41 protein-coding genes and 1 riboswitch are annotated in these 45,754 nt (G+C 70.9%); of the genes, 26 read left to right on the top strand and 15 right to left on the bottom strand.

The genetic code is table 11. From position 1 onward, the window contains the following. Window positions 1-63 precede the first annotated feature (63 nt). The 4 genes from ACFWBT_RS15830 to ACFWBT_RS15815 all read right to left on the bottom strand — a co-directional run bounded on the left by ACFWBT_RS15830 (window position 64) and on the right by ACFWBT_RS15815 (window position 5,131). On the bottom strand, window positions 64-744 hold the full coding sequence (locus ACFWBT_RS15830; RefSeq protein WP_385700240.1) for a response regulator: 681 nt from the start codon (window positions 742-744) through the stop codon (window positions 64-66). Further along, window positions 741-2,546: an ATP-binding protein gene (locus tag ACFWBT_RS15825; RefSeq protein WP_385700237.1), complete on the bottom strand. Its 1,806-nt coding sequence runs from the start codon at window positions 2,544-2,546 to the stop codon at window positions 741-743. Before ACFWBT_RS15825 ends, ACFWBT_RS15830 begins: the two co-directional genes overlap by 4 nt. 193 nt (window positions 2,547-2,739) lie before the next feature. Beyond that, a complete protein-coding gene (locus ACFWBT_RS15820; protein WP_385700235.1) occupies window positions 2,740-3,684 on the bottom strand; it encodes a sucrase ferredoxin in 945 nt (314 codons plus the stop codon). A gap of 187 nt (window positions 3,685-3,871) precedes the next feature. Then, on the bottom strand, window positions 3,872-5,131 hold the full coding sequence (locus ACFWBT_RS15815; protein WP_385700233.1) for a citrate synthase: 1,260 nt from the start codon (window positions 5,129-5,131) through the stop codon (window positions 3,872-3,874). Window positions 5,132-5,228: 97 nt separating this feature from the next. On the opposite strand from ACFWBT_RS15815, the gene ACFWBT_RS15810 reads away from it, so the two are divergent. Then, window positions 5,229-6,398 (top strand): citrate synthase, encoded by a 1,170-nt coding sequence (locus ACFWBT_RS15810; protein WP_385700248.1) that lies wholly within the window; start codon window positions 5,229-5,231, stop codon window positions 6,396-6,398. 299 nt (window positions 6,399-6,697) lie between these two features. Here ACFWBT_RS15810 and ACFWBT_RS15805 read toward each other — a convergent pair whose 3' ends face one another. Continuing rightward, window positions 6,698-6,934: a hypothetical protein gene (locus tag ACFWBT_RS15805; RefSeq protein WP_385700230.1), complete on the bottom strand. Its 237-nt coding sequence runs from the start codon at window positions 6,932-6,934 to the stop codon at window positions 6,698-6,700. Window positions 6,935-7,058: 124 nt separating this feature from the next. Next, window positions 7,059-7,592: a DUF6082 family protein gene (locus ACFWBT_RS15800; RefSeq protein WP_385700246.1), complete on the bottom strand. Its 534-nt coding sequence runs from the start codon at window positions 7,590-7,592 to the stop codon at window positions 7,059-7,061. A gap of 340 nt (window positions 7,593-7,932) precedes the next feature. On the opposite strand from ACFWBT_RS15800, the gene ACFWBT_RS15795 reads away from it, so the two are divergent. Continuing rightward, entirely contained in the window at window positions 7,933-9,009 is a 1,077-nt protein-coding gene (locus ACFWBT_RS15795; RefSeq protein ID WP_385700228.1) for a CobW family GTP-binding protein, read from the top strand. A gap of 7 nt (window positions 9,010-9,016) precedes the next feature. Here ACFWBT_RS15795 and ACFWBT_RS15790 read toward each other — a convergent pair whose 3' ends face one another. Beyond that, the gene (locus ACFWBT_RS15790) at window positions 9,017-11,476 is read right to left on the bottom strand and encodes a DNA topoisomerase (ATP-hydrolyzing) subunit A (protein ID WP_385700224.1); all 2,460 of its coding nucleotides are present in this window, start codon (window positions 11,474-11,476) and stop codon (window positions 9,017-9,019) included. A gap of 348 nt (window positions 11,477-11,824) precedes the next feature. On the opposite strand from ACFWBT_RS15790, the gene ACFWBT_RS15785 reads away from it, so the two are divergent. The 4 genes from ACFWBT_RS15785 (at window position 11,825) to ACFWBT_RS15770 (ending at window position 16,625) form a co-directional block, all read left to right on the top strand. Next, the gene (locus ACFWBT_RS15785; RefSeq protein ID WP_385700222.1) at window positions 11,825-13,195 is read left to right on the top strand and encodes a M16 family metallopeptidase; all 1,371 of its coding nucleotides are present in this window, start codon (window positions 11,825-11,827) and stop codon (window positions 13,193-13,195) included. Beyond that, the gene (locus tag ACFWBT_RS15780) at window positions 13,192-14,580 is read left to right on the top strand and encodes a M16 family metallopeptidase (RefSeq protein ID WP_385700220.1); all 1,389 of its coding nucleotides are present in this window, start codon (window positions 13,192-13,194) and stop codon (window positions 14,578-14,580) included. Before ACFWBT_RS15785 ends, ACFWBT_RS15780 begins: the two co-directional genes overlap by 4 nt. Window positions 14,581-14,793: 213 nt before the next feature. Beyond that, a riboswitch (cyclic di-AMP (ydaO/yuaA leader) is annotated at window positions 14,794-14,955 on the top strand. A 12-nt stretch (window positions 14,956-14,967) separates the two neighbouring features. Further along, the gene (locus ACFWBT_RS15775) at window positions 14,968-15,732 is read left to right on the top strand and encodes a M23 family metallopeptidase (protein WP_385700217.1); all 765 of its coding nucleotides are present in this window, start codon (window positions 14,968-14,970) and stop codon (window positions 15,730-15,732) included. 197 nt (window positions 15,733-15,929) lie between these two features. Further along, window positions 15,930-16,625: a GntR family transcriptional regulator gene (locus ACFWBT_RS15770; RefSeq protein WP_266763445.1), complete on the top strand. Its 696-nt coding sequence runs from the start codon at window positions 15,930-15,932 to the stop codon at window positions 16,623-16,625. Between the two features lie 225 nt (window positions 16,626-16,850). On the opposite strand, the gene ACFWBT_RS15765 is transcribed toward ACFWBT_RS15770, so the two are convergent. Continuing rightward, on the bottom strand, window positions 16,851-17,132 hold the full coding sequence (locus ACFWBT_RS15765; RefSeq protein ID WP_266763446.1) for an HPr family phosphocarrier protein: 282 nt from the start codon (window positions 17,130-17,132) through the stop codon (window positions 16,851-16,853). A 173-nt stretch (window positions 17,133-17,305) separates the two neighbouring features. On the opposite strand from ACFWBT_RS15765, the gene ACFWBT_RS15760 reads away from it, so the two are divergent. The 4 genes from ACFWBT_RS15760 to ACFWBT_RS15745 all read left to right on the top strand — a co-directional run bounded on the left by ACFWBT_RS15760 (window position 17,306) and on the right by ACFWBT_RS15745 (window position 22,958). Then, on the top strand, window positions 17,306-20,134 hold the full coding sequence (locus tag ACFWBT_RS15760; protein ID WP_385700214.1) for a GNAT family N-acetyltransferase: 2,829 nt from the start codon (window positions 17,306-17,308) through the stop codon (window positions 20,132-20,134). Window positions 20,135-20,486: 352 nt separating this feature from the next. Then, on the top strand, window positions 20,487-21,074 hold the full coding sequence (locus ACFWBT_RS15755; protein WP_266763448.1) for a DUF5998 family protein: 588 nt from the start codon (window positions 20,487-20,489) through the stop codon (window positions 21,072-21,074). Next, window positions 21,074-22,261: an alkaline phosphatase family protein gene (locus ACFWBT_RS15750; protein ID WP_385700210.1), complete on the top strand. Its 1,188-nt coding sequence runs from the start codon at window positions 21,074-21,076 to the stop codon at window positions 22,259-22,261. The genes ACFWBT_RS15755 and ACFWBT_RS15750 overlap by 1 nt, the downstream gene beginning before the upstream one ends. A gap of 52 nt (window positions 22,262-22,313) precedes the next feature. Continuing rightward, entirely contained in the window at window positions 22,314-22,958 is a 645-nt protein-coding gene (locus ACFWBT_RS15745; RefSeq protein ID WP_351535524.1) for a thymidine kinase, read from the top strand. A gap of 101 nt (window positions 22,959-23,059) precedes the next feature. Here ACFWBT_RS15745 and ACFWBT_RS15740 read toward each other — a convergent pair whose 3' ends face one another. Together ACFWBT_RS15740 and ACFWBT_RS15735 are read right to left on the bottom strand one after the other, a co-directional pair. Next, window positions 23,060-23,863, bottom strand: coding sequence for a VOC family protein (locus tag ACFWBT_RS15740; protein ID WP_385700243.1), 804 nt, complete (start codon window positions 23,861-23,863; stop codon window positions 23,060-23,062). 61 nt (window positions 23,864-23,924) lie between these two features. Then, window positions 23,925-24,188 carry a hypothetical protein gene (locus ACFWBT_RS15735; protein ID WP_385700205.1) on the bottom strand — a complete coding sequence of 88 codons (264 nt, stop codon included), beginning with the start codon at window positions 24,186-24,188 and terminating at the stop codon, window positions 23,925-23,927. On the opposite strand from ACFWBT_RS15735, the gene ACFWBT_RS15730 reads away from it, so the two are divergent. Continuing rightward, window positions 24,187-25,014: a sulfurtransferase gene (locus tag ACFWBT_RS15730; RefSeq protein ID WP_385700203.1), complete on the top strand. Its 828-nt coding sequence runs from the start codon at window positions 24,187-24,189 to the stop codon at window positions 25,012-25,014. The genes ACFWBT_RS15735 and ACFWBT_RS15730 overlap by 2 nt on opposite strands. A gap of 113 nt (window positions 25,015-25,127) precedes the next feature. Here ACFWBT_RS15730 and sepH read toward each other — a convergent pair whose 3' ends face one another. Then, entirely contained in the window at window positions 25,128-26,210 is a 1,083-nt protein-coding gene (gene sepH / locus ACFWBT_RS15725; RefSeq protein WP_385700201.1) for a septation protein SepH, read from the bottom strand. Between the two features lie 438 nt (window positions 26,211-26,648). Here sepH and ACFWBT_RS15720 point away from each other — a divergent pair, with 438 nt between their 5' ends. Then, window positions 26,649-27,443, top strand: a complete 795-nt coding sequence (locus ACFWBT_RS15720) for a hypothetical protein (RefSeq protein ID WP_385700198.1) — start codon at window positions 26,649-26,651, stop codon at window positions 27,441-27,443. Here the strand turns inward: ACFWBT_RS15720 and ACFWBT_RS15715 are convergent. Together ACFWBT_RS15715 and ACFWBT_RS15710 are read right to left on the bottom strand one after the other, a co-directional pair. Beyond that, window positions 27,367-28,686 carry a D-arabinono-1,4-lactone oxidase gene (locus ACFWBT_RS15715; RefSeq protein WP_385700196.1) on the bottom strand — a complete coding sequence of 440 codons (1,320 nt, stop codon included), beginning with the start codon at window positions 28,684-28,686 and terminating at the stop codon, window positions 27,367-27,369. The two genes, ACFWBT_RS15720 and ACFWBT_RS15715, sit on opposite strands and share 77 nt — an antisense overlap. Then, complete coding sequence (locus ACFWBT_RS15710; protein ID WP_385700194.1) at window positions 28,646-29,884, bottom strand: MFS transporter; 1,239 nt, start codon at window positions 29,882-29,884, stop codon at window positions 28,646-28,648. Before ACFWBT_RS15710 ends, ACFWBT_RS15715 begins: the two co-directional genes overlap by 41 nt. Before the next feature lie 325 nt (window positions 29,885-30,209). On the opposite strand from ACFWBT_RS15710, the gene ACFWBT_RS15705 reads away from it, so the two are divergent. Together ACFWBT_RS15705 and ACFWBT_RS15700 are read left to right on the top strand one after the other, a co-directional pair. Then, window positions 30,210-31,337, top strand: coding sequence for a ferrochelatase (locus tag ACFWBT_RS15705; RefSeq protein ID WP_385700190.1), 1,128 nt, complete (start codon window positions 30,210-30,212; stop codon window positions 31,335-31,337). 8 nt (window positions 31,338-31,345) lie between these two features. Continuing rightward, entirely contained in the window at window positions 31,346-32,161 is an 816-nt protein-coding gene (locus ACFWBT_RS15700; protein ID WP_385700186.1) for an inositol monophosphatase family protein, read from the top strand. 117 nt (window positions 32,162-32,278) lie between these two features. Here the strand turns inward: ACFWBT_RS15700 and ACFWBT_RS15695 are convergent, their stop codons facing one another. Continuing rightward, window positions 32,279-32,452, bottom strand: a complete 174-nt coding sequence (locus ACFWBT_RS15695) for a hypothetical protein (protein ID WP_167459062.1) — start codon at window positions 32,450-32,452, stop codon at window positions 32,279-32,281. Between the two features lie 413 nt (window positions 32,453-32,865). Here ACFWBT_RS15695 and ACFWBT_RS15690 point away from each other — a divergent pair, with 413 nt between their 5' ends. From ACFWBT_RS15690 to ACFWBT_RS15675, 4 genes are all read left to right on the top strand, one after another. Continuing rightward, window positions 32,866-33,519: a response regulator transcription factor gene (locus ACFWBT_RS15690; RefSeq protein ID WP_266763459.1), complete on the top strand. Its 654-nt coding sequence runs from the start codon at window positions 32,866-32,868 to the stop codon at window positions 33,517-33,519. A gap of 7 nt (window positions 33,520-33,526) precedes the next feature. Beyond that, a complete protein-coding gene (locus ACFWBT_RS15685) occupies window positions 33,527-34,756 on the top strand; it encodes a sensor histidine kinase (protein ID WP_385700182.1) in 1,230 nt (409 codons plus the stop codon). 394 nt (window positions 34,757-35,150) lie between these two features. Beyond that, window positions 35,151-35,447, top strand: a complete 297-nt coding sequence (locus tag ACFWBT_RS15680) for a DUF4193 domain-containing protein (protein ID WP_003997302.1) — start codon at window positions 35,151-35,153, stop codon at window positions 35,445-35,447. Window positions 35,448-35,460: 13 nt separating this feature from the next. Then, window positions 35,461-36,372, top strand: coding sequence for a hypothetical protein (locus ACFWBT_RS15675; protein ID WP_385700179.1), 912 nt, complete (start codon window positions 35,461-35,463; stop codon window positions 36,370-36,372). A 539-nt stretch (window positions 36,373-36,911) separates the two neighbouring features. Here ACFWBT_RS15675 and ACFWBT_RS15670 read toward each other — a convergent pair. Beyond that, window positions 36,912-37,388 carry a DUF3093 domain-containing protein gene (locus tag ACFWBT_RS15670; protein ID WP_385700176.1) on the bottom strand — a complete coding sequence of 159 codons (477 nt, stop codon included), beginning with the start codon at window positions 37,386-37,388 and terminating at the stop codon, window positions 36,912-36,914. 58 nt (window positions 37,389-37,446) lie between these two features. Here ACFWBT_RS15670 and ACFWBT_RS15665 point away from each other — a divergent pair, with 58 nt between their 5' ends. The 8 genes from ACFWBT_RS15665 to ACFWBT_RS15630 all read left to right on the top strand — a co-directional run bounded on the left by ACFWBT_RS15665 (window position 37,447) and on the right by ACFWBT_RS15630 (window position 45,582). Next, window positions 37,447-38,031, top strand: a complete 585-nt coding sequence (locus ACFWBT_RS15665; protein WP_385700174.1) for a PaaI family thioesterase — start codon at window positions 37,447-37,449, stop codon at window positions 38,029-38,031. After that, window positions 38,028-38,567, top strand: a complete 540-nt coding sequence (gene dut / locus ACFWBT_RS15660) for a dUTP diphosphatase (protein ID WP_385700171.1) — start codon at window positions 38,028-38,030, stop codon at window positions 38,565-38,567. Before ACFWBT_RS15665 ends, dut begins: the two co-directional genes overlap by 4 nt. Window position 38,568: 1 nt before the next feature. Next, window positions 38,569-39,327 (top strand): DUF3710 domain-containing protein, encoded by a 759-nt coding sequence (locus tag ACFWBT_RS15655; protein WP_385700169.1) that lies wholly within the window; start codon window positions 38,569-38,571, stop codon window positions 39,325-39,327. Between the two features lie 289 nt (window positions 39,328-39,616). Further along, a complete protein-coding gene (locus tag ACFWBT_RS15650; RefSeq protein ID WP_385700167.1) occupies window positions 39,617-40,837 on the top strand; it encodes an alginate lyase family protein in 1,221 nt (406 codons plus the stop codon). A 150-nt stretch (window positions 40,838-40,987) separates the two neighbouring features. Next, the gene (locus ACFWBT_RS15645; protein WP_385700164.1) at window positions 40,988-43,531 is read left to right on the top strand and encodes an ATP-binding protein; all 2,544 of its coding nucleotides are present in this window, start codon (window positions 40,988-40,990) and stop codon (window positions 43,529-43,531) included. Further along, a complete protein-coding gene (locus ACFWBT_RS15640; protein ID WP_385700161.1) occupies window positions 43,528-44,211 on the top strand; it encodes a response regulator in 684 nt (227 codons plus the stop codon). The genes ACFWBT_RS15645 and ACFWBT_RS15640 overlap by 4 nt, the downstream gene beginning before the upstream one ends. A 210-nt stretch (window positions 44,212-44,421) precedes the next feature. After that, entirely contained in the window at window positions 44,422-44,820 is a 399-nt protein-coding gene (locus tag ACFWBT_RS15635) for an OB-fold nucleic acid binding domain-containing protein (RefSeq protein WP_385700159.1), read from the top strand. 3 nt (window positions 44,821-44,823) lie between these two features. Further along, window positions 44,824-45,582 (top strand): DUF3159 domain-containing protein, encoded by a 759-nt coding sequence (locus ACFWBT_RS15630; RefSeq protein WP_385700156.1) that lies wholly within the window; start codon window positions 44,824-44,826, stop codon window positions 45,580-45,582. Window positions 45,583-45,754 lie beyond the last annotated feature (172 nt).

The raw sequence follows: 45,754 nt of genomic DNA, 5'->3' as shown, positions 1-45,754 counted from the left end.
GTCCTCTCCCGGCAGTCGTACGCGCGACCGGTGCGACCGCCGCCCCGCCCGGCGTACCTGGCCTCAGGCGCGGGTCGCCCAGACGTAGCGATGCTCCGGGCGGCCCGCGTCGCCGTATCTGAGGGTCAGCCTGGCCCTCCCGGTGCGCTCCAGGAGCTTCAGATAGCGCTGGGCGGTCTGCCGGCTCAGTCCGGTCTCCTCCGCGATCTCCTGGGCCGACAGCGGGCCCTCGGCGCCGAGCAGGGCGCGCCTGACGAGATCGGCGGTCGGCGGGGAGTGGCCCTTGGGCAGATTGGGTTCGGCGCTTGCCGAGAGGGCCCCGAAGATCCGGTCCACCTCCGACTGTTCGGCCTCCCCGCCGCCGTCGAGGGTGCGTCGAAGATCCGCGTACGCCTCCAGCTTGGCGCGCAACCCGGCGAACGCGAACGGCTTGACCAGGTACTGGAGCGCGCCCTGCCGCAGCGCCGCCTGGACGGTCGAGACGTCACGGGCCGCGGTCACCATGATCACGTCGGTCTGGTGGCCCCGTCGGCGCATCTCCTGGACGACCGCGAGACCCGTCTCGTCCGGCAGGTAGTGGTCCATGAGGACCAGGTCCAGGTGCGGCAGGGCCTCCATCAGGCGCAGCGCCTCGGCGGCACTGTGCGCCTCGCCCGCGGCGTGGAAGCCCGGCACCTTCTCGACGTAGGCGGCGTTGACGCGAGCGACCCGTGCGTCGTCGTCCACGACCAGGACCTCGATCATCGAGACTCCTCCTCGGCGTTCCTGCCGTTCCCGGCGGCCTCGGCGTTCCTGGTGTCTCCGGTGGCGGCATCGGGGGTTTCCGGAGACGGGAGCCGGCGTACGACTCCTGGTCCCTGGCCAGGGACGGGGGCGAGCCCGTCCACCGACGCGAGCCCGCTCCGCCCGGCGCCCCCGTTCTCCCGTGCGAGCGCCGGCTCCGTCAGCGCCTCAGGCAGGACGATCGTGAACTCCGCGCCTCCGCCGTCCGCGTCGGCCACCTCGGCGCTCCCGCCCTGCCGCTCGGCGAGTCGCCGCACCAAGGAGAGGCCGATTCCGCGCTTGCCGTGTGCCGGGGGCTTCTTGGTGCTCCAGCCGTCCGTGAAGATCAGCTCCCGCCGCTCATGCGGGATGCCGGGTCCGGTGTCCCGTACCCGCAGGACGGCGGTGCGTCCCTCGGAACGCAATTCGACCTCCACGCGCGCGTGGGGCGTGCCCGCGACGGCGTCCATGGCGTTGTCGACGAGGTTCCCGACGACCGTGACGAGCCCTCGCGGGTCGATCAACCGATCCGGCAGCAGTGTCCCGTCCGAGATCCACAGCGCCACGCCACGCTCGGCCGCCACGGTCGCCTTGCCGACCAGCAGGGCGGCGAGCAGCGGATCGTGGATCTTCTCGGTGACCTGCTCCGCGGTGACCCTGTGGTCGCCGACCACCTCTCCGACGAACTCCACGGCGTCGTCGTACATCTCCAGTTCGAGAAGACCCAGGAGCGTGTGCATGCGATTGGCGTGCTCATGGTCCTGCGCGCGCAAGGCGTCGATCAGGCCCCGCGTGGAGTCGAGCTCCCGGCCGAGTTGCTCCAGTTCGGTCCGGTCGCGCAAGGTCGCGACGGCGCCACCGTCCTCGGTGGGCATGCGGTTGGCGACCAGGACGCGCTGGCCGCGGACGGTGAGCAGGTCCGTGCCGGTGACGCGGCCGGCCAGCACATCGGTCGTCCGGCCGGGGCCCAGCGCGTCGTCGAGGGGCTGCCCGATGACCTCGGCGCCGACCCCCAACAGTCGCTGCGCCTCGTCGTTCAGAAGGCGTACGCGACCGCCGCGGTCCAGGGCGACCACACCCTCCCGGATGCCGTGCAGCATCGCCTCCCGCTCCTCCAGCAGGGCCGAGATGTCGGAGAAGGCCAGGTCACGGGTCTGCCGCTGGACCCTGCGGGAGATCAGGTAGGCGGCCAGCGCGCCTACGGCCATGGCCCCGCCCGCGTACGCGAACAGCCCCGGGATCGCGTCGATCAACCGGGCCCGGACGCTGTCGTACTCGATGCCCACCGAGACCGCGCCGATGATCCTGTGGTCGGCGTCCCGCAGCGGCACCTTGCCCCGTGCGGAGCGGCCCAGCGTTCCGGTGTCGATCTCCATGACGTCCCTGCCGGCCAGCGCCAGGCGAGGGCTCGTCGAGACCGGTTCGCCGATCGCCGCGGGGTCCCGGTGCGACCAGCGGATGCCCCGCATGTCCATCACGACGACATAGTCGGCCCCGCTCGCCTTCCGTATCCGCTCGGCCTCGACCTGCACGGGACCGGTCGCGGAGGGGGCGGTCCTGCGGAGGTCCACGGCGATCTGCGGCTGCGCGGCCGTGGTCTGCGCGATCGCGAGGGCACGCCGCATGGCCTGGTCGTCCAGCTGCGCGCTCAGCGGTGCCAGGAACAGCCCGGTGGCGAGCACGGCGACTCCCGCCGCGATCGCGATCTGCATCAGCAGCACCTGCGAGAACACCCGCCGCGGCAGACCGAGGCGCAGTCGTCGTGCGGGCGGAGTGGGGCTCATGCCCACGACGGTACGGGGGTGTGCGCGCTCCCCCGAAGGGAGTGTGGCGTGGATCTCCCGATCAATGGGTGAGGCGGTCGGGCGCATGCCGGCGGACGCATGCCGGACCGGGCCGTCGGGCAGCCAGGGCGTCGCCGATCGGGCGGAGGGAGCCGACGACGGTCCGGCTCGGGGGCGGTGGGGACCAGGGTCCTCAGCAGGCCACAGGGACAGCCGTCTTCTCCAGCTGCCGTACGGCCACCACGTCCATCCGAGCGGGTGAACCCAGTGCCGAGCCACAGCTCTCCGGGCGGGGCGGCAGCGAGGCGCCTCGCGCGACGATGACACGCCACACACGGCCGTCGGCGTGGGCGACGGTCACCTCCCAGCGAGGCGCGGTGCCGTCCGTGCGGACCACCGTGAGGACGCCGGCGGCATGCTCCCCCGAAGCCGTCCGTACGGCCAGCTCGGCCGCCTGGCCGGGGCGTTCCCAGGCGGAGTTCCCTCGACAGCCCTCGGTGACGACACGGCCCTCCCGGACGCCCTGGAGGATCTCCTTGACGGCGTGGGCTTGGGCGCGGCCGTACGCGTACCCGTACGGCAGGACGAGCACCGTGGGCGAGAAGCGATGACCGCCCAGATGAGTGACCTCCCAAGCGCCGTTCACGCCGGAGGCGGCCAGTTCCGCCGCCAGGGGGCGTCCGAGCAGGGCGCAGCAGCGGTCGCGCTTGCCGTTGGTGCAGACGAGGGCGAGCGGATCGTTCATGTGGGGCCGCCCCTGGAGAACCTCGTCGAAGGAGCGTGGATCACCCGTGCCGAGTGCGGTGAAGTCGAGATCGAGCACCTGCTCGGGATCACGTGTCATGGCGGAGTGCAGCCATTCGTTTCCCGGAGTGGTGTGGGCCGCGTACACATGCCTCTCGGCGGGCGTACCGCAGTCGGCGTGGCGCCCGGGACGGCGGATGAGCGCGATCCGCACCCCGGTGCCCTGGGCGGCCGCTTCGAGGGCACGGCCGACCGTGGGATCCAGGTGGCTCGAAGTGAGCGCCTGGGCACCCCAGGGTCCGGGCTGCTCGATCAGCAGCCATGTTCTCGCGGTGGCCGCGGTCCCCGCCAGGGGCTCGTCGAGGTGCCGCGACGCGGTCGTGCACATACTCACAGAGGTGAGCCTAACCTGACTTGGCTCAGGGCGACTTCCCGCCGTGTACCCGGGGCGCCTCAGGGGTGGTCCGGGCGCGCGGCAGGGCGTGGGGAAGTGGGGCATGGCAGGGTGTGCGGGAGCGCGCGGGGAGAGCGCGCCGTGCGCCCTGCCCAGGCTCGCCCCACGCGCTGTCCGTGTACGGCGTCTAGCGGGGGAGCGGCCGCGGCGGACGCTCGCCCACGTAGTGCCCGCTCGGTCGCATCCGCAAGGGGCGCTCCCCGTACTCCTCCAGGGTGTGGGCGATCCAGCCCGCGGTCCGGGCGACAGCGAAGATCGTCTCTCCCGCGGAGGCCGGCATGCCGGAGGAGACGGTGAAGGCGGCCAGGGCGAGGTCGACATTGGCGTGCAGGGGCGCGTGGCGGGCCGTGGTCGTCACCACGTCCCGGGCCGCCGCCAGAGCGGGCGCGGCACCGGGCACCTCCTCCAGGAGAGCGAACAGGGCACGCGCGCGTGGATCTTCGCCGGTGTAGAGCCGATGGCCGAGTCCGGGAACACGGCGTCCGGCGCGCAGCTCGTCGGCTACCACGGGAGCGGCCGTGCCCTGGTCCAGTACGTCGAGCAGCAGGCGGTGCGCGAGGCCGCTGGCCGCCCCGTGCAGGGGCCCTTCGAGGACGCCGAGGCCCGCCGACACGGCCGCGTACGCGTGGGCGCGGGCCGAGGCCGCGACCCGGACCGCCAGCGTCGAGGCGGCCAGGTCGTGGTCCACGAGCAGCCCGAGTGCCGTGTCCAGCACGCGCAGTGACGCGTCGTCGGCCGGGCGACCGGTGAGCCGTGCCCACAGGCGACGAGCCAGCGGGCCCTCGTCGCGGTGGTCGTGGCGTACGGGGGGAAGCGCGGCGACGAGGGTGGGGATCAGGGTGCGCCCGGTGCCGAGCACGGCGCTCTCGGAGAGGTCGAAGCGCAGGGGGTCGGCCGCCGCGGCGGCGATCGCCGCGACGCGCAGCCGGTCGGTCGGGCCGCTGTGCTCGGGCAGCGCGTCGACACTGCGCCGGGCGACGGCCACGGACGCCTCCGGGGCCGTGAACGTGACACCGGGGCGCAGTTCGCCGGTCCACAGCCATTCGGCGATCTCTTCGTAGGAGTACCGCGCGGCCAGTTCCGTCGCGTCGACGCCCCGGAAGTAGTACCGGTCCTGGTCGATCAGGGTGATGCGGGTACGGACGGACAGCTCGCCACTGCCGCTCGAACTGCCGCCGCCCTCACGCCTGTTGCGCCGCGCTAGGGCCTCCACCTCCTTGGTGTCGAACGTGCTCCCGCGCCCTCCCGGTTCCCGCCGGCTGCTGAGCTGACCGCGGCTCACATACGCGTACACGGTCTCCGCCTTCACGCCGAGCAGTTCGGCGGTCTCCTTGGTGCTGAGCCGTCGACCCTCGTGCGCTGGCGTTGCCGCCTCTCGATCCCTCATGAGCGCCACCGTATCTGTGGATCACTATATTGATTGGATCAATATTGACAGCTATATAGTCAAGCATGGACAGTCGAATCAAGTCCAGGGAGGAAACATGCCGATCAACCGGGCCGCGTCCACCTCTGTCGACGTACCGCGAGGACTCGCGGGCGTCGTCGTCACCGACACCGAACTGGGTGACGTCAGAGGACTGGAAGGCTTTTACCACTACCGCCAGTATTCGGCCGTCGACCTCGCGCGGACCCGCGGCTTCGAGGACGTCTGGTATCTGCTGGTCCACGGCGAGCTGCCCGACGAGACGTGCCGTGCCGCCTTCGTCGCGCGGACGGCGGGGCTGCGCGGACTGCCGGACGAGGTGCGCGCCGCTCTGCCCGCGATCGCGGCGGCGACCCGGCTCTCGGGACCGCTCGCCGGGCTGCGCACCGCGTTGTCGCTGCTCGGAGCCTCGCTGGGGTTCCGTCCGGTGTACGACATCGACGCCGAGCGGCGTCGCGACGACGGCCTCGCGGCGACGGCGGCCGTGCCGGCGTTGCTCACCGCGCTGTACCGGCTCGGGCAGGGGCTGGAGCCGGTGGAGCCGCGCGAGGACCTGGGGTACGCCGCCAACTACCTGTACATGTTGACGGGTTCGGAGCCGGAAGCTGCCCGGGCTCGTGCGGTTGAGCAATATCTCATCTCAACCATTGACCACGGATTCAACGCATCAACGTTCACTGCGCGGGTGATCGCGTCGACCGGCGCGGATGTGGCGGCCTGCCTCGTGGGCGCGGTCGGGGCCCTCTCCGGCCCTCTCCACGGCGGTGCTCCCAGTCGTGCCCTGGACACGCTCGACGCGATCGGAACTCCCGACCGTATCGACCCCTGGATCCGCGAACGCGTCCTCGCCGGCGATCGCATCATGGGCTTCGGGCACCCCGTCTACCGCACGGAGGATCCGCGTTCGCGCATGCTGCGCGGCATAGCCCAGGGGTTCGGCGGCCCGCTCGTCGACTTCGCGGTCGAAGTGGAACGACAGGTGGAGGCGATCCTGGCCGAACTCAAGCCGGGCCGCGAGTTGCACACCAATGTGGAGTTCTACGCCGGTGTGGTCATGGAACTCTGCGGGCTGCCCCGCGAGATGTTCACCCCCACGTTCGCCGCCGCACGGGTGGTCGGCTGGAGCGCCAACATCCTGGAACAGGCGGAGGACTCGAAGATCATCCGCCCGGCGGCCCGGTATGTGGGACCGGAGGCGCCGGTGCCGGTGCCGAGGGCTTCTTCCTAGGTCTGCCGTCTGCCGTCTGGAGTCCGTGCGCGGTGTCGCGGGACGGGACCGGCGACCAGGGGACGGCTCGGACGAGAGGTCCAGCACCGGTCGGGGCTGGACCTCAGGAAGCTTCTGTCGAGCGGTGCGACGCGGGGTGAGCGCTGGCGTTGCTCGGGCTCCGGTGACAGGGATGCTGCGCGGGGCGTGTGGATGGGTGCAAGGCGGGCCGAGGAATACGTGCGCTCTCCGGAGATGGGTCGGGGTGACCGAGGGATCTCGACGGCAACGGTATGCCTTGTCTCAGCCCGGTGACCGCCTCACTTCTCGGGAATGTCCCTCTTCGCGCGGAGGAGGGTCTCCCGGCTGATGACCACGATGCGCTCGTGGTCCGCACGCGCCGCGTCGTGAGGAAGCTGGCCGTCGAGCGTCGCTGTCGCCTCCGTGCCGATGACGGCGAAATTCCCGTCACTGAGCTCAAAGATGTCCGGGCACGTCTCGCCCGTCAGACTGCCTCGTTCGCGGGGAGACGCGCCGATGCGGCGCACGATCTTCAAGTGGATCCCGGTCCTCAAGTCTAGGCAATGAAAACGGGGACACCCTAGCCGAGAGTTTAGCCGGTTAAACATGCCCGTGTTGGGCCAACTGGCCTACTGGGGCTGCCTGTTCGGTAACCAAACGTCAGTCCTGTTCCGAGGGTGGCTCACCTACGACCCACCACTCATCCGTGTCCGATTCGTCCAGATCGTGGATGAGGGTGTCCACCATTCGGCCGACCCGTGCCTCCTGCGACGCCTCTTCGAGGCTCGCGCGGTGGTGGCGTGACGCGTTCCAGTAGTCCCGAAAGAGCGCGCTCTGGCAGATCACCCGAAGATGACCGTGCAACTCATCCCAGCTGACGTCCCCGGCCCGGTACGCGCGCAGGATGCTCGTGTAGAGAGCGTTGGCGAAGAGATACTGCCGCCGTCTGGTCGGATTCACCTCGTTGATGGTGCTCAGCACCTCGGCGAGATCCGGATCGTCCAGCGCCTTGTCGAGGAGGTAGGTCTGAAAGCGTTGCTGTTCCGCCAGTCGCGCGTTCCGGTAGTCGGCCTGCTCCACCTGCGCGACTCTCAGGCGAAGCGCCTCGAACCGTCGCTGCTGAGCGGCCAGTACGGCGAGGACCCCGACCGCGAACGCGAGCCCTGCCGTCGCGGCAGAACTCAACCCCCGCACCCCTTGGTTCCGTGTGGTCATGTCAACCCCCGAATCAGGCGACCGTCCGCCGGTCGTCGGTTGTGGGCGACAGGGAGCGGACCGGCGAGCGGTGGGCGGCGCGCTTGCCGCCCCCCAGTGTTGCCGAGCGGCTCTGATCGGCAGGGAGGCGGAGAGGAGGCGCACGGAGGGATGTGCGGGTCGCGTTCGCCGGCGCCATGTCCAACGTGTGCCCCGCGAGCGCCGCTAACAATCGTTCACTTCGGGGCGTTTCCTCCCACTCGTATGCTTGGTCGGCATTCATTCCCCGCGTGAGCGCCGGTCCCGTGAGCCGGTGCGCGCACAGGTTCAGAGAGGGCGCATGGTGAGTCAGTCGAGTCCCCGGCAGATCCCGGTCATCGTTCTCGCCGGCTTCCTGGGTTCCGGCAAGACCACGCTGCTCAACCATCTCCTGCACCGCAGCGGTGGCAGCCGTATCGGAGCCGTCGTCAACGACTTCGGGGCGATCGAGATCGACGCGATGGCGGTGGCCGGAGCACTCGGTGACTCCACTGTGTCGCTCGGCAACGGGTGTCTGTGCTGTGCGGTCGATGTCGGTGAGCTTGATCAATATCTGGATCGGCTCGCTCAACCCTCCGCCCGTATCGACGTCATCGTCATCGAGGCGAGCGGGCTCGCCGAGCCCCAGGAACTCGTGCGCATGGTCCTCGCCAGCGAGCTTCCGGGCATCGTGTACGGAGGGCTCGTCGAGGTCGTCGACGCCGCCGAGTTCGCCGGCACACGCGAGAAGCATCCCGAGATCGACCGGCACCTCGCCCTGGCCGACCTCGTCGTCGTCAACAAGATCGACCGGGCCGACGACGGCGAAGGCGTGCTGCGCGTCGTCCGGGAGCTCGCCGACCGCGCCGCGGTCGTCCCCGCCACCTACGGCCGCGTCGATCCGGAGTTCCTCTTCGACTGCAGGCCGAGCGAGGAACGCGTCGGACAGTTGTCCTTCGACGATCTCCACGATCACGAGGAGGACGGCCCGGGGGCGAGCGACCGTCACGGGGAGCGCGGCCACTCCGGTCATCTGCACTCCGCCTACGAATCCCTCTCTTTCACCTCCGAAGTGCCCCTGGGGCCACGGCGGTTGATGGCCTTCCTCGACAGCAGGCCCGAAGGGCTCTACCGGATCAAGGGGTACGTCGACTTCGGCGTCCAGGACGCCCGCAACCGGTACGCCGTGCACGCCGTCGGGCGGTTCCTGCGCTTCTATCCGGAGCCCTGGGCCGGTTCGGCCGAGCGGCTCACCCAGCTCGTTCTCATCGGCTCCGGGATCGACACGGTGGCGCTGACCAAGGAGCTGGAGGCATGCAAAGAGGACGCCCCGCACGCCGATGAACACAGCATGTGGGGCGTCCTCCGCTACGTACAGGAGCCGAGCCCGGAGGGCTGAGCGCGGACTACACCGGGCCCGCCACCACCGACACCGGCTTGCCCAGCGAGATGCCCGAGCCGTCCCGGCGCGGGTCGATCTCCGGCAGGTCGACGGGCATACCGGTCTTCTGCGCCGCGCGCCCCGGCGTCGGACCGGCCCAGGCCAGCGACAGGCAGTCCTCGCCCTTCAGGAACCGCTGGCAGCGCACACCGCCCGTGGCGCGGCCCTTGCGCGGGTACTGGTCGAAGGGAGTCAGCTTGGCCGTGGTCTGGACGGAGTCGTCCAGCGTCCCGCGCGAACCCGCCACCGTGAACACCACCGCGTCGACCGCCGGGTCGACGGCCGTGAAGGAGATCACCTTCGCGCCGTCGGTCAGCTTGATGCCGGCCATGCCGCCCGCGGCACGGCCCTGCGGGCGGACCTGCGAGGCCTGGTAGCGCAGCAACTGGGCGTCGTCCGTGATGAAGACCAGGTCCTCCTCGCCGGTGCGCAGCTCGACCGCGCCGACGATCCGGTCGCCGTCCTTGAGGGTGATGACCTCCAACTCCTCCTTGTTCGAGGGGTAGTCGGGCACCACACGCTTGACGACACCCTGCTCCGTGCCGATGGCCAGACCCGGCGATGCCTCGTCGAGCGTCGCCAGACAGATCACCGTCTCGTCCGGCTCCAGGGAGGACAGGAACTCCGAGACCGGAGCGCCGCCGGAGAGATTGGGCGCCGACGCCGTCTCGGGCAGCCGCGGGAGGTCGATCACGTTCAGGCGGAGGAGGCGGCCCAGGGAGGTGACGACACCGATCTCGCCGCGTGCCGTCGCGGGCACCGCGGAGACGATCACGTCGTGCTTGGTGCGCTTGCCGTCCGGGTCCTCCCCGAAGGGGTCACCGGTCGCCGTACGCGCCAGCAGGCCTGTCGAGGACAGCAGCACCCGGCACGGGTCGTCGGCGACCTGGAGCGAGACCGTCGCGGCGGGGCTGCCGGCGGACTCCAGGAGCACCGTGCGCCGGTCGGTGCCGAACTTCTTGGCCACGGCGGCCAGTTCGCCGGAGACCAGCTTGCGCAGCTCCGCGTCCGAGTCCAGGATGCCGGTCAGCTCGTCGATCTCGCCGTTGAGCCGGTCGCGCTCAGACTCCAGCTCGATGCGGTCGAACCGGGTGAGACGGCGCAGCGGCGTGTCCAGGATGTACTGCGTCTGGATCTCGGAGAGCGAGAAGTGCTCGATCAGGCGCTCCTTGGCCTGCGCCGAGTTGTCGCTGGAGCGGATGAGGCGGATGACCTCGTCGATGTCCAGGAGGGCGACGAGGAGACCCTCGACCAGGTGCAGCCGGTCGCGCTTCTTGGTGCGGCGGAACTCGCTGCGGCGGCGTACGACCTCGAAGCGGTGGTCGAGGTAGACCTCCAGCAGCTCCTTGAGGCCCAGGGTGAGCGGCTGACCGTCCACCAGGGCCACGTTGTTGATGCCGAATGACTCCTCCATCGGCGTCAGCTTGTAGAGCTGTTCGAGGACCGCCTCCGGCACGAAGCCGTTCTTGATCTCGATGACCAGGCGCAGTCCGTGCGCGCGGTCGGTGAGGTCCTTGACGTCGGCGATGCCCTGGAGCTTCTTCGCGCCGACCAGGTCCTTGATCTTGGCGATCACCTTCTCCGGGCCGACGGTGAAGGGCAGTTCGGTGACGACGAGGCCCTTGCGGCGCGCCGTGACGTCCTCCACCGACACCGTGGCGCGGATCTTGAAGGTGCCGCGGCCCGTCTCGTACGCGTCCCTGATCCCGGAGAGGCCGACGATCCGGCCGCCGGTGGGCAGGTCGGGGCCCGGGACGTGCTTCATCAGCGTCTCGAGGTCGGCGCCCGGGTACCGGATGAGGTGACGGGCGGCGGCGATGACCTCGCCGAGGTTGTGCGGCGGCATGTTCGTCGCCATGCCGACCGCGATGCCCGACGAGCCGTTGACCAGGAGGTTCGGGAAGGCGGCGGGCAGGGCCACCGGCTCCCGCTCCTGGCCGTCGTAGTTGGGCGAGAAGTCGACCGTGTCCTCGTCGATGGACTCGGTCATCAACGACGTCGCGTCGGCCATCCGGGCCTCGGTGTAACGCATCGCGGCCGGCGGGTCGTCGTTGCCGAGCGATCCGAAGTTGCCGTGGCCGTCGACCAGGGGCAGACGCATGGAGAAGGGCTGCGCCAGACGCACCAGGGCGTCGTAGATGGACGCGTCGCCGTGCGGGTGGAGCTTACCCATGACCTCGCCGACGACGCGGGCACACTTCACATAGCCGCGGTCGGGGCGCAGGCCCATCTCGTTCATCTGGTACACGATGCGGCGGTGCACCGGCTTGAGGCCGTCTCGGGCGTCCGGCAGGGCTCGCGAGTAGATGACCGAGTACGCGTATTCGAGGAAGGAGCCCTGCATCTCGTCCACGACGTCGATGTCGAGGATCTTCTCCTCGTACGAGTCGTCGGGCGGCGGGGTCTTCGTGCTGCGGCGGGCCATCGCTGCTGCGGCTCCTTCACAGTCTCTGCCGGGGCATGAGCGGGTTCTGACGCGCACCATTGTGGACCGCCCCACTGACAACCCGGACCGCGACCCGTCCGTAGCGCCCCCGCGGCGCGCTCCCCGGGCGCCGTCGAGACCGCTCCCGAGCGGCCCCCGGACCCGGTACCCGGCGGCCTCCGGGCCCCTTCGCGGTGCTTCTCGGAGGGTTCTCCGGGGTGTGTCAGGGACACGCGTAAGTCTCGCTCTCGGCGTACGAGGTGCGGGAACTTCGCCAGCCGTCCACGCGCTTGCATACAGTGGCAGGACCGACAGGAATGACGCAGTTCCGCGATCGAAGGGACGTACATGCCCATGGGTCACACGGCCACAGCTGAGGCAGGCTCCGGCGGCCTGACAGCGACCGAGCACCGCCTGGCCAACGGCCTGCGCGTGGTGCTCTCCGAGGATCATCTGACCCCGGTCGCGGCGGTGTGCCTCTGGTACGACGTCGGCTCGCGCCACGAGGTCAAGGGCCGGACCGGACTCGCCCACCTCTTCGAGCACCTGATGTTCCAGGGCTCCAAGCAGGTCCACGGCAACGGTCACTTCGAACTCGTGCAGGGCGCCGGCGGCTCGCTCAACGGCACGACGAGCTTCGAACGCACCAACTACTTCGAGACCATGCCCACCCACCAGCTGGAGCTCGCCCTCTGGCTGGAGGCCGACCGTATGGGTTCGCTCCTCGCGGCACTGGACGACGAGTCCATGGAGAACCAGCGCGACGTCGTGAAGAACGAACGCCGGCAGCGTTACGACAACGTCCCGTACGGCACCGCGTTCGAGAAGCTCACCGCGCTCTCGTACCCCGAGGGCCACCCGTACCACCACACCCCGATCGGGTCGATGGCGGACCTGGACGCGGCCACCCTGGAGGACGCCCGCGCGTTCTTCCGCACGTACTACGCGCCGAACAATGCGGTGCTGTCGGTCGTCGGGGACATCGACCCGGAGCAGACGCTCGCCTGGGTCGAGAAGTACTTCGGTTCCATCCCCGGACACGACGGCAAGGCCGCCCCGCGTGACGGCTCGCTGCCCGACACCATCGGCGAGCAGCTGCGCGAGGTCGTCGAGGAAGAGGTCCCGGCGCGCGCCCTGATGGCCGCCTACCGGCTCCCGGAGGACGGCACGCGCGCGTGCGACGCGGCCGACCTCGCGCTCACCGTCCTCGGCGGCGGCGAGTCCTCCCGCCTCTACAACCGGCTCGTACGCCGTGACCGCACCGCCGTCGCGGCCGGGTTCGGCCTGCTGCGCCTCGCCGGAGCGCCCTCCCTGGGCTGGCTGGACGTGAAGACGTCCGGCGACGTCGAGGTCCCGGTCATCGAGGCCGCCGTCGACGAGGAGCTCGCCCGGTTCGCCGCGGAGGGCCCCACCGCCGAGGAAATGGAGCGCGCGCAGGCCCAGTTGGAGCGCGAGTGGCTGGACCGGCTCGGCACCGTCGCGGGCCGCGCCGACGAACTGTGCCGGTACGCCGTCCTGTTCGGTGACCCGCAGCTCGCCCTGACCGCCGTGCAGCGCGTTCTCGACGTCACCGCGGAGGAGGTCCAGGAGGTCGCCAAGGCCCGCCTGCGCCCCGACAACCGCGCGGTGCTCGTCTACGAGCCGACCGCACCCGAAACGACCGACGCCACCGACGCCACCGACGCCGCTGACGAGACCGACGAGGAGGCGGCGAAGTGACCGAGCTCGCCACCATGGACTTCCATCCGCAGCCCCAGGCCGGCAGCCCCAAGCCGTGGGCCTTTCCCGCTCCCGAGCGCGGCACCCTGGACAACGGCCTGACCGTGCTGCGCTGCCATCGCCCCGGCCAGCAGGTCGTCGCCGTCGAGGTGATCCTCGCCGCGCCGCTGGAGGCCGAGCCCACGGGCCTGGACGGCATCGCCACGATCATGGCGCGCGCCTTCTCCGAGGGCACCGACAAGCACTCGGCCGAGGACTTCGCCGCCGAGCTGGAGCGCTGCGGCGCCACGCTCGACGCGCACGCCGACCACCCCGGCGTCCGCCTGTCCCTCGAAGTGCCCGTCTCGCGCCTGGCCAAGGCGCTCGGCCTGCTCAGCGACGCCCTGCGGGCACCGGCGTTCGCGGACAGCGAGGTCGAGCGGCTGGTGCGCAACCGGCTGGACGAGATCCCGCACGAGACGGCGAACCCGGCCCGTCGTGCCGCCAAGGAGCTCTCCAAGCAACTGTTCCCGGCGAGCGCGCGCATGTCGCGCCCGCGCCAGGGCACCGAGGAGACCGTCCAGAAGATCGACTCCGCGGCCGTACGCGCCTTCTACGAGAAGTACGTGCGCCCCGCGACGGCCACCGCCGTCGTCGTCGGCGACCTGACCGGCGTCGACCTCGACGAGTTGCTCGGCGACACACTCGGCTCCTGGACCGGTTCGTCCGCCGAGCCGCGTCCCGTGCCGCCGGTGAACGCCGACGACACCGGCCGCGTGATCATCGTCGACCGCCCCGGCGCCGTCCAGACGCAGTTGCTCATCGGCCGTGTCGGCGCCGACCGGCACGACCGCGTGTGGCCGGCCCAGGTGCTCGGCACGTACTGCCTCGGCGGCACCCTCACCTCGCGTCTCGACCGCGTCCTGCGCGAGGAGAAGGGCTACACCTACGGCGTGCGGGCGTTCGGTCAGGTCCTGCGCGCCGCGCCGGACGGCACGGGCGTCGCGATGCTCGCCATCAGCGGCTCCGTGGACACCCCGAACACCGGTGCGGCGCTCGACGACCTGTGGAAGGTGCTGCGCACCCTCGCGGCCGAGGGGCTGACCGACGCCGAGCGGGACATCGCCGTGCAGAACCTGGTGGGCGTGGCGCCCCTCAAGTTCGAGACGGCGGGGGCTGTCGCGAGCACGCTCGCCGACCAGGTCGAGCAGTACCTGCCGGACGACTACCAGTCGACGCTCTATCGGCAACTGGCCGCCACCGGCACCGTGGAGGCCACCGCGGCCGCCGTGAGCGCCTTCCCGACGGACCGTCTGGTGACTGTCCTGGTGGGCGACGCCGCGCAGATCGAGGAGCCCGTCAAGGCTCTCGGAATCGGTGAAGTCAGCGTGGTGGCCGCCGAGTAGAGCCCGCGCGACCGAGGGGCCCTGGTGACTGAAGAGTCACCAGGGCTCTCTTTTACCCGGACTTCGTCCCCAAGATGTCCGTATTGGTATGGAGGTTGCCCTTCTGCCCTGTGGGATGCGCTACAAAAACCGTGATCTGTTTGTTGTTCGAATGTCACCCCGTCTAGCGTCGGGCCGACTGTTCGTCAGGCAGTGCGCCGCGCCCGCGGCACCGGACAGTCATCGCCGAGTCCCCGCGTGGCGCGAGCCATGGGGAGCCGGGGACCCACACGTAGTCCCTGGGGTGAATCGGACGCCCTCCCCGGAGGGAGTCCGTAGGAGACCTTCCTGCTCCGAACCCGTCAGCTAACCCGGTAGGCGAGAGGGAAGGAAAGGACCAGCCCCTACATGGCGTTCACCTGTGGCACCGGGAAGCATCGTCGTCCGAACCGGGTGCACAGCACGACCACGAGCGCCGTCGGCGTCGCGGCACTGACCACCACCGGTGTCATCGGAACCCTGGCCGCCCCCGCCTTCGCCGCGGAATCCTTCGTCGAGCGGACCGGGCTGACCCAGGCCATCACCATCGGCGACTCGGTCGCCGACCAGATCGACGCCCAGGCCTTCGCGCAGCAGCGCGCCGCCGACGAGGCCGCCGCGCGGAAGAAGGCCGAGCAGGCCGCCCGCAAGCACGCCGCCGAGCAGGCCGCGAAGGCTCGCGAGGACAAGGAGCGCGCCGCCCGCGAGGCCGAGCGCAAGCGCCTGAACACCTTCGTCATGCCGATCACCGGTTCGTACGTCTCCACCGGCTACCAGGCCAGCAGCAGCCTCTGGTCCTCCGGCAGCCACACCGGCGTCGACTTCCACGCCGCATCCGGCACCTCGGTCCACGCCGTCGGCTCCGGCACGGTCGTCACGGCCGGCTGGGGCGGTGCCTACGGCAATCAAGTCGTGATCAAGATGCACGACGGCACGTACACCATGTACGGCCACCTTTCGTCCATCGGTGTGTCCGTCGGCCAGACGGTCACTCCGGGGCAGCAGATCGCTCTCTCCGGGGACACCGGCAACACCACCGGACCGCATCTTCACTTCGAGGCCCGGACGACCGCCGAGTACGGCTCGGACCTGAACCCGGTCGCGTACCTGCGTTCGCACGGCGTCAACGTCTGACGACCGCTTCGCCGCTTCTCCACCGCTTTCGATGCCCCGGCTCACCGAGCCGGGGCATCATCGTTTCCGGAGGGCGTCTGTCCAAAAAATATCCATGGATTCAGGCCTGCCATCGGAAATTCCGGCTTCCTGCAATAGAGTCACTGAACAAGCGTCAATCGATGGCGTTTCGCGGGGATTAAAGCGGAGGTCCGGTCATGCGTATTCCGGCGCACTCGGTATGCACGGCGATCCGTGACGACATCGTCGCGGGTGTCTACGAGCGTGGCGGCCGGCTGACCGAGGAACTGCTCGCGCGGCGCTACGGCGTCTCACGCGTCCCCGTGCGCGAGGCTCTGCGCACGCTGGAGGCCGAGGGCTTCGTGGTCACCCGCCGGCACGCGGGCGCGTGCGTCGCGGAACCCACCGAGCAGGAGGCGGCGGACCTCCTGGAGATGCGCATGCTGCTGGAGCCGCTGGGGGCCGCGCGGGCCGCCCAGCGGCGCACGGAGGCTCACCTCAAGGTGCTCCGGGGCCTGGTCAGGCTGGGGCAGGAGCGTTCCAGGAGGGGCCACAGCGAGGATCTGCGCTCCCTGGGCGGCTGGTTCCACGAGACGCTCGCACAGGCGTCCGGCAGCCCGGCGCTGACCTCCACGCTCGCCCAGCTGCGACACAAGATCGCCTGGATGTACTCGGTGGAGGCGCCGGCCAACCCCGCGGAGTCCTGGGCGGAGCACGGTGGCATCGTGGACGCGGTCGCCCGCGGCGACAGTGAGCGGGCCCGCGCGATCACGGCCCTGCACGCCGAGCGTGCGACGGCCGCGCACCGGCTCCGCTTTCCCGGCGGCGGAGATCGGCCGGAACGTGTGAGAACTTCGCAACATCCCGTAAACATGACGGGCCCGCGTCATTAACACAGGCGCCGTATACAAAGAGGGATATTCGGCAGGGGCCTATTTCTGATGCCCTTTTTGTTCGCGTGCCAGGAATTCGGGCGCGCGCTATTCTCGTGGCCGCGCGGCGCGGGTCGCGCGTGCCGCCGGGGAATTCCTGAACGGGGTGCGGAAAACGGCTGAGCCGCGCCGCCCGGAGAAGGGGTGGCGCGGCTCGGCCGTACGTGTCCTGGGTGCCTTGTGGGCTCAGACGGTCTCGGGGAGCTCGTCGAGCCCCTCGGCGACGAGCCTCGCCAGGCGGTCGAGAGCGGCGTCCGCGCCCTCGGCGTCCGACGCGAGGACGATCTCCTCGCCACCCTGGGCCCCCAGGCCGAGGACCGCGAGCATGGAGGCCGCGTTGACGGGGTTGCCGTCGGCCTTGGCGATCGTCACCGGGATGCCGGAGGCCGTGGCGGCCCGGACGAAGATGGAGGCGGGGCGGGCGTGGAGGCCCTCGTTCCAGCCGACGTTGACGCGGCGCTCAGCCATGTGATGCTGCCCTTCGGGTGTTCCGGGTTGTCTAGACCAGTGTCCCATATCGTGAAGCGTGCCCGGACGGTCCCTGGTCCGTCCACGGCGACGGCGGACCGCGGCTCGCTCCGGCGTCCGTCTCCACAGACTGCCTCGCGCCGTTGTCGTACGCGAGCCGTACTCTGGGGCCCATGCAGACCTCGTCGGACCGGCACGAGTACCCCGCTCACTGGGAGGCCGACGTGGTGCTGCGTGACGGCGGCACCGCGCGCATCAGGCCCATCACCGTGGACGACGCCGAGCGCCTGGTCAGCTTCTACGAGCAGGTGTCCGACGAGTCGAAGTACTACCGCTTCTTCGCGCCGTATCCGCGGCTGTCCGCCAAGGACGTCCACCGGTTCACCCACCACGACTTCGTGGACCGAGTGGGTCTCGCGGCCACGGTGGGCGGCGAGTTCATCGCCACCGTGCGCTTCGACCGGATCGACGCCGACGGCCGACCCGCGTCCTCACCCGCCGAGGAGGCCGAGGTCGCCTTCCTCGTGCAGGACGCCCATCAGGGCCGAGGCGTCGCCTCGGCCCTGCTCGAACACATCGGGGCCGTGGCCCGCGAGCGCGACATCCGCCGCTTCGCCGCCGAGGTGCTGCCCGCCAACAACAAGATGATCAAGGTGTTCACGGACGCCGGGTACACCCAGAAGCGCAGCTTCGAGGACGGCGTCGTACGCCTGGAGTTCGACCTCGAACCCACCGACCGGTCGCTCGCCGTGCAGCGCGCGCGGGAGCAGCGCGCCGAGGCCCGGTCCGTGCAGCGGCTGCTCGCCCCCGGCTCGGTCGCCGTCATCGGAGCCGGGCGCGCACCCGGTGGTGTCGGCCGCAGCGTCCTCGACAACCTGCGCGGAGCCGGGTTCACCGGGCGCCTGTACGCCGTGAACACGGCACTCCAGGAGAAGGAACTCGACGGAGTCCCGGCCCACCGCTCCATCCGGGACATCGCCGAGCCCGTCGACCTCGCCGTCGTCGCCGTGCCCGCCGCGTACGTCCCCGAGGTCGTCACGGAATGCGGCGAACACGGGGTGCAGGGACTCGTGGTGGTCTCCGCCGGGTACGCCGAGAGCGGTCCCGAAGGGCGCGAGCGCCAGCGCGAACTCGTGCGGCACGCGCGCACGTACGGGATGCGCATCATCGGGCCCAACGCCTTCGGAGTCATCAACACCTCCCCCGAGGTGCGCCTGAACGCCTCGCTCGCCCCCCAGATGCCCCGCCCCGGCCGGATCGGCCTGTTCGCGCAGTCCGGTGCCATCGGTATCGCCCTGCTGTCCCGGCTGCACCGGCGCGGCGGCGGCGTCACGGGCGTGACCGGCGTGTCGACCTTCATCTCCTCCGGGAACCGGGCGGACGTGTCCGGCAACGACGTCCTTCAGTACTGGTACGACGACCCGGACACCGACGTCGCCCTGATGTACCTCGAATCCATCGGCAACCCGCGCAAGTTCACCCGCCTCGCGCGGCGGACGGCGGCCGCGAAGCCGCTGGTCGTGGTCCAGGGGGCCCGGCACGGCGGGGCCGCTCCCCAGGGGCACGCCGTACGGGCCACCCGGTTGCCGCACGCCACCGTCTCCGCGCTGCTGCGCCAGGCCGGAGTGATCCGGGTGGACACGATCACCGAACTCGTCGACGCGGGCCTCCTGCTGGCACGCCAGCCGCTCCCCAGGGGACCCCGGGTGGCGATCCTCGGGAACTCCGAGTCGCTGGGGCTTCTGACGTACGACGCGTGTCTCGCCGAAGGGCTCAGGCCGCTTCCGCCGCGGGACCTGACCACGGCGGCCTCGGCGGAGGACTTCCACCGGGCGCTGGCGGAGGCCCTCGCCGACGACGGCTGCGACGCCGTGGTCGTGACGGCCATACCGGCGGTGGGGGAGACCTCGGCCGCCGACGCGGCGCTCGCCGAGGCACTCCGGTCCTCCGCGGCGGCGGCTCCGGCGAAACCCGTGCTCGTGGTGCACGTCGAGCTGGGCGGGCTCGCCGAGGCCCTGTCCGCCGCCGCGAGCACCGCTCCCCAGGCCGCCGACACGGCACCCGGTGCGGCGCCCGGCGCCCGGTTCCACCCCGCCGACCGCTCGCCCACCGCGGTGAGCGCCGATGCCGCGTCGGACTCCCGGCTCATCCCCGCCTACCCCGCGGCCGAGCGGGCCGTCCGTGCCCTCTCCGAAGCCGTCAAGTACGCCCAGTGGCGCCTGGACGCCGGCGAGCCCGGCAAGGTGCCCGAGCACGAGGACATCGACGAAAAGGGAGCGGCGCGGCTGATCGACGACCTCCTCGCGCGCGGGGAGGGGCTGACGCTCGGTGGCGAGGAGACGGGGGCGCTGCTCGGGCGGTACGGCATCGACGTACACCGTTCCCTGCCCGCCCCCACACCGGACGACGCCGTGGCGGCCGCGCGCTCCATCGGATATCCCGTGGCCCTCAAGACCACTGCCCCGCACCTGCGGCACCGCGCCGACCTGGGCGGCGTACGGCTGGACCTGGCGGACGAGGAACAACTGCGCCGGGCGTACACGGAGTTGACCGAGCTGTTCGGGACGCCGACGGTGCTGCGCCCGGTCGTGCAGGGGATGGCGCCGCGCGGCGTCGACACGGTCGTCCGCGCGGTGATCGACCCGGCGGCCGGGGCGGTGCTCTCCTTCGGGCTCGCCGGAGCCGCCTCTGAACTGCTCGGGGACACGGCGCACCGGCTGATTCCGGTCACCGACCGGGACGCGGCCTCACTGGTCCGGTCGATCCGGACGGCGCCGCTCCTGTTCGGCTGGCGCGGCTCCGCGCCGGTCGACACGGCGGCCCTCGAAGAGCTCATGCTGCGGATGTCCCGGCTGGTCGACGACCACCCCGAGGTCGTCGCGGTCTCGCTGGAGCCGGTCGTGGTCGCCCCGACCGGTCTGAGCGTGCTGGGCGCCACGGTACGACTGGCCCGCGCCCCGCTCCGGGACGACCTCGGCCCCCGGACCCTGCCGGTCGTCTGAGTCGCCTGAGTCGTCCGAGCCGGCCGGGGCGCCCGTGCCGTTCGTGCCGTCCGAGGGGCACTGGCTCCAGGGCGGTCCGTACCGCGGCGCGGCCCGGCCCCGCACGGCGGTCGTCGCCCGAGCGGTGTCGCCAGAGAGGTCCTCGCCCCGGACCTCTGCCCGTGTCCCAGGTGCCGCCCCGGGCGTCCGCCGCCCGTCCGGTGTGCCGCGGCGCTTCCCCGTCCCGGCCGTGTCGCCGCTGTCGCCGTACGCACGTCCGCCCGGTCGCCGTCCCCGGTTCGATCTGTTCCGTCCACGACAGACCGCCGCGAGCGGTGCCTCGCAGTCAGTGGGCCCCCGTAGGATGGACGACATGGCCAAGACCAGTACGACGACCCAGGGGCTGCGAGCGGCGATCGAGCGCAGCGGCTACTACCCGGCCCTCGTGGCCGAGGCGGTGGAGGCCGCGATCGGCGGCGAGACCATCCGGTCGTACCTGGTCCACCAGGAGACGACGTTCGACGCGAACGAGGTGCGCCGGCACGTCACCGTGCTCGTCCTCACCGGCAACCGCTTCATCGTCAGCCACACCGACGAGCAGAACGCGGACACCACGTCCCCGACGCCGTACGCCACCACTTCGACGGAGTCGGTCAAGCTCGGCCGGATCTCGTCGGTGGTCGTCAGCCGCGTCGTCGCGAACCCCGAGTCGTACACACCGGGCACGTTGCCCCGCGAGGTGGTCCTGACCATCGGCTGGGGCGCCGTCTCCCGCATCGATCTGGAGCCGGCCGCCTGCGGTGACCCCAACTGCGAGGCCGATCACGGCTACACGGGCAACTCGACAGCCGACGACCTGAGCCTGCGCGTCAGCGAGGCAGGGGACGGTCCGGAGACCGTCCGCCAGGCCCTGGCCTTCGCGCAGTCCCTCTCCGAGGCGACCGCGGACACCACCCGCTGATGGCCCTGCCCACCTGGGACCACCCGGAGCCGCTCGCCATCGGCTCCGCGCCCGTCCCCGAGTACGGAGCCGGCTCGCTGGCCGATCTGCTGCCCACGCTCGCCGCGGGCATGTCCGTGCCCGGCGCGAGGGCCGCCATACCGGAGCTGGCCGCAGCCGACCGGAACTGCGTGTTCCTGATCGACGGACTCGGCTGGGAGCAGCTCAAGGCCCACCCGGACGAGGCACCCTTCATGACGTCGCTCCTGGCGTCCTCGCGGGGTGGCACAGGGCGTCCGATCACCGCGGGTTACCCTGCCACCACCGCGACCTCCCTCGCCTCCGTCGGCACCGGCCTGCCCCCGGGCGCGCACGGCCTGCCCGGCTACACCGCGCGCAACCCCGCCACCGGCGACCTGATGAACCAGCTCCGCTGGAACCCGTGGACCGATCCGCGCGCCTGGCAGCCCTACCCCACGATCTTCCAGCTGGCGGACGCGGCGGGTGTGCACACCGCCCAGGTCTCCTCGCCCACCTTCCAGAACACACCGCTGACGAAGATCGCGCTGAGCGGCGGGACGTTCCACGGCCGGCTGACCGGCGAGGAGCGCATGGACTTCGCGGCCGAGCAACTGGCCGCCGGGGACCGCTCCTTGGTCTACACGTACTACGCGGAGGTGGACGGCAAGGGCCACCGCTTCGGTGTCGACTCGGACCCCTGGCGCGGCCAGCTGATGTACGTCGACCGCCTGGTCCAGCGCCTCGCGGAGCAGTTGCCGCCGCGCTCCTCGCTGTACGTCACCGCCGACCACGGCATGATCGACATCCCCTTCGACGAGCAGCACCGCATCGACTTCGACGAGGACTGGGAGCTGCGCGCCGGGGTCGCCCTGCTGGGCGGCGAGGGCCGTGCCCGCCATGTGTACGCGGTCCCGGGCGCCGAGGTGGACGTGCTGACCTGCTGGCGCGAGGTCCTCGGCGAGCAGTTCTGGATCGCCTCCCGGGACCAGGCGATCGAGGCGGGCTGGTTCGGCCCGCAGGTCGACGAGCGAGTGTACGCCCGGCTGGGCGACGTCATCGCGGCCGCCCGGGACGACGTCCTGATCATCGCGTCCGAGCGGGAGCCGAAGGAGTCGGCGATGGTCGGCAACCACGGTTCGATGACCCCCGTCGAGCAACTGGTGCCGCTCCTCCAAGTACGCTCCTGACGCCCTTCTCTCCTTCCCCCTGCCTCCGTTGCCGAAAGGTACTCAACTCCCCATGCCCGAGCTGGTGTTCTTCTCCGGAACGATGGACTGCGGGAAGTCCACGCTGGCTCTCCAGATCGAGCACAACCGCTCGGCGCGGGGTCTGCAGGGCATGATCTTCACGCGCGACGACCGCGCGGGCGAGGGCAAACTCTCCTCGCGTCTCGGCCTGGTCACCGACGCGGTCGAGGTGGCGGACGACCAGGACCTGTACGCCTACCTGGTCGACCACCTCTCCCAGGGCGGCCGGGCGGACTACGTGATCGCGGACGAGGCCCAGTTCCTGGCCCCCCGGCAGATCGACCAGCTGGCCCGGGTGGTGGACGACCTGGGGGTCGACGTCTTCGCCTTCGGGATCACCACCGACTTCCGCTCCAAGCTGTTCCCGGGCTCCCAGCGCCTCGTCGAACTGGCCGACCGGGTCGAGGTCCTCCAGGTGGAGGCCCTGTGCTGGTGCGGCGCCCGCGCCACGCACAACGCCCGCACCGTGGGCGGCGAGATGGTCGTCGAGGGCGCCCAGGTCGTCGTCGGCGACGTCAACCAGCCCGACGTCGGCTACGAGGTCCTGTGCCGCAGGCACCACCGTCGCCGTATGACGGCCGCCACGGCCCACGCGAGCGCCCTGTCACCCGATGTCCTGCCGATCGCCTCGGCCTGAGGCCTGAGCCCCGGGTCCGATGCCCCGGGTCCGATGCCCTCGGCCCCGGCTCGCTGGCGCCCGGCCCGTCGCCGGCTCGCCGGGTACCCCGGCTCACCGCGTCATGTGACGGCATGGATCAGGGAGAACGTCGCTCCCTCCGGATCCGCCACGGTCGCCACACGGCCGTACGGGGAGTCGTGGGCCGGTCCGACGAGGTGCCCGCCGAGTTCCGTGACGCGGCGGACGGTCTCGTCCACGTCGGCGGCCTCGAAGTACGTGAGCCAGTGCGGACCGCGGTCGCGGGGCAGGGTGTTCCCGACCCCGTGCACGCCCGCCACCGGGCGGCCTTCGATGTGCAGGGTCACGTAGTCGAAGTCGGGCGAGACGGTCGGCTCCAGTTCGTAGCCGAAGACCCCCTGGTAGAACTTGACGACACTCTGGGTGTCGCGCGTCACGAGCTCGTTCCACACCGGGGTGCCGGGCACGCCGGTGATCTCCGTGCCGGGGTGGGCCACCACCTGCCAGAGGCCGAAGACGGCGCCCGACGTGTCGGAGGCGATCGCCAGACGGCCGGCCTCGGCCGCGTCGAGCGGTCCCACGCCCACGGTTCCGCCGCTGAGCCGTACCGTCTCGGCGGTCTGGTCCACGTCCGCCGACGCGAAGTACGGCGTCCAGGCGATGGGCAGGTGCCGGTCGGGCGGCAACTGGCCGATCCCGGCCACCTCGTGGCCGTCGAGCAGCGCTCGCGCGTACGGGCCGAGCTGGGGTGGGCCAGGCTGGAACTCCCAGCCGAACAGCGCTCCGTAGAAGTCCTGGGTCGCGGCCATCTCATGCACCATCAGGCTCACCCAGCAGGGTGTGCCGGGCAGGTGCCGAGCGTGCGTGGTGTCGTTCGGGCCGGCCGATTCCCGTGCCTCGGTCATCGTCACTCTCTTCTCGGCCACTCGCGGTGGCCGGTCACCTTCCGCCTGCGAACACGCGTACTCAGTCGCGTGCGTGCACGCCCCGTGCCGATGTTCGCACCACCGGCCGTGCCGCGCGTCCCGGCCGCGCCGCCGTTCGGCGGCCCGCGACGAGAGGAAGCCCGATATGCCGTTTCTCATCCATTTCGGAGTGATTGCCGCGTGGTGTCCATCGGTTGTACAGCATGTGCCCGATCCCGTACGCCTGGTGATCGGACCTGTCCGGCGGAGCAGAGTAGCCGGACATGGACGACGCGGCCACCCCGTGCGCAAGGATGGTGGCCATGAACGCCATCATCACCGCACCCGAGCTCGCGAGCGATCTGGCGGGTCCGAACCCGCCGGTGCTCCTCGACATCCGCTGGCAGTTGGGCGGCCCCAACCTGCGCTCCGAGTACGAGAACGCGCACATCCCGGGTGCCGTCTTCGTCGATCTGGATTCCGAACTGGCTGGTCCGGCCGGTGCGGCGGGCCGCCATCCGCTTCCCGGCGCCGAGGTCTTCGGCGCGGCGATGCGGGCCGCGGGAGTGTCCGAGAACCGTGACGTGGTCGTGTACGACGGAGGGCAGGGCTGGGCCGCCGCGCGTGCCTGGTGGCTGCTCGGCTATTCGGGTCATCCGTCGGTACGCGTGCTTGACGGCGGGTTCGCCGCCTGGAGCGGTCCGGTGTCCTCGGAGGTCCCCTCGCCGACGCCCGGAACGTTCGTACCGGCGCCCGGCGCACGGCCGTTGCTCGACGCGGACGGGGCCGCCGCGCTCGCCCGCACCGGGCTGCTGCTCGATGCCCGCGCCGGTGAGCGGTACCGGGGCGAGGTCGAGCCGATCGATCCGGTCGGCGGGCACATCCCGGGCGCCGTCTCCGCCCCGACCACCGAGAACGTCACGGAGGACGGACGGTTCCTGCCGTCGGCCGAACTCGCCGACCGCTTCAAGTCCCTCGGCGTGACGCCCACGTCCGAGGTCGGCGTCTACTGCGGCTCCGGTGTCTCGGGGGCCCATGAGGTGCTGGCCCTCGCCGTGTCCGGCATTCCCGCGGCTCTGTACGCGGGTTCGTGGTCGGAGTGGTCCCAGGACGGCGACCGCCCCGTCGCGGTGGGCCCCGACCCGCAGTGACAGCCCGGTGCTCCGGGTCCGCCGTGCAGGGCGCGCCCGCCCCGCCCCGCCGCCGGTTGTACGAGGACGGGGCCCGCACCGGATCGGCGCGGGCCCCGTCGTCGTACACCTGGCTAGTCCTGCTTCTTCCGCCGTGTGCCGAAGACGATCTCGTCCCAGCTCGGGACCGCCGCTCTGCGGCCCGGGCGGACGCCGTCGGCTTCGGCCTGGCGGTCGGTCGCGCCGACGAGCCGGTCGCGATGGCTGCCGACCGAGCGGGGCATCAGCACGTCCGCGTACGCGGAACCGGCACCGGCCGAGGCGGCGGGAGCCGGGGGCTCCTCCGCCTCGGATTCGTCGGCGGGCTCCTCGGCGGGCCGCTCGGTGGTGGCGGGCCGCTCCGGGACGACCATGTCGCCCCGGAAGCTGGGCACAGCCTCCAGGAGACTGGTCAGCGAGTCCCGGTCCTCGGCCTCCTCGGCCGGTTCCGGGGGCGGCGGGGGCAGGCTCGGCCGCTCCATCTGCCGGTCCAGGGCGCGGTCCAGCGGACGGTCGCGGGGCAGCCTGGCGATCCGCGGCACGAACGGGAAGCTCGGCTCGGGTGCCGCGAGGTCCTCGGGCTCGCCGATCAGCGAGCGCGCCTCGTCGTCGACGGCCTGGACGAGCCGCCGGGGCGGGTCGTAGGTCCAGCTCGCGGCGTGCGGTTCACCCGCGACCCGGTAGACCAGCAGGACTTCCCAGGTGCCGTCGTCGCGGCGCCACGAGTCCCACTGGACGGTGTCCTTCTCGGCGCCCCGGATCAGCAGCCGCTCCTGGACGGCCTCGCCGAGCTGGGGTCCGGCGTTCTCTCCGGGGCGGCGGACGGGAGTCTTCCTGGCGCGCTCGGCCATGAAGGCGCGCTCGGCCAGCACGGGTCCCTCGAAGCGACGGACGCGATCGACGGGGATTCCGGCGAGCTGCGCGACTTCCTCCGCGGAGGCGCCGGCGCGTATACGCGCCTGGATGTCTCGGGGGCGAAGATGGCTCTCCACCTCGATCTCGATCTGGCCGAGGCGGGGACGGTCGCCGCGTACGGCGGCGCGCAGACGCTCGTCAATCGGAAGCGTGTACTCCGTACTGTCCGCAGCCTTCAGCACCAGCCGTGTGCCGTCGTTAGAGACGGCCACGACACGCAGTTCGGGCATGGGGACCTCCCGGGTGGTGCCTGCCGACGTCACGTGCGTCGCTGCTTCCGCTAGTCGAGTGTGGCCTGCCCGGGTGCAGCCTGCCACAACCTTGCCGAGTTGCCCGGCGTGTCGGGCACGGGCCCGGGGTCGCCGTTATGGCACGGTTACCTATTCGCAACGCTAAGTGACGAACTCCATCACCCTGTGCAACGAGCCCCCTCCCGGCGGTCCTGCAAGGCCCCGGACGCCCTGGCGGGAGTCCGGACCCAGGGCTCGCAACAGTACTCCATTCGGGCCACATGCGTGGATCGGCACGCCGCCCAACTTCGAGCGGGGGGTGGTAGTTGGCCGTTCCTGGCGCCTTCAGGGGATCGTCGAACGTGGCGCACTTCACGTAATCGGCAGAAACGGAACTAATCGTTTCGCCCGTACGTCCCCTTCTCGTGCGATCGGTCGATCAAGTACGGGAAAGGCAGGCAAGGTCCGGGAATGCGTGAGAAGCCTGAAGTCGGCGGCGAGGAGCCGGGTGCCGACGTGGAGCCGAGGAAGAAGCGGGTGGACCTGAGCGTCCCTCAAGTGGCGGGCAGCGCGGTGGCCGCGGTGGTCGCCGCGAAACTCGCCTCGTACTTCGGCGTCTACGGGACGATCCTGGGCGCGGGGCTGGTCAGCGCCATCGCCACCTGCGGAGGAACGCTCTTCCAGCACTTCTTCAGGCGTACCGGCGAACAGATACGTGACGTGAAGGTGCAGCCGAAACCGAAGCCCCGGCGGATGCCCGGTAATCCCGGCGAGTTCACCGAGGGGACCGTCTACCGCGCACGGGTCAGGAGTTGGAAGCGGCCGCTGGTCGCGACCGCCCTCGTCTTCGGCGTCACGATGGCCGGAATCACCACGTTCGAAATGGTCTCGGGGCGCAGTTTCAGCGGCGACGGCACGAGCACGACGGTCGGCGACGCCTTCAAGGGGCACAGGTCCGGCTCGGGAAGTCCGGAGCCCGGCACGGCACCCTCGACCGGGTCGTCGCCTTCCACGGCCCCGGCCGCTCCGGAGGAGACGTCCCCGTCCACCGGCGGTGGCGGCTCGGGGGACCTGGGCGGCGCCGGCGGAAGCGGCGGGGACGCGACGGCGGAACCGACGCCCGGCGACGGCGCGTCCCCGGGACCGGAAGCTGGGGACGGCGCCCCGACTCCCGCACCCAGCACGACCGCTACGACCCCAGAACCCTCCGCAAGTAGTCGTTCGCAAAGCGCCGATCCGGATCGAGCCGATCCCTCAGCGCCGTGAACTCGCCGAAGCGCGGATAGACCTTGGTGAAGTACTCGGCGTCGCGCGTGTGCACCTTGCCCCAGTGCGGCCGCCCCTCGTGCGCGGTGAAGATCCGCTCGGCCGCGGTGAAGTACTCCTGATAGGGGGTCCCCCTGAACATGTGGACGGCGATGTACGCGCTCTCCCGTCCGGACGCCGTGGACAGGGTGATGTCGTCGGCGGGCGCGGTCCTCACCTCCACCGGGAAGCTGACCCGCAGGGACGAGCGGTCGACCATCGACTTCAGCTCGCGCAGCGTCTCGACGAGGGCCTCGCGCGGCACGGCGTACTCCATCTCCACGAAACGCACGCGGCGCTGAGAGGTGAAGACCTCGTACGGAATGTCGGTGTAGGTGCGCGCGGACAGCGCGCGGCTGGAGAGTCTCGCCATCGACGGGATGGCGGCGGGCACGGCCCGGCCGAGCAGATTGACCACCTGGAAGACGCCGTTGGAGAGGAACTCGTCCTCGATCCAGCCGCGGATCGGCCCCACCGGCCTCTCGGGGCCGGCGCTGCGGTTGTTGCGCTTGGTGTTGCAGTTGCCCGTGTGCGGGAACCAGTAGAACTCGAAGTGCTCGTTCTCGGTGAAGAGTTCCTCGAAGTCGGCGGTGACCCTGTCGAAGGTCATCGGCTCCTCGCGGGCCGTGAGGAGGAAGACGGGCTCCACGGAGAAGGTGATCGCGGTGACGATCCCCAGGGCGCCGATGCCTATTCGGGCCGCCGCGAAGACCTCGGGGTTCTCGTGCTCGGAGCAGGACAGCACCGAGCCGTCCGCCGTCACCAGTTCGAGGCCCTTGATCTGCGCGGCGATCGAGGCCGAGTCGCGCCCGGTGCCGTGCGTCCCGGTGCTGATCGCCCCCGAAACGGTCTGCTCCATGATGTCGCCCATGTTCGTGAGCGACAGACCCTCACGCGCGAGCGCCATGTTGAGTCTCTTGAGCGGAGTGCCCGCCTCGACCGTGACCGTCATGGCCGTACGGTCGATCTTGCGGATGCCGGTCAACAGTTGAGGACGGATCAATACGCCGTCGGTCGCGGCGGCCGCCGTGAAGGAGTGCCCGGTGCCGACGGCCTTCACCGTCAGGCCGTCCTCGGCCGCCTTCCGCACGGCGGCGGAGAGTTCGTCGACCGAGGCAGGGGTGACCTCCCGTACGGGACGGGCGGTGACGTTCCCCGCCCAGTTACGCCACGTGCCGCTCTTCCCGCTCACTGTGGTGCTCATGAGACCCTCCCCGCTGCGGAACCGGCCTGCTGAGCCGGCGATACCCGAGGAAACCGACCGCGACCGCGACGGCCCCGGACACCGCCGGAACCCCGTACCCGGCCTCGGCGCCGGCGGAGTCGATCACCCAGCCGGCCACGGAGGAGCCGAGCGCGACTCCGACCGCGAGTCCGGTGCTCACCCAGGTCATGCCTTCGGTCAGTTTCGCGCGAGGTACGTGCTGTTCGATGAGGGACATCGTCGTGATCATCGTGGGAGCGATGGAGAGGCCCGCAACGAACAGCGCCACGGCCAGGAACGGCAAGTTTCCGACCAGTAGGAGGGGGATCATACTCACGGCCATCGCGCATATGCCCAGCAGCCACCTGCGTTCGGGCGCCCCCTTGAAGTGCATCAGTCCGAAGACGGCTCCCGCGAGACAGGAGCCCGCCGCGTAGAGGGCCAGCACGATGCTCGCGGCGCCCTTGTGGCCCTGCTCCTCGGCGAAGGCCACGGTGACCACGTCGACGGCTCCGAAGATCGTCCCGGTCGCCACGAACGTGGCCACCAGGACCTGGAGTCCGGCCGAGCGGAGCGCCGAACCGCCGGCGTGCTGCCCGCGCGGATGCGGCTCGGGCTCGGTGGCGCGCTGGGAGGTCAGCCAGAAGACCCCGGCCGCCAGGAAGCAGGCGGCGAGCAGCGGTCCGGCCTCCGGGAACCACACCGTGGACAGGCCGATGGAGATGATCGGCCCGAAGATGAAGCAGATCTCGTCCACCACGGACTCCAGGGAGTACGCGGTGTGCAGTTGCGGGGTGCCACCGTAGAGAGCCGCCCAGCGGGCCCGGATCATCGCGCCGACGCTCGGGACGCAGCCGATGCCGGCCGCGCACACGAACAGCACCCAGTCCGGCCACTCGAAGTGCGCGGCGACCAGCAGTCCGGCGGCCGCCGTGAGCGCGAAGAGCGTCACCGGGCGCAGGACCCGCCGCTGTCCGTGCAGGTCCACCATCCGCGAGACCTGCGGACCCATCGCCGCGGCCGCCAGCGCGATGGTCGCCGACAAGGCGCCCGCGAGACCGTACCGCCCGGTCAGCTGGGAGATCATCGTGACCACGCCGATGCCCATCATGGACAGCGGCATCCTGCCGAGCAGGCCCGCGGCGGAGAAGCCCTTGGAGCCGGGGGCGGCGAACAGGGCGCGGTACGGGCTGGGCACGGGGGTCTCCGTCGGCTCGGCTCGGCCCCACCCGGTCACCACGGGCGGCCCGAACTTCGGTAAGGCGTGAAGCTGGCCGATACAGCTTACGGGTTAGGTGACCCTAAACGCACGCCTCCGTGCCCCCTCCGCCCACCCCGCGCACCCCCTCGCACCGGCCCCGCGCACCCCATGACACGTACTCCGCGCACCCCCTGACACCCACCCCGCGCCCCCTCGCACCCGCCCGAGCACGTGTCCCCACACCCGCCGGGCCCTACGTCGCCGCCTCCTTCACCGCCCCGCCGTTTCTCGCATGTCACTGGCGGGTGGCAGGATCGGACGCATGCCAGAAGCGCTCGATGCCACCCCCTACGACGCCCTGCTCCTGCTCTCGTTCGGCGGTCCCGAAGGCCGGGACGAAGTGGTCCCGTTCCTGGAGAACGTGACGCGGGGCCGGGGTATCCCCAAGGAACGGCTCAAGGAGGTGGGGCAGCACTACTTCCTGTTCGACGGGATCAGCCCCATCAACGAGCAGAACCGCGCCCTGCTCGACGCGCTGCGCAAGGACTTCGCGGAGCACGGACTGGATCTGCCGGTCTACTGGGGCAACCGGAACTGGGCGCCGTATCTGACCGACACGCTGCGCGAGATGGTCGCCGACGGGCGGCGCCGGATCCTCGTGCTGGCCACCAGCGCGTACGCCTCGTACTCGGGCTGCCGGCAGTACCGCGAGGACCTGGCGGGGGCGCTGGCCGTGCTGGAGGGGGAGGGGCTGGAGCCGCCGAGGATCGACAAGCTGCGGCACTACTTCAACCATCCCGGGTTCGTGGAGCCGATGGCCGAGGGTGTTCTGCGGTCGCTGGCGGAACTGCCCGAGGAGGTCCGTGCCGACGCGCATCTGACGTTCACCACGCACTCGATCCCGGTCGCCGCGGCGGACACCTCCGGCCCGGTCGAGGGACACGGTGACGGTGGCGCGTACGTCCGGCAGCATCTGGACGTGGCCCGGCTGATCGCGGAGGCGGTGCGGGAGCGGACCGGGACCGCCCACCCGTGGAAGCTCGTCTACCAGTCGCGCTCCGGGGCCCCGCACATTCCGTGGCTGGAGCCGGACATCTGCGACCACCTGGAGGAGTTGCACGGGGCCGGGGTGGCGGCGGCGGTGATGGTGCCGATCGGATTCGTCTCGGACCACATGGAGGTCCTGTACGACCTCGACACCGAGGCGACAGCGAAGGCGGCGGAGTTGGGTCTGCCGGTGCGCCGTTCGGCCACGGTGGGCTCCGACCCCCGCTTCGCCGCGGCGGTCCGTGACCTGGTGCTGGAGCGCGCCGCGGCCGAGAGCGGCCGACGGGTGACACCGTGTGCCCTGGGCGCGCTGGGCGCGAGTCATGACCTGTGCCCGGTGGGCTGCTGTCCGGCCCGTACGCCCAAGCCCGCCGCCGCGGGCGCCGACAGCCCCTACGCATGAGGAGCCCCGTGACCGAGCCTCTGCACACCGAACTGCTCCAGCTCGCACACGAGGCCGCCCGCCGCGCGGGCGCGCTGCTGCGCGACGGCCGCCCGGCGGACCTCGCGGTCGCCGCGACCAAGTCCAGCCCGATCGACGTCGTCACCGAGATGGACATCGCCGCCGAGAAGCTGATCACCGCGCTGATCGCCGAGCACCGCCCCCGCGACGGTTTCCTCGGCGAGGAGGGATCCGCCAGCGAGGGCACCAGCGGCATCCGCTGGATCGTCGACCCGCTCGACGGCACGGTCAACTACCTGTACGGGCTGCCGACCTGGGCGGTGTCCATCGCGGCAGAGCAGGACGGCGAGACCGTCGTGGGCGTGGTGGCGGCACCGATGCGCGGTGAGACGTACCACGCGGTGCGCGGCCGGGGTGCCCGGGCCACCGGCGCCTGGGTCGGCGAGCGCCGGCTGACCTGCCGCCCGTCGCCGCCGCTCGACCAGGCCCTGGTCTCGACCGGTTTCAACTACGTGACCGAGGTCAAGACCCATCAGGCGGACGTGGCCCAGCGGCTGATCCCGCTGGTGCGCGACATCCGGCGCTCCGGCTCGGCCGCGATCGACCTGTGCGACGTCGCGGCCGGCCGCCTCGACGGTTACTACGAGCGGGGCCTGCACCCGTGGGACCTCGCGGCGGGGGACCTGATCGCCCGTGAGGCGGGCGCGGTGACCGGTGGACGCCCCGGAGAGCGCCCCACAGGCGAACTCGTGGTGGCGGCCTCCCCGGGCGTCTTCGAGCCCCTACAGCGGCTCCTGGAGGACCTCGGGGCCTGGCACGACTGACGGCGGCCGGCGGAAGGCGAACAGCGGCCGACGGAAGACGGAAGCGGGACGACGACGGAAACGGAGCGGGGCCCCGGTACTGGATCGATACCGGGGCCCCGCTCTCGTACGTACTGATCAGACGCGCGTCGCGCCGACCTCCACACCGTGCTCGGCGGCGAGGCGGTGCAGGTCGTCCAGCTCGGCCTGCTCGACCTCCGCGAGGAAGTCGTCGCCTGTTTCGCGAGCCCGCGTCAGGTCGGACTCGGTCGCCCTTATGCGCTGCAGAAGTCCTGCGGTGAATGCGTCCATGCTGCGCCCCCTCGTCCTGGGTCGTGGGTCGGGTGGCACGGGGGTGTGCCGATCGGAAGGGGCGATCACGTCTCTGTCGGGTGCCCAGCGCTGCCCAGGCTGGGCGGCGACGGTGCCGGACACCCACGCCCGCTCTGCGGAAGCGGTTGGACGTACCACAAGGTGGCTTGCCACATGCAGAGCGTGATCGCGGGGTGTAAAGCCGTCCTCCCCCCGCTCTCTTCCGTGGAAACCTCAACCCGGCGAGAAAATCTGGCATTCCCGGTCCCCTGGACGGGCTTACCTGGCGCCTCTCCCGTCTTACAGCCGGTTTACGGCCGAAAAGGGCAGGATGGAGCTCTCATCCGTGACAGACCTGCCCGCGTGGTGCCCTGAAGCGTGCCCCGCCGGTGGACAGAGGAAGGACTATCGACGTGCGCGTACTCGTCGTCGAGGACGAGCAACTGCTCGCCGATGCGGTGGCCACCGGACTGCGCCGGGAGGCCATGGCCGTCGACGTCGTGTACGACGGCGCCGCCGCGCTGGAGCGCATCGGGGTCAACGACTATGACGTGGTCGTCCTCGACCGCGACCTGCCGCTCGTGCACGGCGACGACGTCTGCCGCAAGATCGTCGAGCTCGGCCTGCCCACGCGCGTGCTGATGCTGACCGCCTCCGGCGACGTCAGCGACCGTGTCGAGGGCCTGGAGATCGGCGCCGACGACTACCTCCCCAAGCCGTTCGCGTTCAGCGAGCTGACCGCACGCGTGCGTGCCCTCGGACGTCGTACGAGCGTGCCGCTGCCGCCGGTCCTGGAGCGTGCGGGGATCAAGCTCGACCCCAACCGCCGCGAGGTCTTCCGCGACGGCAAGGAGGTCCAGCTCGCCCCCAAGGAGTTCGCCGTCCTGGAGGTGCTGCTGCGCAGCGAGGGCGCCGTCGTCTCCGCGGAGCAGCTCCTGGAGAAGGCCTGGGACGAGAACACGGACCCGTTCACCAACGTCGTGCGCGTGACCGTCATGACACTGCGCCGCAAGCTCGGCGAGCCTGCCGTGATCGTCACCGTGCCCGGCTCCGGCTACAGGATCTGATCCCGTCGTGGCCACCACCCCCGCGCCGCCCACGGCGCCTCCGAAGCCCACCTGGGACCCGCAGCCGGAGCCCCCGTTCCCGTGGCTGCGCCCGACCATCCGCATACGACTCACGCTGCTCTACGGCGGCATGTTCCTGATCGCCGGCATCCTGCTGCTGTCGATCATCTACCTGCTCGCGGCGCAGGCGCTGAACGTGGGCAGCGAGCTCCCCTTCACGATCCTTTCGGGGCGGGTCGGTAGCAGCACCTGCAACCTCCCGCAGGACCCCTCGTCGGACGAGCTCAACCACGCGATCTACGAATGCGTGAACCGGCAGCGCCAGCACGCCCTGGACGACCTGCTCAGCCGCTCGCTGCTGGCCCTCCTCGGGCTCGCGATCATCGCCTTCGCGTTCGGCTACGCGATGGCGGGACGCGTGCTTTCGCCGCTCGGCCACATCACCCGCACCGCGCGCGCGGTGGCCGGCTCCGACCTGTCCCGGCGGATCGAACTGGACGGCCCGGACGACGAGCTGAAGGAGCTAGCGGACACCTTCGACGACATGCTGGAGCGGCTGCAGCGGGCCTTCACCGCGCAGCAGCGGTTCGTCGGGAACGCCTCGCACGAACTGCGGACGCCGCTCGCGATCAATCGCACCCTCCTGGAGGTGCACCTCTCGGGACCGGGGGTGCCGACGGAGATGCAACAGCTGGGCAAGACGCTGCTCGCCACGAACGAGCGCAGTGAGCAGCTCGTCGAGGGCCTGCTGCTGCTCGCCCGCAGCGACAACCAGATCGTCGAGCGCAAACCCGTGGACCTCGCCGAGGTCGCCTCGCAGGCCGTCGACCAGGTGCACGCCGAGGCGGAGACCAAGGGCGTGAAGATCCGCGGGCAGCGGGCTCCGGTGGTCGTCCAGGGCAATGGCGTCCTCCTGGAGCGGATCGCCCTGAACCTCGTCCAGAACGCCGTCCGGTACAACGTGCCGAAGGACGGCTGGGTCGAGGTCACGACCGAGGTGCAGCACGGCCAGGCGGTCCTGGAGGTGTCGAACACGGGACCGGTGGTTCCCGCGTACGAGGTCGACAATCTTTTCGAGCCCTTCCGGAGGCTGCGTACGGAGCGCACGGGAAGCGACAAGGGTGTGGGCCTCGGCCTGTCGATCGCCCGGTCGGTGGCGCGCGCACACGGTGGTCACATCGTCGCTCAGCCACGCGAAGGAGGTGGGCTCGTGATGCGCGTCACCCTTCCCATCTGAGACCATGACGCGGACACGCGAGGATGTTCGCTTTGCGCGGAATTTTCTGGTCACCCACTCGAGTGACCCGTGTGTGATCGATCACAAGGGCGATTTTTGGTCCATCCACTCTCCGTGATCATGCAAGCTGTCGGAAAGCCGGGAAAATCCGGGTTTTCGGGGGTCTTGATCACGGGAAGTACACGGTGGGACGCCTTTGAAGTGCGGCCACAAGACCGTGTACGGTCCGCATCGCCATCCAAGCCGATCACTCTTGATGAGTCCGGTTGGGTGTCGATTGAGTAACAGACCTTGATGTGAGGCAAAATCTCCGCCTCGGGTCGGGCACAAGTCCGGCCTCTCACGCGTTACGTGCGCTGGAGACACCGCAGACACCCAGAGGGGGAGAGCGACAATGGCAACGGATTACGACACCCCACGCAAGACCGACGACGACGTCGACTCGGACAGCCTTGAAGAACTGAAGGCTCGCCGGAACGACAAGTCGACGTCGTCCGTCGACGTAGATGAGTTCGAGGCCGCAGAAGGCCTGGAGCTGCCCGGCGCGGACCTCTCGAACGAGGAGTTGGCCGTCCGGGTGCTGCCCAAGCAGCAGGACGAGTTCACTTGCATGAGCTGCTTCCTGGTGCACCACCGCAGCCAGCTGGCCCGCGAGAAGAACGGTCAGCCGATCTGCCGCGACTGCGACTGAGGCAGGGTCGGCCGTGACTGGCTCGGCCTTTCCTTGGAAGCGCCGCCCGCCCTCCGGGGCGGCGGACGAAGGGCCCTTCGAGGGCCCTGAAGGCGTGCGTGACGACGAGCGGGGCTCTTCCGAACAGGGATCAGCCTCGCTCGACCGAGCGGGCGCCACAGGCGGCCTGACGGCCTCCACGGACACCCCCGCGCCCGCCCCGAAGCGTCGCGCGGCGATCGTCCGGGACGGGGTCAGGAAGGGCGTCCACAGTGGCGGCGTCCGGGCCAGGGCGGGCCTGGCGTACGTCACCGACCGCATCATCGACATCGCCCCGCGGGTTCCCGTCCGGGACCTCGCCACACTCCGCAAGCAGTTCCCGGGCCTCGATCCCGAGCAGCTCGCGGACAAACTCGTCGCGGGCGCCGCAGCCGCGACGTCCACCGTCGGCGCCGGGATCGGCGCCGCCGCGATGCTGCCGGTGCCGCCCGCCATGCCCACGGAGCTGGCGGCCGAGATCACCGCCGTCGCCGCGATCGAGCTCAAGCTCATCGCCGAACTCCACGAGGTCTACGGCCTGCGCCCGCCGGGCAACCTCAAGCAGCGCAGCACCGCCTATCTGCACTCCTGGTCGGGCGAGCGCGGCATCGACGTGGCCAAGCCCGTGACGATCAACGCCGCGCTCGGTGGGCAGATGAAGCGTGAGCTGCGCCAGCAGATCATGAAGCGAACGGTCCGGGACCTGCCCAACCTGATGCCTTTCATGGTCGGCGCCGCGGTAGGGGCGGTGATGAACCGTCGCGACACCAAACGCGTGGCGGGGCACATCCGCAAGGACCTGCGCAAGATGCAGGTGCCGTGGGAAGCGCTCCCGGAGCTGCCGCCCCTGGAGAAGCCGACGGACCCGCTGCGGATCGGGGAGATTCCCGGAGACCTGGGGCGCTGAGGCCGCCGCCGCGGCCGGCGCCCACCACCGGCTGTCCGCACTCGGCGGACCGCTGCCTTCGTCGAGCCCCGGACGGGCACCGTAGGACGGCGAAAGAGCCTGAGCCCGGCCGGGCCCTGGACGGTCGCCGCGGGCCGCCTCTTCGGCGCGGCCGGCTGTCACGTGGTTCGGTGGGAGAAGGGCCGCCGGTGACGGTGTGCCGCCTCGCAGGCGCGGCGCCCCGTCCGCCGCGCTGCGGGAGGCGTACGCCACGGCCAAGGAGCGGGTGCTCGACCCGATCCTCGCGCTCGCCGGATTCGACCGCCTGGAGTGGACGACTTCGACCGCCTGGAGTGGACGACTTCGACCGCCTGGAGTGGACGGCGAGCGCCTCGACACCGATGCCGCAGGACGTCGTACGGATCTGGGCGGGGGCAGGCCTCGCGCTCGGGTGAGCAGGGGATCGTGCCCGGGTGACGCGACGACGCGGCGAGCTGCCGTGCCCACCATTGCCGACGGGGCGCACTCTGCGCCCTGCGACCTGATCCGAGCGCTAGTCCCTAGCTGTCCGCGGGCTGGGCCGAAGCCTGCGCCGCCTCCAGGGCGGCCACCAGGCGCTCCGGCTCCCGCGTCGACAGATACAGGTAGGGCGTCGGGTCCGCCGGATCCGTGACCTGGACGCGCAGCGCGGTGGGGATGTACGAGCGCAGCAGCATGAACGCACGGGTGTCGGCCTTGTGCGTGCGCCAGGCGCGCGCCTCCTCCTGGTCCAGGATCTCCGTGTCACCGAGGGCCGCGACCGGGATCCGGGCGTCGCCCGCGATCAGCGAGTCACCGACCACGCGGATGCGGATCGATCCGTACGCGCTCGCCGCGACCGCCGCGACCGCGGTGCCGCCGACCAGCGCCCCCAGCGTCGGCAGGGTGCCGAACGGGAGGAAGACCAGGGCCATCGCGAGCCCGACCAGGAAGCTGATCACCCACCACGACCGGGGTGCGGTGAGGCGTTCTTCGTACGGGGAGGCGGAGAGCTGCATGAAGCCAAGCTTGGCACGGTGCGAAGACTTGGTGGACTCGCGGGTAAGGTCAGCGGCTGTGAGTGGTACTTCCGCAGCTCTGACGCCTCCCGCCGACGCCGTCGCGCCGGTGCGGCACCCCGACGCGCCCGCCCCCGGAGAGCTCCTCGGAGCACACTACGAACAGTGTTTCGGGTGCGGTGGGGGGCAGCCCCACGGACTCCATCTGGAGGCCCGCGCGGGCGACGGCGTTCGGATCACGGCGGAGTTCACCGTGCGGCCCGTCCATCAGGGCGCCCCCGGTCTCGCGCACGGCGGCGTCCTCGCCACCGCGCTCGACGAGACCCTCGGCTCCCTGAACTGGCTGCTGCGGACGATCGCCGTGACGGGACGCCTGGAGACCGACTTCCGCCGCCCCGTGCCCGTCGGCACCGTGCTGTATCTGGAGGCCGAGGTCACCGCGGTGGCCGGCCGGAAGATCTTCTGCACCGCCACCGGGCGGATCGGCGGCCCCGACGGGCCTGTCGCCGTCCAAGCCGACGCCCTCTTCGTCGAGGTGAAGGTCGACCACTTCATCGACAACGGCCGCTCGGAGGAGATCCTGGCAGCCATGAACGACCCGGACCAGATCCGGCGAGCCCGTGCCTTCGAGGTGAACCCGTGACCCGCAATCCCGGGGCCCGTGAGCCCCGTCAAGACGTCGATGTGCTGATCAGGCGCGTCGACCCGGACGTCCCCCTTCCCGAGTACGCGCAACCCGGTGACGCGGGAGCCGATCTGCGCACCACCGAGAGCCGCGAGCTGAAGCCCGGTGAACGGGCCGTGCTGCCGACGGGAGTGTCCATCGCGCTGCCCGAGGGGTACGCGGCCTTCGTGCACCCGCGTTCCGGCCTCGCCGCCCGCTGCGGTGTAGCCCTGGTGAATGCCCCGGGGACGGTTGATGCCGGGTACCGTGGGGAGATCAAGGTGATCGTGGTGAATCTCGACCCGCACGAGTCGGTGCGGTTCGAGCGCTTCGACCGGATTGCTCAACTGGTCGTCCAGCAAGTCGAGAAGGTTCGCTTCCATGAGGTCGCGGAGCTTCCCGACTCGGCGCGGGCCGCAGGGGGCTTCGGGTCCACCGGCGGTCATGCCGCCGTGGACAGCACAACGGGTGGGAATCGATACGCTTCGGTCGTATCCGACCGGGAAGGACAGTGACGTGTTCGGACGTCGCAAGAAGGGCAGTGCCGCCGAGGACGCGGCGGGCGAGGCCGAGCAGGTCGTCGACGGCGTCGACACTGAGACGGACGAGGAGCGCGAGCGCGTGAGGCTCGAACCCGAGCCGCGCCCCGATGGGCCCTGGGACAGCACTGAGGTCCGTGACCCCGCCGAGGGCCGCGTGGACCTGGGCGGTCTTTTCGTGCCCGGAGTCGACGGCATGGAGCTGCGGGTCGAGGTCGCGGGCGACGCGATCGTCGCGGCGACCGTCGTCCTCAACGACAGTGCTGTGCAGCTCCAGGCCTTCGCCGCTCCCAAGCGCGAGGGCATCTGGGGCGAGGTGCGCGAGGAGATCGCCTCCGGGATCACCCAGCAGGGCGGTGTCATCGACGAGGTCGAGGGCCCGCTGGGCTGGGAGCTGCGGGCGCAGGTACCGGTACAGCTGCCGGACGGCACGGGCGGTTTCCAGGTCGTGCGGTTCGTCGGCGTGGACGGCCCCCGCTGGTTCCTGCGCGGAGTGATCTCCGGGCAGGGCGCGGTGCAGCCGCAGGCCGCGGGTCTGCTGGAGCAGATCTTCCGGGACACGGTCGTCGTCCGCGGTGAGGGCCCGATGGCCCCCCGCGACCCGATCGTCCTGAAGCTGCCGAACGACGCGCAGATGGTCCCCGAGGGTGTTCAGCAGGAAGAGCAGGGTGGCTCCCGCTTCTCCGGCGGCATGGGACAGCTGCAGCGCGGACCGGAGATCACCGAAGTCCGCTAGCCGGACATCGACTGGTCGGACATCAGGTGGGCCGCACCCCCAGGGGTGCGGCCCTTTCCTGTGTTCGCCTGCTGGTTTCCCGGCATTTCCGGCAGACCGGTCCGCGTTCCACGGCGGACCGGTCCGCGCGGGCGGCCCGTCCTGGCCGGGTTCTTGTACGTGAACGGTAGTTGAGCAGCGGGTCTTTCTTCAGGCCTTGACGGAAGTCTGGTCCATACCTATGGTCACCGGCCAGCGCACGTGTTCAGCATCCCACGCGTAGTTCACATACAAGAACGGATGGCTCTGCATGTCCGACACCCCCACTCGGCATCGCCGCAGACGGCGCCCGGCCCTCCTCGTCACCGTCGCCGCCGCGACCGCCGGGCTCATGGGCACTCTCCTGTCCTGGCCCGGCGCGCACCCGGCCGAGGCGGCGCCCGCCACCTTCGTCCACCCCGGAGTCACGGTCTCCAAGAGCCAGTTGGACTTCGCCCGCACCGAGGTCCTGGCCGGCGCCCAGCCCTGGAAGGGCGCCTACGACCAGATGATGGCGAGCAAGTACGCCTCGCTCACGCGCACCCCCACACCCCGCGCGACCGTCGAGTGCGGCTCGTACTCCAACCCCAATTACGGCTGCACGGACGAGCGCGAGGACGCGATAGCCGCGTACACCGACGCCCTCGCCTGGTACATCACGCGCGACGAGCGGTACGCGAAGAAGTCGATCGAGCTGATGGACGCCTGGTCGGGGGTGATCAAGGACCACACCAACAGCAACGCGCCCCTGCAGACCGGCTGGGCGGGCTCCTCCTGGCCCAAGGCCGCCGAGATCATCAAGTACACGTACACCGGCACTTGGGCGAACTCCGGCCGCTTCGCGACCATGCTGCGCGACGTCTACCTGCCGGAGATCATCAACGGCTCCAACTCCAACGGCAATTGGGAACTGTCGATGATGGAGGCCGCGGTCGGCATCTCCGTCTTCCTGGAGGACAAGACGTCGTACGACAAGGCCATGGCGAAGTTCCGGACGCGTACGGCGGCGTACGTCTACCTCTCCACCGACGGCGCCGTGCCGAAGACCGTGCCGAGCCAGAACCTCGACACCACCGCGAAGATCGTCAGCTACTGGCAGGGGCAGTCCACCTTCGTCACCGGGCTCACCCAGGAGACCTGCCGCGACTTCACCCACACCGGATACGGCATCTCGGCCATCTCGCACATCGCCGAGACCAGCCGCGTCCAGGGCCAGGACCTGTACGGCACCGATGTCGGCGAGCGGCTGCGCCAGGCACTCGGCTTCCAGTCGAAGTACCAGCTGGGCACGGCGGCGCCGAGCTGGCTGTGCGGCGGCTCGCTGAACCTCGGGGTCGGGCCGGTCACCGAGGTCGGCCACAACGCCCTGCACAATCGCCTGGGCATCGCGATGACCAACACCCAGACGCTCACCCTGCAGAACCGCCCGGCGGGCAGCAACAACCTGTTCGTGGCGTGGGAGACGCTGACGCACGGCGACAATCCCGCGTGAACCGGGGTCGTGCGAAGTCGCGTGAGGTCGTGGCGGCATCAGGGTTGCGTCAAAGACGTCCCCCGAGCGGCTTCTCGTCCCTTTCGCCGGGATTCCTGGCCGTAAGGTCGACGCTGCGTACACGGCGGTGACAGGAAGACAATAGGGCTCATGGGACGCGGCAAGCTTCGGATCTACCTCGGTGCGGCACCGGGCGTCGGCAAGACGTACGCGATGCTCTCCGAGGCGCACCGTCGCGTCGAACGCGGGACGGACTGCGTGGTGGCGTTCGTCGAGCACCACCACCGGCCGCGCACCGAGGTGATGCTGCACGGTCTGGAGCAGGTGCCCCGCAGGGAGCTGGAGTACCGGGGCGGCCTCTTCACCGAGATGGACGTCGATGCCGTACTGCGGCGCGCCCCGGCCGTCGCCCTGGTGGACGAACTGGCGCACACCAACGTGCCCGGCTCCCGCAACGACAAGCGCTGGCAGGACGTGGAGGAACTGCTCGCAGCCGGCATCGACGTCGTCTCCACCGTCAACATCCAGCACCTGGAGTCACTCGGCGATGTCGTCGAGTCGATAACGGGCGTGCGGCAGCGCGAGACCGTGCCGGACGAGGTGGTGCGACGGGCGGACCAGATCGAGCTGGTCGACATGTCCCCGCCCGCGCTGCGCCGCCGGATGGCCCACGGCAACATCTACAAGTCCGACAAGGTCGACGCGGCCCTGTCCAACTACTTCCGGCCGGGCAATCTCACGGCCCTGCGCGAGCTCGCCCTGCTGTGGGTCGCCGACCGGGTCGACGAATACCTGACCGAGTACCGCAGCGAGCACCGGGTCTCCAAGATCTGGGGCTCCCGGGAGCGGATCGTCGTCGGACTGACCGGCGGTCCGGAGGGGCGGACGCTGATCCGGCGGGCCGCGCGGCTCGCCGAGAAGGGCGCGGGCGGCGAGGTCATGGCCGTCTACATCGCCCGCAGCGACGGGCTCACCTCCGCCTCCCCGAAGGAACTGGCCGTCCAGCGCACCCTGGCCGAGGACCTCGGCGGCACCTTCCACCATGTGGTCGGGGACGACATACCCGCCTCCCTCCTGGACTTCGCACGCGGCGTCAACGCCACCCAGATCGTGCTCGGCTCCTCCCGCCGCAAGACTTGGCAGTACATCTTCGGGCCGGGTGTCGGCGCCACGGTCGCCCGGGAGTCCGGCCCCGACCTGGACGTCCACATCGTCACCCACGAAGAGGTCGCCAAGGGGCGCGGCCTGCCGGTGGCGCGCGGGGCACGGCTCGGGCGTTCCCGGATCATCTGGGGCTGGATCGTCGGGGTGGGCGGCCCGGTGGTGCTGGCGCTGCTGCTGAACACCATCGATCTCGGCCTCGCCAACGACATGCTGCTGTTCCTGGCGGTGACCGTCGCGGCGGCCCTGCTCGGCGGTCTCCTGCCGGCCCTCGCCTCGGCGGCCTTCGGCTCCCTGCTGCTGAACTACTTCTACACACCGCCCCTGCACCGGCTGACGATCGCCGATCCGAAGAACATCGTCGCCATCGTGATCTTCGTGGGCGTCGCCGTCTCCGTGGCGTCGGTGGTGGACCTCGCGGCCCGCCGCACCCACCAGGCGGCGCGGCTGCGGGCCGAATCGGAGATCCTCTCCTTCCTGGCGGGCAGCGTGCTGCGTGGCGAGACCAGCCTGGAGGCCTTGCTGGAGCGCGTCCGGGAGACCTTCGGGATGGAGTCGGTCGCGCTGCTGGAGCGCGTGAGCGACGTCGACCCGTGGACCTGCGCGGGCAGCGTCGGACCGGCTCCTTCGCTCCGCCCCGACGCCGCCGACGTCGACATGCCGGTCGGCGACCACATGGCGCTCGCCCTGTCCGGACGGGTGCTGCCCGCCTCCGACCGCAGGGTGCTGGCCGCGTTCGCGGCGCAGGCCGCGGTGGTCCTGGACCGGCAGCGCCTCCAGCACGAGGCCGACCAGGCCAAGGAACTGGCCGAGGGCAACCGCATCCGCACCGCCCTGCTGGCAGCCGTCAGCCACGACCTGCGCACCCCGCTCGCCGGGATCAAGGCGTCGGTGTCGTCCCTGCGCTCCGACGACGTGGCCTGGTCCGAGGAGGACCGGGCCGAACTCCTCGAAGGCATCGAGGACGGCGCCGACCGCCTCGACCACCTGGTGGGCAACCTGCTGGACATGTCTCGGCTCCAGACCGGCACCGTCGCCCCGCTGATCCGCGAGATCGACCTCGACGAGGTCGTCCCGATGGCGCTCGGGGGCGTCCCCGAGGACAGCGTGGACCTGGAGATCCCGGAAAGCCTGCCGATGGTCGCCGTCGACGCCGGGCTCCTGGAGCGCGCCGTCGCCAACCTCGTCGAGAACGCCGTCAAGTACAGCCCCCTCGACGAACGGGTCCTGGTCGCCGCGAGCGCCATCGCCGACCGGGTGGAGGTACGCGTCGTGGACCGCGGTCCCGGCGTCCCGGACGACGCCAAGGACCGTATCTTCGCGCCCTTCCAGCGCTACGGTGACGCCCCGCGCGGCACCGGCGTGGGCCTCGGCCTCGCGGTCGCCCGCGGCTTCGCCGAGGCGATGGGTGGCACCCTCGACGCCGAGGACACCCCCGGCGGCGGACTCACCATGGTGCTCACGGTGCGGGCGGTGGACCGCCGGTCCGACCCGGCCGCCCGACCAGCAGTCGCAGAAAGGCAGGCCTCATGACCCGGGTCCTCGTGGTCGACGACGAGCCGCAGATCACCCGAGCCCTCGTGATCAACCTGAAGGCACGCAAGTACGAGGTGGACGCGGCCCCCGACGGGGCCACCGCGCTCCAGCTCGCCGCCGCCCGCCACCCCGATGTCGTCGTGCTCGATCTGGGCCTGCCCGACATGGACGGCGTCGAGGTGATCAAGGGGCTGCGCGGCTGGACCCGGGTGCCGATCCTGGTGCTGTCCGCCCGGCACTCCTCCGACGAGAAGGTCGAGGCGCTCGACGCGGGCGCCGACGACTACGTCACCAAGCCCTTCGGCATGGACGAACTGCTCGCACGGCTGCGCGCCGCCGTCCGCCGCGCGGAGCCGACCGGGGGCGGCGAGGACGACGTGATCGTGGAGACCGAGGGGTTCACCGTCGACCTGGCGGCGAAGAAGGTGCACCGGGACGGGCGGGACGTCCGCCTCACCCCCACGGAGTGGCATCTGCTGGAGGTCCTGGTCCGCAGCACGGGCCGCCTGGTCAGCCAGAAGCAGCTGCTCCAGGAGGTGTGGGGGCCGTCGTACGGGACGGAGACGAACTACCTGCGGGTCTACATGGCCCAGCTGCGCCGCAAGCTGGAGGCGGACCCCTCGCACCCCAAGCACTTCATCACCGAGCCGGGGATGGGCTACCGGTTCGAACGGTGACGCGCGTCATCCGTCCGGGGCGCGGCGCCCGCGAGGTCCGAGCGACGCAGGGGGAAGCGGTCCCGGGTGATGGGTGCGGAGGGGCCCGAGTGACGGCGCATGGCCCGGGTTCGAAGGCGGTGCGACCGCCGGATCGCGGGGGAGTCGTCCCCGGTTCGGGTAGGGGTGCCGCGGGTACGTAGGTGTCAGGGCCCCCGGTACGCTTTCGGTATGAGTGCTGTTCCTCGTTCCGAAAAGCCGGCGGGCCGGTTCCGGCGCATGATGGACCGGCTCTCCTCGTCCCAGGAGGACCTGGAGTCCGAGGAGCTGCGGGAGGACACCGACACGGCGGGCTGTACCCGTATCGGTGACTGCCACGACCGGCAGATCGTCACGGTTACTGGTACCTTGCGCACGGTCACTCTGCGGCCGAGGGCCGGTGTCCCGGCTCTGGAGGCCGAACTGTTCGACGGCTCGGCCGCCCTGGACGTCGTCTGGCTCGGCCGCCGCTCCATCGTCGGCATCGAGCCCGGGCGCAAGCTGATCGCATCGGGCCGCATCTCGATGAGCCGGGGCCGTAGGGTGTTGTTCAATCCGAAATACGAACTCAGACCGCTCGGACGGGAGTAGCCGGTGACGTCGCTCGACAAGCCGACCGAAGACGCCCAGCAGGATTCCAGGGCGGTGACCGAGGCCGCACTCTTCGAGGCCTTCGGCGGCGTGCGCGGCATGGTCGAGACCGTGATGCCCGGCCTGCTCTTCGTCACCATCTTCACGATCAACAAGGACCTGCACTGGGCGGCGATCGCCGCCCTCGCCGTCTCCCTGCTGCTCGTCGTGGTCCGCCTGGTGCGGCGCGACACCGTGAAGCACGCCTTCAGCGGTGTCTTCGGCGTCGCCTTCGGTGTGGTCTTCGCGATGATGACGGGCAACGCGAAGGACTTCTACCTGCCGGGCATGCTCTACACGCTCGGCCTCGCCGTCGCCTACATCGTCACGACCCTCGTGGGTGTCCCGCTGATCGGCCTGATCCTCGGCCCGGTCTTCAAGGAGAACCTCTCCTGGCGCACCCGCAACCCCGGCCGGAAGAAGGCGTACGCCAAGGCCAGTTGGGCCTGGGGCCTGATCCTGCTCGCCAAGTGCGCGGTGCTCTTCCCGCTGTACTGGTGGGCCGACACCGCCCAGTTCGGCTGGGTCCTGATCGCCCTCAAGATCCCGCCGTTCCTGCTCGCCGTCTGGCTCACCTGGGTCTTCCTGGCCAAGGCGCCGCCGCCCATCGACGTGTTCGCGGAGATGGAGGCCGAGGAGCAGGCGGAGAAGGAGCGCAAGGCCGCCCTCGCGAAGGAGCGCGGCGAGAGCCCGGCCCCGGCCCGGCACCGCCGCGAGGCGTAGCGCCTCGGCCGTCCGGCACGAAAGGGCTCCGGCTCCGCGCTCCGCGCCCGACGTGTTCCGGCGCCCGCGGACCAGGCCTGCTTCCCGAGGGAGGACGGGCATGACCCGCGCAGGGCGCCGTGACCGGCGTACGAGGCCATGAACCGCGTACGACGCCGTGACCCGCCTACGA

This window comes from Streptomyces sp. NPDC060027, from assembly GCF_042737005.1.
Lineage (GTDB): Bacteria > Actinomycetota > Actinomycetes > Streptomycetales > Streptomycetaceae > Streptomyces.
Note: the sequence above shows the minus strand (reverse complement) of the source record. Positions and strands in the feature narration are given on the sequence as shown.

Bases quoted from the DNA above. Each gene is read 5' to 3' on its own strand.
- ACFWBT_RS15825 (WP_385700237.1), bottom strand. From the start codon at position 2,546: ATGAGCCCCACTCCGCCCGCACGACGACTGCGCCTCGGTCTGCCGCGG.
- ACFWBT_RS15795 (WP_385700228.1), top strand. From the start codon at position 7,933: ATGGTGAGTCAGTCGAGTCCCCGGCAGATCCCGGTCATCGTTCTCGCC.
- ACFWBT_RS15770 (WP_266763445.1), top strand. From the start codon at position 15,930: ATGCGTATTCCGGCGCACTCGGTATGCACGGCGATCCGTGACGACATC.
- ACFWBT_RS15735 (WP_385700205.1), bottom strand. From the start codon at position 24,188: ATGGCCACCATCCTTGCGCACGGGGTGGCCGCGTCGTCCATGTCCGGC.
- ACFWBT_RS15680 (WP_003997302.1), top strand. From the start codon at position 35,151: ATGGCAACGGATTACGACACCCCACGCAAGACCGACGACGACGTCGAC.
- ACFWBT_RS15645 (WP_385700164.1), top strand. From the start codon at position 40,988: ATGGGACGCGGCAAGCTTCGGATCTACCTCGGTGCGGCACCGGGCGTC.
- ACFWBT_RS15635 (WP_385700159.1), top strand. From the start codon at position 44,422: ATGAGTGCTGTTCCTCGTTCCGAAAAGCCGGCGGGCCGGTTCCGGCGC.
- ACFWBT_RS15790 (WP_385700224.1), bottom strand. From the start codon at position 11,476: ATGGCCCGCCGCAGCACGAAGACCCCGCCGCCCGACGACTCGTACGAG.
- ACFWBT_RS15745 (WP_351535524.1), top strand. From the start codon at position 22,314: ATGCCCGAGCTGGTGTTCTTCTCCGGAACGATGGACTGCGGGAAGTCC.
- ACFWBT_RS15750 (WP_385700210.1), top strand. From the start codon at position 21,074: ATGGCCCTGCCCACCTGGGACCACCCGGAGCCGCTCGCCATCGGCTCC.
- ACFWBT_RS15670 (WP_385700176.1), bottom strand. From the start codon at position 37,388: ATGCAGCTCTCCGCCTCCCCGTACGAAGAACGCCTCACCGCACCCCGG.
- ACFWBT_RS15695 (WP_167459062.1), bottom strand. From the start codon at position 32,452: ATGGACGCATTCACCGCAGGACTTCTGCAGCGCATAAGGGCGACCGAG.
- ACFWBT_RS15775 (WP_385700217.1), top strand. From the start codon at position 14,968: ATGGCGTTCACCTGTGGCACCGGGAAGCATCGTCGTCCGAACCGGGTG.
- ACFWBT_RS15765 (WP_266763446.1), bottom strand. From the start codon at position 17,132: ATGGCTGAGCGCCGCGTCAACGTCGGCTGGAACGAGGGCCTCCACGCC.
- ACFWBT_RS15785 (WP_385700222.1), top strand. From the start codon at position 11,825: ATGCCCATGGGTCACACGGCCACAGCTGAGGCAGGCTCCGGCGGCCTG.
- ACFWBT_RS15720 (WP_385700198.1), top strand. From the start codon at position 26,649: ATGCGTGAGAAGCCTGAAGTCGGCGGCGAGGAGCCGGGTGCCGACGTG.
- ACFWBT_RS15730 (WP_385700203.1), top strand. From the start codon at position 24,187: ATGAACGCCATCATCACCGCACCCGAGCTCGCGAGCGATCTGGCGGGT.
- ACFWBT_RS15650 (WP_385700167.1), top strand. From the start codon at position 39,617: ATGTCCGACACCCCCACTCGGCATCGCCGCAGACGGCGCCCGGCCCTC.
- ACFWBT_RS15830 (WP_385700240.1), bottom strand. From the start codon at position 744: ATGATCGAGGTCCTGGTCGTGGACGACGACGCACGGGTCGCTCGCGTC.
- ACFWBT_RS15740 (WP_385700243.1), bottom strand. From the start codon at position 23,863: ATGACCGAGGCACGGGAATCGGCCGGCCCGAACGACACCACGCACGCT.
- ACFWBT_RS15715 (WP_385700196.1), bottom strand. From the start codon at position 28,686: ATGAGCACCACAGTGAGCGGGAAGAGCGGCACGTGGCGTAACTGGGCG.
- ACFWBT_RS15815 (WP_385700233.1), bottom strand. From the start codon at position 5,131: ATGAGGGATCGAGAGGCGGCAACGCCAGCGCACGAGGGTCGACGGCTC.
- ACFWBT_RS15810 (WP_385700248.1), top strand. From the start codon at position 5,229: ATGCCGATCAACCGGGCCGCGTCCACCTCTGTCGACGTACCGCGAGGA.
- ACFWBT_RS15755 (WP_266763448.1), top strand. From the start codon at position 20,487: ATGGCCAAGACCAGTACGACGACCCAGGGGCTGCGAGCGGCGATCGAG.
- ACFWBT_RS15640 (WP_385700161.1), top strand. From the start codon at position 43,528: ATGACCCGGGTCCTCGTGGTCGACGACGAGCCGCAGATCACCCGAGCC.
- ACFWBT_RS15705 (WP_385700190.1), top strand. From the start codon at position 30,210: ATGCCAGAAGCGCTCGATGCCACCCCCTACGACGCCCTGCTCCTGCTC.
- ACFWBT_RS15760 (WP_385700214.1), top strand. From the start codon at position 17,306: ATGCAGACCTCGTCGGACCGGCACGAGTACCCCGCTCACTGGGAGGCC.